Annotated in this window: 49 protein-coding genes (2 of these 49 running past the window's edge); 7 read left to right on the top strand and 42 right to left on the bottom strand. The window is 58.3% G+C overall.

Features of this window, described 5'->3' with window-relative positions; translation table 11 throughout:
• On the top strand, positions 1-299 hold the 3' portion of the coding sequence (gene pgl / locus JZX87_RS03945; protein ID WP_206824052.1) for a 6-phosphogluconolactonase. Its footprint begins 400 nt before the window's first position; only the last 299 of its 699 coding nucleotides appear in the window; its start codon lies off the left edge, out of view; its stop codon occupies positions 297-299.
• A 110-nt stretch (positions 300-409) separates the two neighbouring features.
• Entirely contained in the window at positions 410-2227 is a 1818-nt protein-coding gene (edd, locus tag JZX87_RS03940; RefSeq protein ID WP_206824045.1) for a phosphogluconate dehydratase, read from the top strand.
• A 70-nt stretch (positions 2228-2297) separates the two neighbouring features.
• Here edd and JZX87_RS03935 read toward each other — a convergent pair whose 3' ends face one another.
• From JZX87_RS03935 to JZX87_RS03895, 9 genes are all read right to left on the bottom strand, one after another.
• Complete coding sequence (locus JZX87_RS03935) at positions 2298-2654, bottom strand: hypothetical protein (protein WP_183684951.1); 357 nt, start codon at positions 2652-2654, stop codon at positions 2298-2300.
• A 279-nt stretch (positions 2655-2933) separates the two neighbouring features.
• Entirely contained in the window at positions 2934-4022 is a 1089-nt protein-coding gene (locus JZX87_RS03930; RefSeq protein ID WP_206824043.1) for an ABC transporter ATP-binding protein, read from the bottom strand.
• A 24-nt stretch (positions 4023-4046) separates the two neighbouring features.
• The gene (bglA, locus tag JZX87_RS03925) at positions 4047-5714 is read right to left on the bottom strand and encodes a beta-galactosidase BglA (RefSeq protein WP_206824041.1); all 1668 of its coding nucleotides are present in this window, start codon (positions 5712-5714) and stop codon (positions 4047-4049) included.
• Positions 5715-5751: 37 nt separating this feature from the next.
• On the bottom strand, positions 5752-6921 hold the full coding sequence (locus JZX87_RS03920) for a carbohydrate ABC transporter permease (RefSeq protein ID WP_183823268.1): 1170 nt from the start codon (positions 6919-6921) through the stop codon (positions 5752-5754).
• A 1-nt stretch (position 6922) separates the two neighbouring features.
• Positions 6923-7936: a carbohydrate ABC transporter permease gene (locus JZX87_RS03915; protein ID WP_206824039.1), complete on the bottom strand. Its 1014-nt coding sequence runs from the start codon at positions 7934-7936 to the stop codon at positions 6923-6925.
• Positions 7937-8121: 185 nt separating this feature from the next.
• Positions 8122-9483, bottom strand: coding sequence for an ABC transporter substrate-binding protein (locus tag JZX87_RS03910; RefSeq protein WP_206824037.1), 1362 nt, complete (start codon positions 9481-9483; stop codon positions 8122-8124).
• Between the two features lie 145 nt (positions 9484-9628).
• The gene (gene folD, locus JZX87_RS03905) at positions 9629-10528 is read right to left on the bottom strand and encodes a bifunctional methylenetetrahydrofolate dehydrogenase/methenyltetrahydrofolate cyclohydrolase FolD (RefSeq protein ID WP_183823275.1); all 900 of its coding nucleotides are present in this window, start codon (positions 10526-10528) and stop codon (positions 9629-9631) included.
• 119 nt (positions 10529-10647) lie between these two features.
• Positions 10648-12360, bottom strand: a complete 1713-nt coding sequence (locus JZX87_RS03900) for a GumC domain-containing protein (protein WP_206824035.1) — start codon at positions 12358-12360, stop codon at positions 10648-10650.
• 88 nt (positions 12361-12448) lie between these two features.
• The gene (locus JZX87_RS03895) at positions 12449-12880 is read right to left on the bottom strand and encodes a hypothetical protein (protein ID WP_206824033.1); all 432 of its coding nucleotides are present in this window, start codon (positions 12878-12880) and stop codon (positions 12449-12451) included.
• 493 nt (positions 12881-13373) lie between these two features.
• On the opposite strand from JZX87_RS03895, the gene JZX87_RS03890 reads away from it, so the two are divergent.
• Complete coding sequence (locus JZX87_RS03890; protein WP_206824030.1) at positions 13374-15422, top strand: O-linked N-acetylglucosamine transferase, SPINDLY family protein; 2049 nt, start codon at positions 13374-13376, stop codon at positions 15420-15422.
• A gap of 67 nt (positions 15423-15489) precedes the next feature.
• On the opposite strand, the gene JZX87_RS03885 is transcribed toward JZX87_RS03890, so the two are convergent.
• The 16 genes from JZX87_RS03885 to flhA form a co-directional block, all read right to left on the bottom strand.
• Entirely contained in the window at positions 15490-22809 is a 7320-nt protein-coding gene (locus tag JZX87_RS03885) for a beta strand repeat-containing protein (RefSeq protein ID WP_206824028.1), read from the bottom strand.
• A 369-nt stretch (positions 22810-23178) separates the two neighbouring features.
• On the bottom strand, positions 23179-23445 hold the full coding sequence (gene fliQ / locus JZX87_RS03880) for a flagellar biosynthesis protein FliQ (protein WP_148148136.1): 267 nt from the start codon (positions 23443-23445) through the stop codon (positions 23179-23181).
• 86 nt (positions 23446-23531) lie between these two features.
• Complete coding sequence (gene flgD / locus JZX87_RS03875; protein ID WP_183823285.1) at positions 23532-23981, bottom strand: flagellar hook assembly protein FlgD; 450 nt, start codon at positions 23979-23981, stop codon at positions 23532-23534.
• Positions 23975-24421: a flagellar biosynthesis repressor FlbT gene (flbT, locus tag JZX87_RS03870; protein ID WP_148148137.1), complete on the bottom strand. Its 447-nt coding sequence runs from the start codon at positions 24419-24421 to the stop codon at positions 23975-23977. The genes flgD and flbT overlap by 7 nt, the downstream gene beginning before the upstream one ends.
• Positions 24418-24765 (bottom strand): flagellar biosynthesis regulator FlaF, encoded by a 348-nt coding sequence (flaF, locus tag JZX87_RS03865; protein ID WP_148148138.1) that lies wholly within the window; start codon positions 24763-24765, stop codon positions 24418-24420. Before flaF ends, flbT begins: the two co-directional genes overlap by 4 nt.
• A 48-nt stretch (positions 24766-24813) precedes the next feature.
• Positions 24814-25842 carry a flagellar hook-associated family protein gene (locus JZX87_RS03860; protein ID WP_183823287.1) on the bottom strand — a complete coding sequence of 343 codons (1029 nt, stop codon included), beginning with the start codon at positions 25840-25842 and terminating at the stop codon, positions 24814-24816.
• 2 nt (positions 25843-25844) lie between these two features.
• Positions 25845-27290 carry a flagellar hook-associated protein FlgK gene (flgK, locus tag JZX87_RS03855; protein WP_206824026.1) on the bottom strand — a complete coding sequence of 482 codons (1446 nt, stop codon included), beginning with the start codon at positions 27288-27290 and terminating at the stop codon, positions 25845-25847.
• A gap of 18 nt (positions 27291-27308) precedes the next feature.
• A complete protein-coding gene (locus JZX87_RS03850) occupies positions 27309-28574 on the bottom strand; it encodes a flagellar hook protein FlgE (protein WP_183823291.1) in 1266 nt (421 codons plus the stop codon).
• Positions 28575-28791: 217 nt separating this feature from the next.
• Complete coding sequence (gene rem, locus JZX87_RS03845) at positions 28792-29463, bottom strand: transcriptional activator Rem (RefSeq protein ID WP_183684948.1); 672 nt, start codon at positions 29461-29463, stop codon at positions 28792-28794.
• Positions 29464-29793: 330 nt separating this feature from the next.
• The gene (glf, locus tag JZX87_RS03840; RefSeq protein ID WP_206824024.1) at positions 29794-30942 is read right to left on the bottom strand and encodes a UDP-galactopyranose mutase; all 1149 of its coding nucleotides are present in this window, start codon (positions 30940-30942) and stop codon (positions 29794-29796) included.
• A gap of 106 nt (positions 30943-31048) precedes the next feature.
• Complete coding sequence (locus tag JZX87_RS03835; protein WP_206824017.1) at positions 31049-31591, bottom strand: hypothetical protein; 543 nt, start codon at positions 31589-31591, stop codon at positions 31049-31051.
• Positions 31588-31956: a hypothetical protein gene (locus JZX87_RS03830; RefSeq protein WP_148148808.1), complete on the bottom strand. Its 369-nt coding sequence runs from the start codon at positions 31954-31956 to the stop codon at positions 31588-31590. Before JZX87_RS03830 ends, JZX87_RS03835 begins: the two co-directional genes overlap by 4 nt.
• Before the next feature lie 26 nt (positions 31957-31982).
• Positions 31983-32549: a rod-binding protein gene (locus tag JZX87_RS31740; protein WP_206824015.1), complete on the bottom strand. Its 567-nt coding sequence runs from the start codon at positions 32547-32549 to the stop codon at positions 31983-31985.
• Between the two features lie 142 nt (positions 32550-32691).
• On the bottom strand, positions 32692-33102 hold the full coding sequence (locus JZX87_RS03820; RefSeq protein WP_183823301.1) for a hypothetical protein: 411 nt from the start codon (positions 33100-33102) through the stop codon (positions 32692-32694).
• 9 nt (positions 33103-33111) lie between these two features.
• Positions 33112-33864, bottom strand: a complete 753-nt coding sequence (gene fliR / locus JZX87_RS03815) for a flagellar biosynthetic protein FliR (RefSeq protein WP_148148805.1) — start codon at positions 33862-33864, stop codon at positions 33112-33114.
• Entirely contained in the window at positions 33861-35951 is a 2091-nt protein-coding gene (gene flhA, locus JZX87_RS03810; protein WP_148148804.1) for a flagellar biosynthesis protein FlhA, read from the bottom strand. Before flhA ends, fliR begins: the two co-directional genes overlap by 4 nt.
• A 240-nt stretch (positions 35952-36191) precedes the next feature.
• Between flhA and JZX87_RS03805 the strand changes: the two genes are divergently transcribed.
• Positions 36192-38474 (top strand): DUF1217 domain-containing protein, encoded by a 2283-nt coding sequence (locus JZX87_RS03805; RefSeq protein ID WP_286194143.1) that lies wholly within the window; start codon positions 36192-36194, stop codon positions 38472-38474.
• 106 nt (positions 38475-38580) lie between these two features.
• On the opposite strand, the gene rem (JZX87_RS03800) is transcribed toward JZX87_RS03805, so the two are convergent.
• The 7 genes from rem (JZX87_RS03800) to JZX87_RS03770 all read right to left on the bottom strand — a co-directional run bounded on the left by rem (JZX87_RS03800) (position 38581) and on the right by JZX87_RS03770 (position 45916).
• Positions 38581-39252, bottom strand: a complete 672-nt coding sequence (gene rem, locus JZX87_RS03800) for a transcriptional activator Rem (RefSeq protein WP_183823293.1) — start codon at positions 39250-39252, stop codon at positions 38581-38583.
• A gap of 267 nt (positions 39253-39519) precedes the next feature.
• Positions 39520-40089, bottom strand: coding sequence for a lytic transglycosylase domain-containing protein (locus tag JZX87_RS03795; RefSeq protein ID WP_394353645.1), 570 nt, complete (start codon positions 40087-40089; stop codon positions 39520-39522).
• Positions 40049-41518, bottom strand: coding sequence for a flagellar hook-length control protein FliK (gene fliK, locus JZX87_RS03790; RefSeq protein ID WP_206824013.1), 1470 nt, complete (start codon positions 41516-41518; stop codon positions 40049-40051). The genes JZX87_RS03795 and fliK overlap by 41 nt, the downstream gene beginning before the upstream one ends.
• A complete protein-coding gene (locus tag JZX87_RS03785; protein WP_206824012.1) occupies positions 41515-42771 on the bottom strand; it encodes a chemotaxis protein in 1257 nt (418 codons plus the stop codon). Before JZX87_RS03785 ends, fliK begins: the two co-directional genes overlap by 4 nt.
• Positions 42772-42783: 12 nt before the next feature.
• The gene (locus JZX87_RS03780) at positions 42784-44115 is read right to left on the bottom strand and encodes a MotB family protein (RefSeq protein WP_206824011.1); all 1332 of its coding nucleotides are present in this window, start codon (positions 44113-44115) and stop codon (positions 42784-42786) included.
• Positions 44108-44755, bottom strand: coding sequence for a hypothetical protein (locus JZX87_RS03775; RefSeq protein WP_183823311.1), 648 nt, complete (start codon positions 44753-44755; stop codon positions 44108-44110). The genes JZX87_RS03780 and JZX87_RS03775 overlap by 8 nt, the downstream gene beginning before the upstream one ends.
• Positions 44756-44950: 195 nt before the next feature.
• Complete coding sequence (locus JZX87_RS03770; protein ID WP_148144381.1) at positions 44951-45916, bottom strand: flagellin N-terminal helical domain-containing protein; 966 nt, start codon at positions 45914-45916, stop codon at positions 44951-44953.
• 30 nt (positions 45917-45946) lie between these two features.
• On the opposite strand from JZX87_RS03770, the gene JZX87_RS03765 reads away from it, so the two are divergent.
• Positions 45947-46129, top strand: a complete 183-nt coding sequence (locus JZX87_RS03765; protein WP_206824010.1) for a hypothetical protein — start codon at positions 45947-45949, stop codon at positions 46127-46129.
• Between the two features lie 86 nt (positions 46130-46215).
• Here JZX87_RS03765 and JZX87_RS03760 read toward each other — a convergent pair whose 3' ends face one another.
• The 3 genes from JZX87_RS03760 to JZX87_RS03750 form a co-directional block, all read right to left on the bottom strand.
• Complete coding sequence (locus tag JZX87_RS03760) at positions 46216-47097, bottom strand: flagellin N-terminal helical domain-containing protein (protein ID WP_148144383.1); 882 nt, start codon at positions 47095-47097, stop codon at positions 46216-46218.
• Between the two features lie 302 nt (positions 47098-47399).
• Positions 47400-48284, bottom strand: a complete 885-nt coding sequence (locus JZX87_RS03755; protein WP_148144384.1) for a flagellin N-terminal helical domain-containing protein — start codon at positions 48282-48284, stop codon at positions 47400-47402.
• Between the two features lie 321 nt (positions 48285-48605).
• Positions 48606-49487 (bottom strand): flagellin N-terminal helical domain-containing protein, encoded by an 882-nt coding sequence (locus JZX87_RS03750; RefSeq protein ID WP_183823315.1) that lies wholly within the window; start codon positions 49485-49487, stop codon positions 48606-48608.
• A 388-nt stretch (positions 49488-49875) separates the two neighbouring features.
• On the opposite strand from JZX87_RS03750, the gene JZX87_RS03745 reads away from it, so the two are divergent.
• The gene (locus tag JZX87_RS03745; protein ID WP_206824009.1) at positions 49876-51804 is read left to right on the top strand and encodes an O-linked N-acetylglucosamine transferase, SPINDLY family protein; all 1929 of its coding nucleotides are present in this window, start codon (positions 49876-49878) and stop codon (positions 51802-51804) included.
• Positions 51805-52186: 382 nt separating this feature from the next.
• A complete protein-coding gene (locus JZX87_RS03740; protein ID WP_148144387.1) occupies positions 52187-52648 on the top strand; it encodes a BspJ family T4SS effector nucleomodulin in 462 nt (153 codons plus the stop codon).
• 439 nt (positions 52649-53087) lie between these two features.
• On the opposite strand, the gene fliP is transcribed toward JZX87_RS03740, so the two are convergent.
• The 7 genes in view from fliP to flgG are tightly spaced (at most 33 nt apart) and all read right to left on the bottom strand, a layout consistent with a single transcriptional unit that may run on beyond the window.
• A complete protein-coding gene (gene fliP, locus JZX87_RS03735; protein WP_148144388.1) occupies positions 53088-53822 on the bottom strand; it encodes a flagellar type III secretion system pore protein FliP in 735 nt (244 codons plus the stop codon).
• Complete coding sequence (locus tag JZX87_RS03730; RefSeq protein ID WP_148144389.1) at positions 53819-54319, bottom strand: flagellar basal body-associated FliL family protein; 501 nt, start codon at positions 54317-54319, stop codon at positions 53819-53821. Before JZX87_RS03730 ends, fliP begins: the two co-directional genes overlap by 4 nt.
• A gap of 33 nt (positions 54320-54352) precedes the next feature.
• Positions 54353-55072, bottom strand: coding sequence for a flagellar basal body L-ring protein FlgH (flgH, locus tag JZX87_RS03725; protein ID WP_206824008.1), 720 nt, complete (start codon positions 55070-55072; stop codon positions 54353-54355).
• Positions 55069-55626 (bottom strand): MotE family protein, encoded by a 558-nt coding sequence (locus JZX87_RS03720; RefSeq protein ID WP_246435961.1) that lies wholly within the window; start codon positions 55624-55626, stop codon positions 55069-55071. Before JZX87_RS03720 ends, flgH begins: the two co-directional genes overlap by 4 nt.
• On the bottom strand, positions 55623-56744 hold the full coding sequence (locus JZX87_RS03715; protein ID WP_148144391.1) for a flagellar basal body P-ring protein FlgI: 1122 nt from the start codon (positions 56742-56744) through the stop codon (positions 55623-55625). The genes JZX87_RS03720 and JZX87_RS03715 overlap by 4 nt, the downstream gene beginning before the upstream one ends.
• Positions 56741-57229: a flagellar basal body P-ring formation chaperone FlgA gene (gene flgA, locus JZX87_RS03710; protein ID WP_183823319.1), complete on the bottom strand. Its 489-nt coding sequence runs from the start codon at positions 57227-57229 to the stop codon at positions 56741-56743. The genes JZX87_RS03715 and flgA overlap by 4 nt, the downstream gene beginning before the upstream one ends.
• A gap of 21 nt (positions 57230-57250) precedes the next feature.
• On the bottom strand, positions 57251-57671 hold the 3' portion of the coding sequence (gene flgG / locus JZX87_RS03705) for a flagellar basal-body rod protein FlgG (RefSeq protein ID WP_148144393.1). The gene runs 368 nt beyond the window's last position; only the last 421 of its 789 coding nucleotides appear in the window; its start codon lies beyond the right edge, outside the window; the stop codon is at positions 57251-57253.

Here is a 57671-nt window from a genome sequence, read left to right as displayed (position 1 = left end):
TGGGCGGCGACGGGCATACTGCATCGTTCTTTCCGCGTGGCAATCATCTTGCCAAAGCGCTCAATCTTTCGACGCCGCGCGGCGTGATGACCATGGCGGCGGAAGGTGCCGGCGAAGAGCGGCTGACCTTCACTTTCTCCAGTCTCTCCGACGCACCGCTTCTGGTGCTGCATATCGAGGGCCAGGAGAAGAAGGACGTGCTGGCGAAGGCTGAAGCCGGATCGGACGAGAAGAACATGCCGATCCGCGCCGTACTCACCAGAGCGGTTTCACCGCTCGAGATCTACTGGGCGCCCTGAGGCACCTATCGTCCGCCTGGCGCTCGTCAGGCGGCAACACATTGACGAGACATGCAATCCCGGTGGCTTTGGCCTCTCCCAAGCCGGGATTGCCCGAAGGAGGTTTTGACATGGCGGCGCATTCCAGCATTCAGGCGATCACGGCAAGGATCATCGAGCGATCCAAACCGCATCGCGAGGCCTATCTCGACCGATTGCAACGGGCGGTCGCCAAGGGGCCGCACCGGGCGGTTCTTTCCTGCGGGAACCTGGCACATGGATTTGCCGTCTGTTCCCCCGCCGAGAAGGAGGCGCTGTCCGGAGACGTCGTTCCGAACCTCGGCATCATCACGGCCTACAACGACATGCTCTCGGCGCATCAGCCCTATGAGACATTTCCGCCGATCATCCGGGAAGCTGCCCGTGAAGCGGGCGGCATTGCACAGGTGGCAGGTGCGGTTCCGGCCATGTGCGACGGCGTCACGCAGGGCCAGCCGGGCATGGAACTGTCGCTGTTCTCGCGGGATACGATCGCCATGGCGGCCGGTATCGGCCTTTCCCACAACATGTTCGACGCTTCCGTCTATCTCGGCATCTGCGACAAGATCGTGCCTGGCCTGGTGATTGCCGCGCTTTCCTTTGGACACCTGCCGGCCGTGTTCATTCCGGCCGGTCCGATGACCTCGGGCCTGCCGAATGACGAGAAGTCGCGCATTCGCCAGCTCTATGCGGAAGGCAAGGTCGGTCGCACCGAGCTTCTGGAAGCCGAATCCAAGTCCTATCATGGTCCCGGCACCTGCACCTTCTATGGCACGGCCAATTCCAACCAGATGCTTATGGAGATCATGGGCTTCCATATGCCCGGCGCCTCCTTCGTCAATCCGGGCACGCCGCTGCGCGAAGCGCTCACCCGCGAAGCTGCGAAACGGGCACTCGCCATCACCGCCATGGGCAATGAATTTACACCGGCCGGCGAGATGATCGACGAGCGCTCGATCGTCAACGGCGTCGTCGGCTTGCATGCGACGGGCGGATCAACCAATCACACGATGCATCTGGTCGCAATGGCGCGGGCTGCAGGCATTCACCTGACCTGGCAGGATATTTCCGAGCTTTCGGATACCGTACCGCTTCTCGCCCGCGTCTATCCGAACGGGCTTGCCGACGTGAACCATTTCCACGCTGCCGGCGGCATGGGTTTCCTGATCAAGCAGCTTCTTCGCGGCGGTTATGTGCATGACGACGTGCGCACCGTCTTCGGTCACGGGCTGGAAGCCTATACGGTCGAAGCCAAGCTCGGCGCAGACGGCCAGGTGACGCGTGAAAGCGTGCCGGAGGTCAGCGGTGACCCGAAGGTTCTAACAACCGTCGACCAGCCGTTCCAGAAGACCGGCGGGTTGAAGATGCTTTCCGGCAATATCGGCCATGGCGTCATCAAGATTTCGGCCGTCAAGCCGGAGCGCCATGTGATCGAGGCACCGGCCGTGATCTTCCACGACCAGCAGGGCCTGCAGGATGCGTTCAAGCGCGGCGAGCTGAACCGTGACTTCATTGCCGTCGTCCGCTTCCAGGGACCGAAGGCGAACGGCATGCCGGAACTTCACCGCCTGACGCCCCCGCTCGGCGTGTTGCAGGACCGCGGCTTCAAGGTCGCCCTCGTCACTGACGGCCGCATGTCGGGCGCATCCGGCAAGGTGCCGGCAGCAATCCACATGACGCCGGAAGCTTCCGACGGCGGCGCGATCGCGAAAATCCGCGAAGGCGACATGATCCGTCTCGACGCGGTTGCCGGAACGCTGGAAGTGCTGGTGGACGCAGCGGAATTCGATGCCCGCACGCCGGCCGAAGCCGATCTTTCCGAAAACGAATTCGGCATGGGCCGCGAGCTGTTCTCCGCCTTCCGCCGCAATGTCGGCAGGGCTGATCAGGGCGCAAGCGTTTTTGCCTGAGGCACACGCTGCGGATCAAACAGCAAAAAGGCGGCCCGGTGGCCGCCTTTTTTGTGTCTATCGATCTATCTTACCAGGTGCGGATATCCATCTTGTGGTCCCGGTGCCTTGGATGGGTGGAGAAGACGAATATGCGGTTGAGTTCCTTATCGCTCAGCAGGCGCAGGAAGCGGACTTCGATCGTGTTGTTCATGTTGACGCGCATCAGGACACAACCGACCTTGTTGATGCGGGCATCGGGGATATCGAGATAGAATTGTTGAGGAAGATTATATTGCGTCAGCAGGCCAAGGACCGCGCCGCTCTGAGAAATCTGCACGACGTCGCAGCGGCGCTGCGCCATGTTGAGGACTGCCTTTTCGGTATATTCAATGCGGCCAGCATTCATCGTATCTTCCATCTTGAACCGCTGTTCGCGGTCATACATGAAAGACTCTTCCTTGTTCAGATAATGATTTTTGTTAATTGGCGCCGCACCCACGACTATACTCCTATACTTGCATGAGAAGACTAGGTGGTGAAGTTTAACAAGGGGTTGGCACGTCCCGTTTCAGCACAGGACAAATGGACGCTTCGCGAAATGTGGTGAACTCACCCTTACCGACGAGGGCATTGCGCCTCTCTTCGAAACGCGAAAACGAGCAAGCTAATTCCGCCAGCGCAAATCGGGACGCAGAAACGGCCTTCTCGTTTCACAGAGCCTTGATCAGACCCGATATGTCCTGCCTTCAGCATTAAAAAGATGCAGCTTTTGAGGAGCAGCCTTGAGGCGAACGATATCGCCCTTCGAAACATCGGACGTGCCGGGCAATTTGACGATGACCGGCTCTTCGCCGGCTCCGCCTTCGAGATAAAGCAGGGTCACCTCCCCCAGCGCTTCGACCAGCAAAACGCGGCCCTCAAAGAGGTAGTCGTCATTTATGCAAATCTCCAGATCTTCTGGACGCACGCCGAGACTTGCCTTCGCGCCCCTGTCGGCAGCGGGTACCGTGATCGGTACGCTCGTTGACTGGCCACCCTTGAGGGTGACCAAGGTTTCGGCGCCGGGTTCGCCGATCGTCACCGGCAGGATGTTCATTGCCGGCGAGCCTATGAAACGCGCAACGAAAAGATTGGCCGGGCGCTCGTAGAGCTCCAGCGGCGGCCCGACCTGCTCGATCTTACCAGCGGACAGAACGACGATGCGATCCGCCAGCGTCATGGCCTCGACTTGATCGTGAGTGACGTAGATCATCGTCGTGTCGGAAAGTTTGTCCTTGAGCTTGGCGATCTCGATGCGGGTCGCGACGCGCAGCGCCGCATCGAGGTTCGACAGGGGCTCGTCGAACAAGAAGACCTTGGGATTGCGGCAGATGGCGCGACCGATCGCGACACGCTGGCGCTGGCCACCGGAGAGCGCTTTGGGCAGACGTTCGAGATAGGGCGTGAGCTGCAGGATATCGGCCGCCGCGCGAACGCGGCGATCGATCTCGGTTTTGCTTTCGCGGGCGATCCGCATGCCAAAAGCCATGTTGTCGTAAACGGTCATATGCGGATAGAGCGCATAGGACTGGAAGACCATGGCGATGCCGCGGCGCGAGGGAGGAACTTCGTTGACGACCTCTCCATCAATCGACATCTCACCGGAAGTCACTGTTTCCAGCCCGGCGATCATTCGAAGCAGGGTCGATTTTCCGCAGCCAGACGGACCGACGAAGACGATGAATTCGCCCTGTTCTATTGTGAGGTCGATGCCATGCAGCACCTTGACCTGACCATAGGACTTGCGGATTTCCTTGAGCGTTACGCCGGTCATGACCGTCCTCCCCTGTTCCCTATCTCACGCGTGCCGTGCGAAGAACGCGCCCCACGCCGGCAGCTCGATCTGGCTGCCTTCAAGCGGCGTCTCGAACCCATGCCCTTCCAGCACTTCCCAGTTTCCGTCCGGCAATTCTGTCGATGAGGAATTAGGACTCATGTTGAACATGCACAGGATGGTCTCGTTGCCGTAGCGCCTCTCATAGGCGAGCAGCGGCTCTTCCATGGTCAGGAAGCTGATCTCACCCTTCGATAGTGCAGGAGTTGCCTTTCGGAAGGCGAGGAAGCGGCGGTATTGCTCAAGCACCGAGGCCGGATCACCGTATTGGGCGCTGACGGCCCTCAGCTGGTGTTCGACCGGGATGGGTAGCCAGGTACGTTCTGCCGTCGAGAAGCCCGCCTGCAGCGCCTGCGCATCCCAGACCATCGGTGTGCGGCAGCCATCACGGCCCTTGAATTCCGGCCAGAACTGGATGCCGTAAGGATCCTGCAGATCGGCATAGGCGATATCGGCTTCCGTCAGGCCCAGTTCCTCTCCCTGATAGATGCAGACCGAGCCGCGCTGGGACAGAAGGATGGCGGAGAGCATCTTGGCGTAGCCGTCGCGATCAAGGACCTCCTGGCCCCAGCGGCTGACATGACGCACCACATCGTGGTTTGAAAAGGCCCAGCAGACCCAGCCTTCCGGCGCTGCGGCCGCAAACGCATGCTGGGTTTCCTCCACGCGTGCTGGCGTCAACACATCTGGCGCCAGGAATTCGAAGGCGTAGCACATATGCATCTTGTCGCCGCCGGACGTGTATTCGCCGACGATCTCCAGCCCGCGCTGGCTATCGCCGACCTCGCCGACGGCGGCGATGGCGGGAAACTCGTTCAGCACGGCACGGAAACGCTTGAGGAAGTCGATGTTTTCCGGGCGGCTCTTGTCGTAGAGATGCTCTTGGAAGTTATAGGGATTGACCGCAGGCGCGGTGGAGGCGTTACGGCGCGAAGGGTCGAGCGCCGGATTGTCGCGCAGCTCCTTGTCGTGGAAATAGAAGTTGATCGTGTCGAGACGAAAACCATCGACACCACGCTTCAGCCAGAAGCGGGTCAGATCGAGCAGCGCATCCTGCACCTCGGCATTATGCAGGTTCAGGTCCGGCTGGGAGGTAAGGAAATTGTGCATGTAATATTGCATGCGCGTCGGATCCCAGTGCCAAGCGGATCCGCCGAAAATCGACAGCCAGTTATTGGGCGGTGAACCATCCGGCTTGGCATCCGACCAGACATACCAGTCGGCCTTGGGGTTGAAGCGAGAAGACCGGCTTTCGATGAACCAGGGATGCTGGTCGGACGAATGGGACATCACGAGGTCGATCATCACCTTGATACCGAGGCGATGGGCTTCGGCGATCAGGCCGTCGAAATCTGACAGCGTGCCGAACATCGGATCGACATCGATGTAATTCGAGACATCGTAACCGAAATCCTTCATCGGCGACGGAAAGAAGGGCGAGATCCATACGGCGTCGGCACCAAGCGCTGCGATATGCGGAAGGCGGGCGGTAATGCCCTTGAGGTCACCGATGCCGTCACCGTTGGAATCCTGAAAGGAGCGCGGGTAAATCTGATAGATCACGGCACCGCGCCACCAATCCCGGTCCGGGGCATTGCTGGGCGTCGCTGCGGCTTCTGCGGAAATGCTCATTCAATATCCTTGTTGGTTCTGGTGATCGTCCGCGGCCTCAGCCGCCCTTGACGGAGCCTGCCAGCAGGCCGCGAACGAGATAACGCTGCAGTGCAAAAAAGACGATAATCGGGACGATAATGGTGATGAAGGCGGAAGCGGTGAGGATTTCCCACTTTCCACCCATGGAACCGAGCAGCGCATTGAGTGCGCCTGTCAGCACCAGCTGGTCCTTGCCGGTGCCGAGGAAAACCATGGCAACGAGAAGGTCGTTCCAGGTCCAGAGGAACTGGAAGATGGAGAAAGAAGCCAGTGCCGGGAAAGACAAAGGCAGCACGATGCGGACGAAGATCTCGAAGTCGCTGGCGCCATCGACACGGGCGGATTCGATCACTTCCTTCGGCAGACCGGCGATGTAATTGCGCAGGAGATAGATGGCGAGCGGCATGCCGAAGGCGGCATGCGCCAACCAGATGCCAACATAGCTGCGCGACGCAATGCCGAAGAAGGCACCGATCTCGTTATACATCTTCAGCAGCGGGATAAGCGACATCTGCAGCGGCACGACGATCAGGCCGACAACGACGGCGATGATGATCGCGCGGCCGGGGAACTGCATCCATGACAGCGCGTAGGCCGCAAAAGCCGATATCAGGATGGGGATGATCGTTGCCGGGATGGCGACGGTCAACGAATTGATGAAGGCCTGACCGATGCCTTGAGAGGTCAGAACCGTGCGGTAATTATCGAGCGTGAAGGACGGCGGCTGCGCGACGGAAAGATAGACACGCTTGCCGCGCTTGTCCGTGAAGGGCGCGTTCTTGGAATAGACATAAGTGCCGTCCTCATTGACGGTCAGCGTCTCGCCGTCGCCAAGATCAGCAGCTTCACCGGCTGTAAATTCCGTCGGGGCGGCGACTTTGGTGCCGAAGGCGCGGACGCTGCCTTTCGGGCCGGTATCGGCGCCATCGAAGACCGAACCGGAAATCACGTAGTTGGGGCCGTCCTGTCTTGCGGTCGAAGGCTCGCCGAGTCGGGCCGCACTGGTTTCGGCTGCTCCGCTGAAGGCCGTCCACCAGCCGGATGAGGCGATCTGGCCCGGCTCTCGCAAGGACGTCACGAGAATGCCGATCGTCGGGATGAGCCAGAGGATGCAGATGACCAGAACGGAGAAGTGAACGATCAGGCGAGGCAAGCCGATACGGCGGAGATTTATCGCTGCGTTCATGTCAGTGCCCTCCCCGGTCTTCGCTGGCCTGGCGGATGTTCCAGATCATGATCGGTGTGACAGCCGCCATGATGACGAGCGCGATGACGGCGCTTCGACCGCTGTCACCACCGCCGCGGAACATCCAGTCGAACATCAGGTTCGCCAGCACCATCGTGTTCCACTGGCCGTTGGTCATGGTCAACACGATGTCGAAAACCTTCAGGACGAGGATGGTGATCGTCGTCCAGACGACCGCGATGGTGCCCCAGATCTGCGGCACCATGATCTTCCAGAAAATCTGCCAGCCATTGGCGCCGTCGATGACCGCTGCTTCGATCGTCTCTTCGGGGATGCCACGGAGTGCGGCTGACAGGATGACCATGGCGAAACCGGTCTGGATCCAGATCAGGATCGCCATGAGGAAAAAGTTGTTCCAGATCGGCATGGCGATCCAGACCTGCGGATCGCCGCCAAAGAACTGCACGATGGCGTTGAGGAGGCCGATCTGGGTGCCGTCTGCGCCGCGGTATTCGTAGATGAATTTCCAGATCACGGAAGCACCGACGAAGGAGATCGCCATCGGCATGAAGATCAGGCTTTTTGCGATATTGCCCCACCATATGCGGTCGGTGAGCACCGCGATGACCAGGCCAAAGAAGGTGCAGGCGGCAGGCACGACGGCAAGCCAGAGGATGTTGTTGAAGATCGACTGGCGGAACTGTGCGTCGGTCGCCGCCCACCAGTAATTGGCCAGCCCGACAAAATTGCCGCCTGACCTGTCATAGAAAGACAGGATGAAGGTCGCGATGACGGGATAGACGAGGTAGACGATCATCAAGAGCAGCGCGGGACCGAGGAACAGCCAGGGCCGGATCGCCGCGTGGGTCTTCAGATTGGCCGAGATCCTCTGCACGTCACCCGAGCGCACCGGCAGGATGATCTGCAGCAGCTTGTCGGATAGCCAGTAATAGAGCGCACAGGCAAACACGCCGGCAATTACCGCGCCGAAGGCCGATACGATCTGCGATGCCATGCTGCCCCTCCCAATCTGTGGCTTAAGCGCAGACATTCGTCTGCTTGGCCCCTCACCCTAGAACGTGCCCTGCGCAAAGGCCGAGATTATCGAGACGTTGCGCCTTGCTTCCTTCTCCCCGCATGCGGGGAGAAGGTGCCGGCAGGCGGATGAGGGGCCGCCGACATAATCGAGAGAAGAAGTTTCTACTTCAACCCGTCCCAGGCTTTCTGGATTTCACCTGCGGCCGTCTTTGCATCCTTGCCGCCGACATAGTCGATCATGCCGGTCCAGAAGGCGCCGGCGCCGATCTTGCCGGGCATCTGGTCGGAGGCGTCGAAGCGGAAGGTGGTTGCCTTTGTCAGTAACTCGCCCTGTTTCTTGAGGACTTCGTTGGCGTAGGCATCGAGATTGACGCCCTTATATGGTGTCAGGAACGAGGCCTGCGCCATCCACACTTCATGGGCGATCGGCGTTTTCAGGAATTCGATAAAGGCCTTGGCGGCAGGACTATCCTTGGTGACGGCGAAGAATGTGCCGGCGCCCAAAACCGGCGTGCCAAGTTCAGGCTTGGAGGCATAGGTCGGCATGTAGAAGAAATCGGCATCCACACCAAGTTCCTTGTCCGGCGGGAAGAAGGACGGGACGAAGGATGCCTGATGATGCAGGTAGCATTTCGGCGGAATGTCGAAGAGGCCCTTGGGGCTGTCGCGGAAATCGGTCGAGGCAACGGCTGCCACGCCGCCAGCGACATATTTCTCGTTCTTGGCGAACTTGCCGAATTCCTCGATCGCGCCGACCACGGCCGGATCGTCGAACTTCACTTCGTTCGATACCCACTTGTCATAGGTTTCCGGCGTCTGGGTGCGCAGCATCATGTCCTCGACCCAGTCTGTCGCCGGCCAGCCTGTTGCGCCGCCGGAACCGAGACCGATGCACCATGGCACCCCGCCATCCTCGACGATCTGGTCGGTCAACGCGATCAGATCCTCCATGGTCTTGGGGATTTCATACCCGGCTTCCTCAAAATTTTCCGGTACGTACCAGACCATGGACTTGAGGTCGGCCTTGAAGGGGAAGCCGAAGTAACCTTCCTTGCCATCCTTGCCCTTGTAGGTGCCGTAGCGAACCCAGTCTTCGCCGGAGCCGTAATTGGTCTTGACCCAGTCGGCGTTTTCCTGGCCAAGCGAGGTGAGAAAACCCTTGGTGGATAGATCAGCCAGAAGGCCCGGCTGTGGGATGATGGCGATGTTGGGCGGTGACCCTGCCTGGGTATCGATGACGATCTGCTGCTCGTAGTTTTCGGAGGAGGAGTATTTACCGTTGATGCCGGTGGCAGCGTTGAAATAGGCAAGCACGCTGTTGAACAGCACCTCGTCCTCGCCGCGCCACGGACCGAACAGGGTCAGGTTCTGGCCCTTGAGGTCGGCATGCGCAGCCTTGAAATCCTCATAGCTCTTCCAGTTGAACTTGGCATCCTGGCCCGGCGGAAACTTCAGTTCCTGCGCATGTGCCATGCCTGCGATCAAGGCCACCGCAGCGGTGCCGATCCAAACAGAAGTCCTCATCAAATCCTCCTCCCTCTCAAAATCGTTTAAGTCGACCTGAAAGATTGCCACATGCGACGACGTGGCAACCGGAGTGATGATTTAACGCTCCCGCTGAGGAATCAAGGGGCTATCGTGCAACCACGGCGCGACAAATGTGCAAATTTTAGAACTTCGGCACGGGTAGGCTGCAGGCGCGGTGTGCGGCGATGACGGTGTTGGCCATCAGCATGGCAATCGTCATCGGCCCGACGCCGCCCGGAACGGGCGTAATCGAGGCAGCAACCTCCGAGGCTTCGGCAAAAGCGACGTCGCCGACGAGCTTGGTCTTGCCCTCACCCTTTTCGGGAGCCGGCACGCGGTTGATGCCGACATCGATAACGGTTGCGCCCGGCTTGACCCAGTCGCGCTTGACCATTTCGGCCCGACCGACAGCTGCGACGAGAATATCGGCATTGCGGCAGACGGAAGCGAGATCCCTGGTTCGCGAATGCGCCATGGTGACGGTGGCATTGGCTGCCAGAAGAAGCAGACCCATCGGTTTGCCGAACAGGTTGGAACGGCCGATGACGACGGCATTGAGACCCGAAAGGTCTTCACCATGGACGCGCTTGACGAGCAGCATCGAGCCGGCCGGAGTGCAGGAGATGAGGCCGGTATCGAGGTCGCCCGTGGCAATCTTGCCGGCATTGGCGATGTTCAGGCCATCGACGTCCTTTTCCGGCAGGATGGACTGGATGATGGCATCGCTGTCGAAATGTTTCGGCAGCGGCAGCTGGACGAGAATGCCGTGAACTGCCGGATCGGCGTTGAGCGTGTCGACCAGTGCCTGCAGTTCTTCCTGCGTCGTCTCTTCCGGCAGTGTGTGCTGGATGGAGTTGAAGCCGCATTGCTTGGCCATCTTGCCCTTGGAATTGACGTAAGCGTGGCTTGCCGGATCTTCGCCGACGATGACGACCGCGAGGCCCGGCTTGATACCGGTTTTGCCTTCCAGCGATACGGATGCTTCGGTTACGGCGGAAATCACGGAAGCGGCTGCTTCCTTGCCATCGATCACAAATGCCACGGTGAACTCCTCGCTTCTCAGCGTCAATTTAGGGGATCGGCGGAGGGCCGATTGCCCGTGCACGCCCTATGCTGTCCAGATCAGGCAAATGCAAGGAGTTTATGCCGGGTGGCGCTTGATCAGCCCGTGGCCTTCAGCTGACGGGCAGCGTGTTCGACCACCAGTTCGCGAAGCTCGGCGAGTTCGCGCTGCAACTTGAGCAGCTCTTCCTGATCATAGTCAACGGCGTCATCCCAACGCTGCCAGCTCTCCTCGCCGCGACGTGTCCGGGACTCATCGACCAAGGCTGCAACATGCGGCGGCAGATCCGTCTCTTTCAAGGTCATCCGGTTTTCGATGAGCAAGGAACGTATCCGATCGCCGAAAGCGGTATCGTTTGCAGCCAGCCGTTCCTCGACCGGATCGTCAGCGGGAAGGCGCTCATTGTGGCCATGTTCATAAAGCAATGCGCTTTCATCAATGGCGTGCGCCGCGGCAGGCTCGACCTGCAGATCGTGCTCGGGCAAGTCCAGTTGAACGGGCATATCTTCGAATTCGGTCGCAAGCTGCGACTGACGCCGATAACGCAGCGCCGACAACAGGAGACCGGCAAGAAGCCCGAGGAGCGCCCCGAGACCTGCAAGCCTGATCAGGTCGGGACCGAGACGCTCCGCTAAATCTGGCGATGCAGCGCGCAGAACAGGCGGGAGCGAGACGGCAACTGGCCTGGATGAAGTGGATGCCGCTTCGATCTTATCGAGGTTATGGCGGGCCTCTTCGGCTGAAGCATGAAGCGATGAAAGCTGTGCGGCCGTGTCGTTCAACGGCCTGTCCGCGTCGAGAGCCGCCTTGCGATCCTTAAGCTCGGCAAGGGCCTTCGTCGTTGTAGCAAGATCATCCTTGAGCGAGGCCACAAGCTGGCGCAATGCGCTGCCGATATCCCGTTTGGCACCGTCGAGAGCGCCCTGAGCCGCCACCAGCCGTGGATGAAGCGGACCAAGATTGACCGCGAGCTGCTGGACGGCAAGCTCCGCCTGCACATAACGTTGCCGTTCGTATTCAAGACCCGTAAATTCCAGGCTGTCGGGAAGCGGCTTGGCAAGTACATCGGCGAGCTTCATCGACGACGCCATCTGCTGCTTTTCAGCCACGTCCGCAAGATGCCGTTCGGTATCGGAGATATCGGTCTCAAGCTTGCGACGCTCGTCCTGCAACGACTGCAGTTTTGCGCGCGTGCCTTCATCCAGCTTGCCGACAAAACCTGTGAGCGCGGATTCGGCCCTGGCGGCCGCCTTGCGCATCGCATCCACCTGCGGGCTTGGCGTTTCACCAATATTCGCAACAAGCGAGCGCCGGAGTTCGCTTGCCAGCTGATTGGCGATAACAGCGGCTGTCTGGGGATCATCTGCCTTGGCACCGAGCACTATTCTGGCGCCGGCAGCGTCGTAAGAAACGGACATTGCATCGCGTAATTTCTGGCGGGCGACTTCCTCCACCTGCGAAACCGTCGTCACCTCACCCGAAACAACTTCGGAGACAACACGGGCTATGCTGGGGCGGTTTTCCTCTACGCTTTCAAGGTTGAGGGCGCGAATGACATTGTCCAGCACCGTCTTGGAACCCAGCTCTTCGATGGCGGAATGGATCGCCTCGCCGTGCTGGGTGGTGACTGCTACCTGCGTCTCGGCTTTAAATTGGACGCCTTGGAGCTGCATGGCGACAAAAGGTATGGTGATGCCGAAAGCCGCTGTCATTGCCAGCGCCGGACTAAATGCCAGGAAAGCTGAATGGAGCCGGCGAAAGATCGACGGCATCCCGTCGGGCGCTTGCCTGTCCTTTGCATCGGCATACATTGCTCACCACCTCTGCGCGCAGCGGAGCCGACATTGCCCGCATTGATTAATGCAGTCTAAATTTTCGTGGCAAACAAAAGGTTAACCGTCAGGCGAAAGACGGCTTGGAAACTGAAGATTGAAGACCGGAGGAAACGGGAGGCGTTTTAGCGAGCCGGCGAAGCCCCCTGCCCGCCAATACGACGAGCCCGATATCGGCGCCACGCAGACCACCCGCAATATGCTCAGATACATGCGGGTCTGTCGCATCGACGATCACCAGATCCAACCGGCCCGACAGGTTCGCGTCAGACGAGATGCCGACGAAATCGTGCCACGGGGTATGACGGGCGAAATGCGTGCAAAGCAACTCCGCGCGGCTCTTGTCATCGCCGATGATGCCCACACGGCGTGGTTCTTCAAAATAGGTAAGCAGAGCAGGAATAAAGCGATCGGGAGAAAACCTGGCGTCGAACGGCGGTTTACGATGGAAAAACTTCATCAGAATGTGCTGAAAGGCCCCACCGACCGGCAGAAACATATGTCGCTCCGATATCTTGCCGCGAGCAAACCCAAACAGCGCGCCCAGGAGCTGTGCATCGTCGAGGAAAGCGATAGTTCATGCCCCTTTGCCAGAGCAAGCTCTTCCGCATGGGCGAGAGCCGCATTCCAATCCAGGGCCGATACCGGCAGACCGCAAAATGTGCGGGATACAGGACCAGTTGAAGAATTCATGCTTTCGCTCATTACCGACTCGATCAGACAGCGTCACCTGTCCGATCGTGTAACAGCGTGTCCTCAAGCGACATTTAAGTAAAAGGCTAAAATGCAACCGTTGCGTGATTATGCGGCATCACCCAGGTATCATGTTAGCGCAGCGGCCAGACTTCTGTGAATCCGATGGGGACACATATTTGCGCAGCCTTGCCGATGGTTGATGCAAGGCGATAAGACCTCAGGGGTCGGCATGATGCCGGCGCATGTCCAGGCAAGGCCGGCGACGATATTGCCTACATCATAAATTGCAGAACTTTATGGATGCCAAGGTCGACAAGATGAGCTTATCTCCCAACGCCCCGCTCGCCGAAATTCTGGAACTTGCGCGCACCCAGCGGCTCGCCTTCACCGATCTCTTCACCGTTGCGGAAAGCCGAAGTGCTGCCGGGCAGAAGGCAGAGGCCGCGGAAATCTACAAGGCCTGGATCGCCTTCAACGATGGCAATCCATTCCTGCATCTCGTCTATTTCAATTATTCGGTCACGCTCCGGCAATTGAACGACCTTGCCGGTACGATCAACGCCTTGCGCGCCTGCCTGAAGCTCGATCCCGCTTTTGGCGCTGCCCATATCAATCTCGGTCGCGCGCTTGAAGACGGTGGTCTTGCCGTTCAGGCCATCCAGCAGTGGCAGGCTTATACCGCGCTCACCGCCGAAAGTACCGCCGACCGGGTCAGCCACCGGCTGATGACGCTGCAGCATATCGGCCGCGTGATGGAAAATGCCGGTCTTCTGGAGGAAGCCGAAACTGCACTGTGGCAGGCGATCGAACTGCGCCCCGACAAGCCGGAGGCCGGACAGCACTGGAGCGCGCTTCGGCAGCGCCAATGCAAATGGCCGGTGCTGACACCATCGACCCATGCCACGCAGCGGCAGATGATTGATGCCATGTCGCCACTGACGCTTGCCTGCTATTCGGACGATCCGATGTTCCAGCTTGCCAAGGCCTATCGCTACAACAGGTCGCTGGTCGGGCGCGTCGAGACGAAGGAGCTGCAGCGCCGTACGCCGAAACAGAAGACCGGAACCGGCGAGCGCCTTCGGGTCGGTTACGTTTCCTCCGACCTGCGCGACCATGCAGTCGGCTTCGCGCTCCGGGAAGTGCTCGAACTGCATGACAAGGAAAGCGTCGAGATCTACGCCTATTATTGCGGCGATCCGGTGCTGCGGGACGAAACCCAGACGCGGATGAAGGCGTCTGTCGATTGCTGGCGTGATATCGCGACGATGAGCGATGCAGAGGCTGCCAAGCTGATCGGCGACGACGAGATCGACATCCTTGTCGACGTCAACGGTTATACGAAACATGCGCGGACAAAGATCTTCGCCTATCGTCCGGCACCGGTGATCGTCAATTTCTGCGGTTATCCGGGTTCGATGGGCAGTCCATTCCATCAATATATGATCGCCGACGAGCATATCATTCCGGCGGATAACGAGATCTACTATTCCGAAAAGGTCTTCCGCATCGCCTGCAACCAGCCGATCGACCGGAAGCGTGCCATCGCGGACAAACCGACACGCGCGGATGCCGGGCTGCCGAAGGACAAGTTCGTCTTCGCTTGCTTCAACGGCATGCAGAAGATCACCGAAACCACGTTCGGTCATTGGATGCAAATCCTGCGAGAAGCTCCAGACGGCGTGCTCTGGCTTTTGACCGGCGGCGACAAGGTGGACCAGCGGCTGCGTGAAAGTGCGGAGAAGGCCGGGATCAACAGCGACCGGATCATATTTGCACCGAAGGCGCCGAATGCGCAGCATCTGGCGCGTATCGCTGCTGCCGACCTGTTCCTCGATACGTTCCCTTATGGCGCCCACTCCACCGGGGCCGATGCCCTGACGATGGGTCTGCCGGTGCTGACTTTCCCGGGCCGCAGCTTTGCCGCCCGTTTCTGCCACAGTATCGTCCATGCCGCGGGCGTGCCGGAACTGCTGTGCAGCGATCCGGAAGATTATGTGGCGAAGGCAATCGGCTATGTGAAGAACCCGGCCAGCCTGAAGGCAATCCGGGACCAGCTTGCGGCACGACGCGAAAGCAGCGTGCTTCGCGACATTCCCGGCCTCGCCCGCAGACTGGAAGAGATCTTCTGGGAAATGCAGGGGGAGTGCGAACGCGGCGAGACGCCGGTGCCGGACCTGCGCAACATGGAAATCTATTACGAGATCGGCGCAGATCTCGTTCAGGCCCATGTCGAATACTGCGACGATAGCGACTATCGGCGACATTATCGCGAAAGGCTTACCGATTGGGACGACCAGTCGCCGATAGAGGCTGACAACCGTCTGTGGACTGCTGCAGACCGATAGAAAGAAACAAACCACCGCTCTCAATGAGCGGTGGTTCTCATTTATACCAGCCTTCCCGACAGCATCCTTACGCTGCCAGATAAAGCGAGATGATCGCGGAGACCTGAGCAGGGCTCAGCGCTGCCATATGGGTCTCGATCAGCGTGTCACGCTGTGCGCTCGACATGGCCACGATGCTTTCCGTCGACAGGCCGGGGAGAGCGACGCTGTTGAAGGCTGCAATATCCTCGGTCGAGAACGTGGCCAATCCATCATTGGACAGGGCGGCGAGCTGAGACGAGGTCAGGGAGTTGACCTGGGTCGGGGTCAGGGCTTCTGCCTGCGCCGTGGTGAGCGACGAAATGACCGACGAGGTCAGACCGGAGATCGCCCCGGTGTTCAGCGCGGCAATCTCGCCCGTCGTGAAGACAGCGATATCGTCAGTACCCAGCGCTGCTGCCTGCAGCGCGTTGAGCGCGCCGATTTGGGCTGTAGTCAGCTCTGCGACCTGGGCGGTGGAGAGAGCGACGATCTGATTGTAGTTCAGACCACCAACCTGGCTGGCAGAGAGTGCGCCGATCTGCTCCGTCGTCAACGATGCGATGATCGCGGTGGACAGGCCCTTGATTGCGGCGGTGCCAATGGCTGCGAGATCCGCAGTCGAGAATGCGGCCATGTCCTCGGTGGTGAGGCCGGAAAGGCCTGCCGAGCTGAAGGCCGCAATCTGCGCCGTCGACAGCGAGTCGAGATGTTCTGCCGTCAATGCATCGACCTGGGCGCTGGTCAGACCGGAGATACCGGCGGTCCCGAGCGCCGCGAGCTCCTGCGTTGAAAGAGCCGCGATGAAGCTCGTCGATAGGCCGGCAATCGCTGTGGACGAGATTGCGGCAAGCTTTTCGGTCGAGAAGGATTCCAGATCCTCCGCGGTCAGTCCCGATATGGCTGTCGATGTCAGCGCCGCGATCTGCGTCGTCGACAGCGCGGAAATCTGGTCCAGTGTCAATGCACTGGCCTGTCCGCTCGTCAGACCTGCGATGCCGGATGTGCTGAGTGCCGCGATCTGCGCCGTTGTCAGAGCCGCGATTTCGACAGTTGTCAGCACGGCCACCTGGCTCGACGAGAGAACGCCGATCTGAGCCGTTGATAGGGTCTCGAGCTGGTTCAGGCTCAGTGCGGCGATCTGGCCGGTTGTGAGACCAGCGATAGCTGCCGTTCCGAGGGCCGCAATCTGCTCCGTCGTCAGCGCGGCAACGGTGCTGGTCGACAGACCCGAGATGGCCATAGAACTGATGGCTGCAATCTCGTCGGTCGTGAAGGTCGCAAGATCGTCAAGGCCGAGTGCGGATATCTGCCTGGAGTTGAGCGCTGCGATCTGAGTCGTCGTCAACGCTTCCGCCTGAACCGTCGTAAGCGCGGTAATCTGGCTGCTGGTGAGACCGGCAATGCCCGCAGCGCTCAGATGCGCGATCTGTTCAGTCGAGAGCGCAGCAAGAACAGTGGTCGTCAATCCCGCCACGCCGCTGGAACTCAGGGCAGCAATATCGGCAGTCGAGAAGACTTCAAGGTCGTCGGTGCCGAAAGCCGCCACCTGGGCCGAATTAAGTGCGCCGATCTGCGTCGACGTCAGGGCTTCGACCTGGCTGGTGGTAAGCGCCGCGATCTGGGCAGCCGTCAGCCCCGCAATACCGGCCGTGCCAAACGCTGCGATCTGGTCGGTCGAGAGGCCTGCGATTGCATCGGTACCGAGGACCGCGATCTGCTTGGAACCGAGGGCACCGAACTGGGCCGTTGTCAGGGCATCGATCTGCGCGGTGCTCAACGCCGCGACCTGGCTGGTGGTAAGCTGACCGATTGCGGCAGAGCTCAGCGACGCGATCTGCTCGGTCGAGAGTGCTGCAAGCACAGCGGTGGACAGGCCGGCAATGGCGCTTGAGCCGAGAACCGCAAGTTCCTTTGTCGAGAAGACTGCCAGATCGTCGGTGCCGAGGGCCGCGACCTGCGCCGAGGTCAGAACCGCAACTTGCGTGCTCGTCAGTGCCTCGACCTGGCTGGTCGACATCGCATTCACCTGGGCCGAGGTCAGGCCGGCCAGTCCAGCCGTTGCCATGGCGGCGATCTGACCGGTGGAGAGCACCGATATGCCTGCCGCACCGAGCGCGCCGATCTGCCTCGATGACAGATGGCCGATCTGAGCGGTTGTGAGGGCCTCCAACTGGTTGCTGCCGAGAGCTGCCACCTGGGCGGTGGAAAGCGCTGCAATATTCGAGAAGCTGAGCGCCTCGATCTTGTCGGTCGTTAGCGATGCAAGGACGTCTGTCGAGAGGCCGGCAATCGCGCTCGCGCTTAGCGAAGCAATCTCCCGGGTCGTGAAAAGGGCCAGGTCGTCACTGCCAAGCGCGGCGATCTGGTTGGAATTCAGGACCGCAATCTGTGAACTCGTCAGCGCTTCGGCCTGCGCGGTCGAAAGCGTGGCGATCTGCGCAGTCGAAAGGCCGGCAATGACTGCCGTGCTGAGAGCCGCAATCTCCTCCGTCGAGAGGGAGGCGATATAGCTCGTCCCCAGCGCTTCAAGCTGTTTCGAATTCAGTGCACTGACCTGACTGCTCGTCATTGCCGCAAGCTGCGTTGTCGAAAATGCAGCCATCTGGCTCGTCGACAGACTGGTAATTGCAGCCGTGCTGAAGGCGGCAACGAGATCATTGGAGAGAGATGCAAGTGTCGCGGAGGACAATCCGGCAACGGCGCTGGAACTCAGGGCAGCGATTTCCCTGGTCGCAAACAATGCAAGATCATCGGCGCCAAGTGCCGCGACCTGTTTGGAGGTCATTGAGGCCACTTGCGTGGCGGTCAGTGCTTCTGTCTGGGCAGTCGTCAGCGCCTCTATCTGACCCGAGGAAAGCCCCGAAATACCTGCGGTGCTCAAGGCCGCGATCTGGCCGGTCGTCAAAGCTGCAAGGTCGTCGCTCGACAGCGCTGCCGCTTGGTAAGAGTTCAAAGCTCCCATCTGGCGCGTCGTCAGCGCGCCGATCTGGTCGGTACTCAGTGTCGCAATCTGTCTGGTGGTGAGACCAGCGATCGCCGAGGTGCCGAGGCCGGCAATCATTTCGTTCGACAGCGATGCCAGCGTATCGGTAGACAGGCCTCCTATCGCAGCGGAGCTGATTGCCGAGAGGGCCGAGCTGGAGAGTGCTTCGAGATCGTCCGCACCAAGAGCCGCTATCTGTTGTGACGTCAGAGCGCCGACCTGCTTGCTCGATAGGGCGGCGATCTGCCCCGTGCTGAGCGCTGCAACCTGCTTCGTCGTCAGCGACGCGATCGCGCTGGTGGTCAAGGATGCAATCTGGCCCGTAGAAAGCGTTGCGATGACAGCCGTCGTCAGGCTGGAAATCGCATCCGTATGAATGGCTGCAACATCAGACGTGGAGAAACTCTTGATGTTTTCCGTTCCAATAACCGCGACCTGGGCGGAACTCAATGCCGCAACCTGAACGCTGGTCAAGGCTCCCGCCTGCGCAGTTGAAAGCGCTGCAACCTGTTTCGTCGTCAGGCCGGAAATACCCGCCGTGCTGAAAGACGAGACCTGGGCAGTGGACATGGCTGCGATGTCATCCGTGCCAAGGGCGGCCGCCTGGGTGGCGCTCAGCGACGCAATCTGTTTCGTCGTCAGTGACGAGACCTGGCTCGAGAGCAGAGCCGAGATTTGCCCGGTAGTCAAACCGGTAATGCCGCTGGCACTGAGCGCCGCGATCTGGGCGGTAGACAAGGAAGCCAAGGCCGATGTCGACAACCCCGAAATGGCGGCTGAGCTGATTGCGGCCATCTCTTTCGTCGAGAAGGTCGCGATATCGGCCGGATCAAGAACCTCGATCTGGTCGATGCTCAATACAGCAATCTGAGTGGCGGTCAGGGCATCGACCTGCGCCGTCGACAAGGCTGCGACCTGTCTTGTCGACAAACCAGTAATGCCAGCCGTGCTCAGTGCCGCGACCTGCGCCGTGGAAAGTGAGGCAATATCATCCGTGCCGAAAGCCGCGATCTGCATCGAACTCAGCGTCGACATCTGGAGAGTCGACAGAGCCGAGATTTGTGCGGCCGTCAGGGCTGCGATGTGATCTTCGCTCAAGCCTTTCATGCCGGCCGTGCTCAGCGCCGAAATCTGCGCGGAGCTGAAATGCCCGATTGCGGTCGCACTCAACGCCGCCACCTGTGCCGAGGTCAGGGCGGCGACCTGCTTGGTCGACAGGGCGTCGATCTGGGCCGAGCTGAGCGCTTCGATCTGGTCGCTCGTCAGATTGGCGATCGCCGTTACACCGAGCGCACCGAGCTGATCGCTCGTCAATGAAGCAAGCGCGCTACTGCTCAGGCCCGCTATCGCCTTCGCACCGATCGCCGCGATATCGGCTGTCGAGAAGGTCGCAAGGTCTGCAGTGCTCAATGCTGCGAGCTGTGATGACTTCAGAACGCCTATCTGCAGCGTCGACAACGCATCCACTTGCGCCGTCGACAGAGCAGCGATCTGGTCCGTCGTAAGGCTGGCGATACCCGCGGTGCTGAGAGCGGCGACCTGTGCCGTGGAAAGGGCCGCGATCACGTCCGTGGACAAGGCGGCGACGGCACCTGAGTTAAGCACGGAAAGCCGGGCTGCAGAGAAGGCCGCGATAGCCTCCGACGAAAGTGCGCCGACCTGGAGCGAAGTCAGAGCCGCGACTTGGGCCGTGGAAAGAGCTGCAAGCTGAAGCGACGTCAGAGAAGCGATCTGATCGGTCGAGAGAGCGGCAAACGCAGCCGTGTTCAACGATGCGATCTGACCGCTGGAAAGCGATACCAGCGTTTCGGTCGGCAATGCCCCGATCTGCTTTGAAGTCAGCGCTTTGACCTGTGTGGTGGTCAAAGCCGATGCCTGACCGCTGGACAGGACTGCGACCTGGGCTGTCGACATGGCGGCGACTGCCGATGTGCTCAGCGCGGCGATCTGGGCCGTGGACAAGGCCGCGACCGTATCGGTCGAAAGACCTGCCATAGCCGCAGAGGTAATTGCCGCGAAGGACTTGGCAGACAAACCAAGCAGGCTTTCCGTGTCGATCGCCCCGAGCTGCGAGGAGGACAAGGCTCCCACTTGAGCGGTGGTCAATGCCGCAAGCTGAATACCGCTCAAGGCGGCCATCTGCTCGGTCGTCATTTTGGCGACGGCAACGGTCGTGAGGGCGGCAATCTGTGCAGTCGACAACGCCTGCAAGGTCGCGGTACTCAACCCTGGAATTGTACCCGTGGTGAGCGCGGCTATCTCCGCAGTCGAGAAGGTGGCCAGATCTTCGGGATCCAGCGCAGCAACCTGGGCGGAAGTAAGCGCCTTAACCTGTGCCGTGGTGAGGGCTTCGGCCTGGCTTGAACTCAAGGCGGCGACTTGGGCGACAGTCAGACGAGACACCGCAGCGGCGGACAAGGCTGCAATCTGTGCAGTGGACAAAGCCGCCACGCCTTCCGATCCAATCGCGGCGATCTGCGAGGTCCTGAGCGCGCCAATCTGGTCAGTGCTCATCGCCTTAATCTGTGCCAGCGACAGGCTGTCGAGCTGTTCGGTCGTCAGTCCACCGACAGAGCTTGCGGTCAGTGCAGCGATCTGAGCGGTGGAGAGCGACGCGATAACGTCTGCCTTCAAACCGGAAATTGCAGCGCTCGAGATCGCTGCCATGTCACCGGTCGAGAATGTTGCAAGCTGCTGCGGCGTCAGCATCGCCAGCTGAGCAGACGTCAGTACTTTTACCTGCGCGGAAGTAAGTGCTTCGGCCTGCGCTACCGAAAGAACTTCCATCTGATCAGACGAAAGCTTTCCTACCGCGGCCGCGCTCAAGGCCGCTACCTGTGCGGTCGACAAGGATGCCATGACGCTGGTGCTGAGACCCGAAATGCTGCGGCTGGTAAGAGCTGCAATATTGGCGGTCGAGAAGGCCGCAAAGTCTGCCGAATTCAACACGGCAAGCTGGGCCGATGTCAGCACGGCAACCTGCAGGTTCGTCAGGGCCGCGATCTGGGCGGTGTTCAATGCGTCAAACTGATCCGTAGACAAAGCGGCCACGGCGCTGGTGCTTAGCGATGCGACCTGAGCGGGCGCCAGCGATGCCATGACTGCGGTCGAGAGGCCGGCCACAGCCTTGTTGCTGAGTGCCGCCATTTCATCGGTAGAGAAGGTTGCAATATCATCCGCACCGAGAGCCGAGACCTGATCCGATGACAGGACCCTGATCTGGGTCGAAGTCAGTGCCTGAACCTGGCTGGTGGATAGTGCCGCAACCTGATCCGTCGTCAGACCGAGAATGGACTTCGTGCCTAAGGCCGCAATCTGCGCTGTCGTCAGGCCTGCAATGTCACCCGTCGAAAAGGCAACGATCTGCGTTGCCTTGAACGCCGACATCTGCGCCGTCGTCAATGCTGCAATCTGTGTCGCCGACAGCGCATTGATCTGGTCAGTGCTCAGACTGGAAACGCTTCCGGTGCTGAGGGAGGCGATCTGCATCGTTGTGAGAGCACCGACCATCGCTGTGCTAAGCGCCGCAACCTGCAGCACTTTCAACGCGCCAATCTGAGCTGACGTCAAGGCCGCGACCTGAGCCGTAGACAGTGCCGAGATCTGCGTCGATGTCAGGCTTGCAATGAGCGCCGTGTTGGCGGCGGCGAGCTGCGCCGATGAGAGGGCCGAGATCTGGGCCGACGACAGGCCGGGAGCCGCGCCGTTGCTGAGTGCTGCGACGCTTTCGGTCGACAGCGCGGCGATATCGTTGGTTCCAAGAACCGCGACCTGCTGGGACTTGAGAGCCCCGACCTGTGCAGTCGTCAAAGCCGCAACCTGTCCGGTAGACAAGGCCACGATCTGGTCGGTCGTCAGTCTGGAGATCGAGCCGGTGGAAAGCGCAGCAACCTGCGCCGTTGACAACGACGCCATGACTTTGGTTGTAAGGCCTCCGATCGCGGCCGGATTGATGGCTGCCATGTCGGCCGTCGAGAAGGTCGCGAGATCGGCCGGCGTCAAGGCCGCAAGCTGTGCCGACGTCAATGAACCGACTTGCGACGACGTCAGTGCTTCGGCCTGATCCGTAGACAGCGCCAGCAGCTGCGCCGTGGTGAGCGCTGCAACCTGTCCTGTGCTCAAGCTTTCGATAGCGACCTTGCTGAGCACGGCAAGCTGATCCATCGTCAGGCCGACGATCGCGTTTGTCGCGATGGCGCTCAACTGACGGGAATCCATCGTTTCGATGTCTTCCGTGTCCATCGCCGAAATCTGTTCAGAAGATAGGGCCTTGATCTGGGCCGTGGACAGCGACGCCACGTCCTCCGTCGTCCACGCCGCAACTGCCGCCGTCGAAAGCGACCTGATCTGGGTAACGCTGAGCGAGGAAATGGTCGTAGTCATGTGTGGAGCCTTGACGCTGGATCAAATGCCTAAAACAAACCCGGGAATGGCTTCCGCGGTATGGCGAACAATGCGAGGAAACAAATTCTCGCCGCCCCCTCCTCCCTGGAATGGCGAGCTGCAACCAGCTTTTCATGCTGGTCATATCAGAAGCTGTAGGGGGGCCGACTTGTGCGAAGCTGAAGCATTGCTACAGCCACAGAGAAATATGATTGAGTATCCACTTTTCAGCGCAACGTGCCGGCACGATGCAGCCACAGCAAACCCGGTCCGAATTGCGAGCCTCACGGGCGCGATGCAGCGCCACAGACAAGACGTTAAGATGACCGTCGAAAAAAGGAAGACAGATAAGGTGCAAGCCCGCAGGCTTCAAAAACCGCTCTGTACGCGTGAGAAAACCAGATCCGCAAACAAGGCAATCTGTGCGCCCATAAAAGACGCCGAAAGGCCGATAACGACCATGACGGCAACGATCTTGGGCACGAAGGTGAGCGTCATTTCCTGCACCTGAGTCAAGGCCTGGATCAGGGCGATGGTCACGCCTACAATCATGCCTGCAAGAACAGCCGGTCCTGCAGCGACCAGGATCGTCCAGATGGCGTTGCGCATAATGTCGAGCGCATCGGCCTCATTCATGACATTCTACCCTTCATAGGCGCCTGGACGGCCGCACGGTCGTCGCAAATCGACCGTCCCAGCTCTAAGGGATTCGTGCGCTTAGTTTAAGCGGAAGTTTCGGTTGTTGTCGTGGTTTTCGCCGTGGAGATCGTTATGCCCTCTCCAATGCTGATTTCCTTGCCATCCGTCGTCTTGGCCGTGAGACCATCGGACGTTACTTCGACCGAAGCGACAACGCCTGTGGTCTTGCCATCTGCGCTGGTGATCGTCTTGCCGATATAGTTCGACGCGTTCGACAGGTTGGACTGGCTGATCAGGCTCTCCAGATTGGAGTTCGTCTTGATCGTCTGCTCAACCTGCGAGAATGTCGCGAGCTGGGAAACCTGCTCGGTCGCATCCATGGGATCGGTCGGATCCTGGTTCTGCATCTGCGTGATCAGCAGCTTGAGAAAGCTGTTGTAATCCAGCGATGCCGCGGCCGAAGCGGTGGCCGAGGCAGATGTCGAGGTGGACGCCGTCGATGTCGTCGACGTTGCGGAAGTAACGGTCACCATAGCGCAATTTCCTTTCGCAGTTCCATAACGGCTGCGGGCGTGATCTCATTCTTGTTGAGAATGGCTTCCTCGACAGGATAAAGGGCACGGATGGCCTTCAGTGCGTCAAAGGGACGACCCGAGGATACCATGGTGTCGATCCGCTTCAATTCAGCACGAACTTCCTCGTTCTGGAAGCAGGCCACCAGCATGGTAATCGACTTGCGGAAGAGCGCCATGGAGTGCTCTTTGCCTTCCGGGTTGATCAGCATCATCTGGGCGATGAAGTAAAGCTGCCGAAGTGGCGTCGTGGTCTGCTCGGGCTGAAGAACATGGTTTTCCAGCAAGAACGTCACGTCGTTGAGGAATTCGATCGAAACCTTCCGGTCCACCCGCAGGACGGCACCGTTAACGAAGATCTTTTCCCCGGATTTCAGCGAAAGGCGTAGCGTACTTTTCATTTAAGTCCATCCCGAATGATGATGGTTATGTCGATGATACCCTGGTAGTTGGTAGACGTTCGTCGGCGAATGTTTTCCAACTCCTTCAGTATCCATATTGCGATCGATATTAGATTGGCTCTGACTTCCACACTAAGCTGATTGTCGGCGCTCCGCAGATCCTCGATCAACCTGATCCATACCCGTCTCGTGTAGTAGACAGCTTCGATCGAATCCTTGTCGTATTTGGCGCTCTGCTTGGCCACTTCCAAAAGTTCGATCGATCTTGTCAGGATCTGGCGTTCTCGTTCGCGGGCGACGGTGAGATCATCCTCCATGATCTCCGCGTATGAAAACTGAAACATTCAATTACCCTTCATGGTAGAGCGGGCATCGGACATACATGCCGATGACTAGAGATAATCAGCGAGGCTCATGCCCAGGATTCGAGATGTGATCGAGTAAGAGGTTTCAACCTGGTTCAGCAGTGTCGACAACCGCACAGAGGCCTCCTCCGTATCCACACCCACCAAGCCCGTCAGCTGCGTATCGATGATCTTGATCTGGTTGCTCATATAAGTGTTCGCTTTGTCGATACGCTCTTGCGACAAACCAAGTGCTGACTGCTGAGCAGTCACGCCGGAGATTGCGGTGCCGGCATATTGCGTTGCCTTCTGGCTAACCACGGACAAGGCTCCGCTTCCGAGGCCGGCGTTCGATAGCTGCGACGCTACCACAGAAGCGAGGACAAGGTTCTTGAAACCTTCGGAATTGGCGCTGGTTGATGTCGCTACGGTTTCCGAAGAACTTATGCGCGTCGTCATTACGGTGTCAGACGCGTTGGTCCAGGACGCCCAGTTGAAAGATGTCTCATAATCGGACAGAAACTGGGTCATCTGGCCGGCGGTCACATCACCGGCCGAGGCGATACCGTTTGCCGTTCTGAAGTTGGTGAACGCCGTATTGAAGTCATCCGTCACGTTGGCGATGAAATCATCGTCGAAAGTCTGCACATCCGTCGATATGCCGGAAAAGAGGTATTCGCCGTTAACTGCAGTGTTCGCGTAGCTGACGAAATTCTCCAGCACCGACATTGCGCTGTCGGCGGAAACCTTGAGGCTGTTTACATCGGAATTGCCACTGAGCGCCGTCAAGGCATCCAGCAGTGTCTGCCCTGCATCCGAGATGTTGGTCAGCGCAAGCTGCGATCCTTCCATTCTCGTCTCGGCGAAGGAGTTCGCATCGATGACCGACTGAAGGCGGCTGCTTTCACGCGAATAATCCAGGCTTGTCGAGGTACGGGTTCCAAGTTCCAGCCCGACATCGGAATAGGTACCGGTAACCGCCTCATCCTGCAGCTTTGTAATCTCCGTCATCGCAGTGGAGACGGTCGATTGCATAGACTGACTAATGGCGAGAGATGAGATAGACGTTGTTTTCATAACTAGCTAGCCGCCTGCATTAGTGAGCTGAGCATTTCGTCAATCGTCGAAAGCAGCTTCGTGGCTGCCTTGTAGGACTGCTCGATGTCCAACAGGAGAATAAGCTCCTCGTCGAGGTTGACGCCTGTGGCATTGGCATAGGCTTCCTTCGCCCGCATCTGCATGGCAGAGGTGCTTTCTGCAGCCGAGCTGGCGTTGCTTCGATATTCCTGAACCCAGCCGACGGAATCGGTCGAATAAGCCAGAAGCGTGGCACGGGTTGTGGTTCCGGCATCGCCGTCGAAATCGACGGTCTCTTCGAAACCTGCAAGATACTTGTAAAGGAGATCCGAGAAGCCGGCAGCATTCTCAGTATTCTGGCTTACGCCGGAAATATTACCGTCTCTCAGCTTAGTCGGATCGGCTTGCGCGTCACTATCGACCGTGATCAGGCCCGCCAGGCCGGAGACGATATCCGGGTTATTGAAATCGATAGTCGATCCGTCCTTGGTGGTGAAGAGGCCGGCGATTTCATCACCTGCACCGTCCACCTCGGCAAAGACCGACATCGTAACGCGGGCAATCTCGTCCAACTGATCCTGATAGGTCGGGTAGACTTCGTCGCGCAACTGCAGCAGCGCCTGAAGCGAGCCGCTGGCGCTGGTACTACTGCCCTTGCCCGGAGCAAGCGAGACACCATCGATATAGACGGCGTTGCCTGGCGGTCCGTCCGCAGACAAAACCGCACTGGCATCGAAGGTTACCTCGCGTGGCACCGTCTCGAACAGGGTGATGCCGCCGCTGGTATAAAGCACCATGTCGTTGCCATCACGGACGGTGCTCGTGACGCCGACGATCTCGGATATCTGCTTTACAAGGCCTTCGCGGGTGTCGAGTGCATCGTTGGCATCCTCGCCCCTCGCAATCTTTTCCTTGACCTTGTCGTTGACCTTCTCGAAATCCTTCAAGAGTTGGTTCAACTTATCAACGGTCGTCGAAATCTCCGAATCCGCCTGGACGCGAAGCCCCTGAACGGCTGATGTCTGCTGATTAAGGGAGTTGGCAAGATCGCCAGCCGCCGCTACTGCGGCCGCTGCCAATGTTACGTCGCTCGGTGACGTAGCATAAGTATCAAGCGACTCGACAAGAGCCGCCAGATATTGCGAAGGCGTCGCCGAAGATTCGCTTCCGCCCATCACCGCATCGAGCGATACGAGCCCCTTCAACAAAGCCTGCTGACCTGCATCGTCTGCAATTGCCGACAATGTCTGCTTCAGAAGGGCCGCGTCCTCGGTACGCTCCAGCTTGACCGTAGTCGCACCGGAATAGGGGTTCGTCGTCGTGACCGCAGTACGACGATTGTAATCCTCAGTGTTCGTATTGGACGTGTTGGTCGACACCGTGGCCGTCTGGGTCGCGGTGTTGCTCAGGATCGATTTCGTCGTATTGATTGCGGATGCGATGGACATTCAGCTGGCTCCTACGCCTTAACGGGCGAGATTGATGAGAACATCCATCAGGTCAGAGCCGGTCTGGAATACCTTGGAATTCGCCGTGTAGCTACGCTGCGATTCGATCATTTCCGTCAGTTCGCTTGCGAGGTCGACGTTGGACGTTTCCAGGGCACCGGAAACGATCTCGCCGAAGCCGGTGGTGCCGGCAAAGCCGATGGTGACGACACCTGAGTCTGCGGTCGGCTTATATACGTTGCCCGAGAAAAGCTTGAGATTGTCCGGGCTCTGAACCGTCGCCATCGCAATCTGGTAGAGGGCTTTCGGATCGCTCTTGGCGTAGGTCGCGTAAACCGTGCCATCCGAATCGATCTCGATGCCGGTCATAGACTCGGCCGGACTACCGTTGGCGCTACCCTTGGAGATTACCGATGCGCTGGAAAGCTGGTTCATGCCGGAAAGGTCGAAGTCAATGCCGCCAACGGTGATCGACAGCGGCGAGGTCGCGCCGTCAACGCTGACCAGACCCTTCGAATCAAACACCAGATCGGCGGTCACGGCCGTGCCGGAATACGGGAAGCTGCCGCTGCCGGTCGTGCTCTTATCGGCAGCATTGTAAACTGCGACTTCCCAAGAGTTATCGGCCGTCTTGGTGAAGTAGAAATCGTAGGTTACAGCTGCACCGTACTCGTCATAGGTCGTCACCGAGGTCTTTAGCATGCTGTCCATGTCGACATCGGTGGTAGCACCGTTATCACTTGCCCAGCTGCCCGCAGCGACAGGATCCGCCGACTTGTTGAGGTTGCCGGTGAGCGAGCCGTTGGTCGTTGCGACAGCCGTGATGCTCGAGTTGGAAGCCTTGACCGGCACCAGCCCGTCATAGGAGTTGACGACGGTGGTCGGCGTGCCTCCATCGGCGTCGTAACCGAGAAGCATGTAGCCGGCATCGTTCACAAGATAGCCGTTTTCATCGGGAGTAAACGAACCCGCACGCGTCAGGAAGATGTTTCCAGCGGTATCCTGGACGATGAAGAAACCTTCACCCTGGATCGCGAGATCAGATCCGGACGTGGTGTATTCCAAGGCACCCTGTTCCGAAACGGAGTAGGAAACTTTCGTCTCCACGCCGCCGGAGTTGTAGTTGCCGGAAGTGGATGGAAGAACCAGTGACGAAAACGAGGTCGAAGCGCCCTTGTAGGCTGTCGTGCTCGAGTTCGCGATATTGTCACCGACCGTCCCCAGACGGTTAGCCTGAGCATTCATGCCCGAAACGGCGGTCTTCATGGTTCCAAAAATGCTCATTTCGAATCCTCGCTGTGATAGTTGCTCCACATTAGGTGCCGGTCCTTGCGTGAAGCTGTCTGAAAAGGATGGATGGAAAATTTGAAAAACATTTTTCGACGGCGGGATGCCCAACGGGTTGATGGAAAACCGGCAGTCGAAACAATCGGAAAAGGCCGGACAATCATTGCCGGCCGGAAAACAAAAAAGGGGCGATCCTGATCGCCCTTTACATTTTTCAATTCCAGTCGATGCAATACCCGAGGAAGCGCTTTGAATCGATCGGGTCGGTTCCGAGCTTCTTGCGGAGCTTCTTGCGCAATTTGCTGATATGGCTCTCGACGACGTTTTCCTCGACGTCCTCGTCGAAGATGCCGTAGATGGCCGAGAAGATCTGCGCCTTGGAAACACGTCGGCCGCGATTGGCGACCAGATATTCGAGAATGCGGCGCTCGCGGCGCGGCAGCGGGAAGACTTCACCACCAATCTCAGGATCGCGACCGTCGGAATAGACGCGGATCGAACCGATATCGGTGTAGTTGGCGATGGCGGTCAGGCGGCGACGGATGGCAGCGGCGCGCGCCAGAATCTCGCGCGGATGAACCGGCTTGCGGACGACGTCGTCGACGCCGGCATCAAACAGCGCCAGCGTCGCATCGAGCGACGGCTGATCGGAAACGGCGATGACCGGTGCGGTGGAGCGATCGCGGATGGCGCGTGGCAGATCGCAGGCGTTCTTGGTCTGGCCGATGAGGAAGGCTTCGATGGCGCGGATATCGGCATCGGCTGCGGAGTTGACCCACTCGCCGAACTCGACGGGATCGAAGCCTGCCGAGGGGATGCCCTCGCGGCCGAACAGGGATGTGTAACCTTCCGTTACGAGCTCTCGCTCATCAACCACGACGATCATTCACCCATCTCCGAATCAGCAGCGTTCATGTGCTGAGGCATGAGTACGAATCGTGAGAGTCAGCCACAATTATAGGAACTTGTGGGGACTAATTAATAATTGATTAACCACACCTCTCCGATTTGCACTAGATGTAGTGGCGCAAACCAAAACAGGCACAATTTTTTCGGTGGATATCGCGCTAGAATGATTGATGCCAACGAGACTCCGTTTGACACGCCTCATTATCGCCGGACTCGTGACGGGAGAAAATCCGCGATCAAAAAACTACTTTTGGTTGCGGATATGTTTGTTACTCATCCACCCCGACACGGTAAAGAGGCACCATTTCTACGGCTCGATATTGAACGCGGGGAGTGGTGAGCCGTCCGCGAATGCGCGGATACAGGATCGGGCGGTATCAAGCGCCTCACGGATCGTCACATCCATATCGAGATAACGGTATGTGCCGAGGCGGCCGACAAAGGTGACGCCTTGCTCGAAGCGAGCACGCGCCACGTATTGCGCCAGCAGCGCCTGCTCGCCACTCAGCCTTATCGGATAATATGGCTCATCATCCGGACCGCATTCCCGCGAATACTCCCGGTAACATACGCTCCGTTCGTGGCTTTCCCAGGGAGAGAAGTGCTTATGCTCGGTAACCCGTGTGTAACGGACATCGGCATCTGCGTAATTCATCACCGCGCAACCCTGATAATCACCGTCGTATTGAAACTCCTCGAAATCAAGGGTGCGGTATCCAAGCCGGCCGAGCTCGTAGTCGAAGTAACCGTCGAGCGGCCCGGAATAAAACACGTGTGAGAAATCGCCGGCATCGCTGCGGACGAAATTCCGCTCCAGTTCTATGGAGATGTTGTCATGCGACAAAATACGCGCGACCATCTCGGTATAACCGTGCTCCGGCATGCCCTGATAGAGATGCGAAAAGTAGTTGTCGTCGTAGCTGAACCGCACCGGCAGTCGTTTGAGGATGCTGGCGGGCAGATCCGCAGGCGAGCATCCCCACTGCTTGCGCGTGTATCCTTCAAAAAACGCTTCGTAGAGTTCGCGTCCGACGAATTTGAGTGCCTGATCCTCGAATGTCACCGGTTCACCGATCGACGGGTCAGACTGTGACTGAATGAAGTCGTGCGCCTCATCCGGCCTGAAGGTCCTGCCAAAGAACTGGTTGATCGTGTGCAGGTTGACGGGCAGCGAATAGACCTGCCCTGCGCTCGTCGTCTTCACCCTGTTCACATAGGGCATGAACGTCATGTGCCGGTTGACGTAACGCCACACCTCATCATCATTGGTGTGGAAGATATGCGGCCCGTAGACATGGACCATCACGCCGGACGCTTCGTCCCGCGCAGTGTGGCAATTGCCAGCGATGTGGGAACGCCGATCGATGATGTGGACGACGTGACCGGCCTCTGCCAGCTCGCGGCCGATGACGGCACCGGACAGACCGGCGCCGACGATCAGAACTGGTTTCGGCACTGTGCCCCCCTAAATTCCCGAACCCGCCCGAGCATGTCTCTCGAAGTGATCCCGGAATTTGCGGGAAAGACATGCCTGGAAACAAGAAACCAAAGTGCGGTGCGCTCTAGTGCGATTGCGCCGGCGCAGCCGCACCGCCGGCTGTGCCGGCAGGAGCAGGCTCTGGCGCAATGATTTTCTTGGAAGCCATCTTCTGGTTCGACTTCCCGGCAAGATCCGCCTTGGAGAGATAATCGAGCTGTTCGAAAATCACCGCGGTCACCAATGCATCCCCGGCTCGGGCGTTGAGGTCGTCCTTGATCTTGGCTCTCAGACCCTCGACATTCAGGTCACCCACCTTCGGCAGGTCGATCATTTTGTTACCCACCAGGACGGTGTAGAGCTCATCCGTGATGTAGGGCGCGATCGGGATATGCGTGTTTGCAGCCTTCTCCTGATCGATCATCACCGAGACCTTGGTGAGGAAGTAACCGGTCACAGCTCCTTCCGTCACCACGGGGATGCTCAGGGTTTCACCTGCCACATAAGCCGGGGGAATGACGGGTTTGGCAACTTCTACGCCGGATTTCGCCGACAAGGTCACAGCCGCATATACCCCGCCAAGCGAGATTATGCATACCCAGACGCCGATCAGGACAATCTTGATCATCTATCGGCCCGAACGAGGAACTGTTCCTGGGAATAGGTGCCGTCGTCGTCTGCACTGCGAACGGCATTCTTCAGAAGTTCGGCAACGGCGCGTACAGCACGCATATGAGCTTCCACGCGGCGTTCGTTCAACTTCAGCTTGGCCTTGAGCGCATGCAGCTGCTCCAGATGGGCCGCCGTGATGTCATTTCGCTCGCTGTTGCGGAAAAGCATGGTCAATTCGTAAAGGCAGCGGCTCTTGTGCGCATTCGAGAGCTTGAAATCGAACTCGGGATCGGTGCCGATCCGCTGGTTTTCGTTTTCGATGATCACGTCAAGACGACCGAGAACCGCCTTGATGCGGTACTCGCTGTTCAGCACTTCCATGGAATCGTTCTCCCTCGGCATTTCAATCAAGCCGCGTCGTTATCAGTTTTTTTGATGGCGCCCGGCGACAGCAGCGTACGGCGTTCGAAATCCGTAATCATGCTGACAGCCTTGGCCTTGTCGTTTCCGTCTGTCGTGTTGTTGGGCACTTCAAGACGCTGCTTGTTCAGCGCCTGCGCAAAGACCTGTTCCGCGATGCCGATGCCGCCTCGCTTGGAAACCGAATCCGCCATCTGTTCGGCCATCATGCTCTTCCAGAACTCGCCGGCAGAGCCCTTGCCGTAAACAGCTTCGCTGTCGGAAGGCATCATGTCCTTGAGGAAGGTCGTCAGGACGCTCGATTCGAACTTCCGGTAAACTTCCGGAATCGGCTCCTTGCCGGTAGCGTGCTGAATATTGCCGATGCCCGCCTTGGATGCATCGCTTGCACCGGCGCCCAGCACAGATGCAAAACCGGCATTGCTGGCCGTCAGCACGGATGCCTGATGTTCAGCACTTACAAAACGCAGCTTTTCGCGCGCTGCCAACATGCTGTTCGGATCGGCTGCCTTGACTACGTCGAGGACAAGATCGCTGGAAGGAGATATGGCCACGTCGTTTCCCTCTTGCTTGCGCGCCGACCGGAAATCGACTTCGATTTCCGGGCTTGCGATGCGCAGACCTCAGTGTCACAGCGTCTTGCCTGAACCGATGAATGGCGCACGACGCTGTAAAATCGAGGGGAATGTTGCCACCTTAACCTTGCTGGAAGCTGGTGTCCTTCAATGTGATCATCATCTCAAGCAAGTTGATGACGGCATCGTCCTCGCGAGCACGCTGCTCCTGTTCCAGGGCCTCCTTGCGGCGCTCATCAAGCCGATCTCCCTTGCTGCGCTCCTTTGCCAGGCGCGCTTCCTGAGAGCGGCGGGCCGCCATAAGCTGCTTTTCTTCCGTTGCCAACCGTGAGAAACGGCCCAGATAATGGCGCGAAAGACCGCGATGGATCGGGTCGAGCGAGGTCATGACATTCGCCGTCAATTCCATTGCAGTGTTCACTTCCTCGCGCTGGCGAACGATAACCGAAAGCTCGTTTTCGATCATCTTCTCCATATGCCGCTGGACGCTGACGAGACGTTTGAGCTTCTTGGATCTGTCCATATCCGCCATTGTCCGCTCCTATAGATTGCCGAAGATGACGAAGAAGCCATCGGCAAACTGGTCGAGAATTGCCGCTATGCCGAAATAAATCAGCAGGATACCGCCTGCCAGCGCGAAAGGCGTGGAAATGAAGTAGAGAGGGATTTGCGGCGCCAGCTTGTTGATGAGGCCAACGACCACGTTGAACAGCAGACCATAAAGGATGAAGGGGCTCGCCAGCCTCAGCATGATCATGAAAGACGCGGAGAGCGTGTCCGTCAGGCTGACCAGCGAGCGTTGCGAACCGATCAACGACCCCACCGGAATGCTCTGATAGGATTCGGCCAGCTCCTTGATCATGTAATGGTGGAAATCCAGAACAAAAAGGATGAGAAGCGCGCCCGTTGCCAGAAGACTGGTCAGCGAGTTGTCGGAACTGTCTTCGAATATGTCTCCCGAAGGCGTGGCATTGAACGAAATGGCCATGCCGATTATCGCACCCGCAAACTGGATACCGAGAACATAGATACGTGCGACGAGACCGAAGATGACGCCCGTCATCGTCTCGGAGAAGATCGTCACGATGAAGACTTCGGGGGCGGCCGAGGCGGGCGGATAGAGGATATCCCAGAACAAAGGCAAAAGCGCCAGCGATAACGCCAGCGCCAGAAAAAGCCTGATCTGCATCGGCAGACGCGCCGACGAGAACCCTGGCATAACCATCACGCATCCACCTATTCGGCAGAATGCCAGGAAAAGCGCCATTATGGCGCCCTGGGGATCGGGGATCATGAAATCGAACCGAGTATCTTGATTTCCGTGCCTTTTGCCAACTCGACATGGGAGAGCACCGGAAGCGTCGAGAACAGGCGTTCGGTGATCATGCGGACATAGGAGCGCGTTTCGGGCAGGGTCACAAGTACAAAAGGCAGTCCCTCGTCCATGAATTCACGGATAACCTTGCTTGCCTCGTTGCTGAACTCTTCCAGATGGCGCGGATCGATATCGAATTCGATCACTTCGCCCTTGGCGTCGCGCTTGAGCGCCTGCTGGAAGATCAAGTCCCACTTGGTACCGATGCGGACGACACGCAGCACGCCGTTGTCGGAAAGATCGCCGCAAATCTGCTGCGCCATGCGGACACGCACATGCTCGACGATCTGCTCGGCCTTCTTCAGATGCGGTGCGAGTTCGGCCACCGCTTCGAGAATGAGATGCAGGTTGCGGATCGAAACGCGCTCGGCCAGCAACAGTTTCAAGATGGCCTGCAGGCCGGAATAGGACATGTGAGACGAGCAGATTTCGTCGGCAAGCTTCTTGTATTCCGGGTCCAGGCGATCAATCAGGATCTTCACATCCTTGAACGACAGAAGCGACGGCAGATTGTTGCGGATCACTTCGCTCACGTGCGTCAGCAGCGCAGAGATGTTGTCGATCGGGTGGAAGCCCTCACGCTTCAGATCTTCGACGAAATGTTCCAGAACTGAGACCGCCGGCATGCCGAAGGCGGGTTCGCGAACCTCGTCGCCAGGAACCGACGGCTTGTGGCGCTTGCCGGTAATGACGAGCACTTCACCGACACGCAGCGTGCTTGCGGCGACCGTCGTGCCATGGATGCGGATCTGGTAGGACTTGTCCGGGATGGCGATATCGTCGCTGACCTTGATCTCGGGTACGACGAAACCGTACTGGACGGCAAACTTCTTGCGCATCTTGCTGACGCGGAAGGCAAGTTCCTGATGGGCTCCCAGCAGGCGCGGCGAAACGAGCTTGCCGAGCGCCAGCTCGATCTCGGTGGTCTTGAGGACGTTCTTGACTGTGTCCTTTTCGACCTCCTGTTTCTGGACGGCCTTCTTTTCCTCCTCCTCGCGCAGGAGCTTGTTCTGCGCCTCGATCTGGCGGGGAACGAGCCATGCGCCAGCGGCCAGAAGACCACCAAGGGCGGTGAACGGCAGGAGGGGCAGGCCCGGAATGAGCGCGAGAACGAACATCAAGCCCGCAGCGACCGACATGGCCTTGGGATAGCTGCTCAACTGGCCGATAACGGCCGTATCGGTGGAGCCCTTGGTTCCGCCGCGCGTTACGATGAGGCCGGCTGCGAGCGAGACAATGAGAGCCGGAATCTGGGTTACGATACCGTCACCGACAGAAAGCTTGACGAAGACATCGGCTGCTTCGCCGATTTCCATACCGTGACGGAAATAGCCGATGATGATGCCGCCGAAAATGTTGATCGCGGTGATCAACAGGCCTGCGACCGCATCGCCGCGAACGAATTTCGAGGCACCGTCCATCGCGCCGTAGAAAGAGCTTTCCTCTTCGAGTTCACTACGGCGGCGCTGGGCTTCCTTCTCGTCGATCGTGCCGGCGGACAGGTCCGCATCGATCGACATCTGCTTGCCGGGAATGGCATCGAGGGTGAAGCGGGCGCCGACTTCCGCGATACGCGTGGCGCCCTTGGTGATAACGATGAAGTTGACGACGATCAGGATCAGAAAGACGATCAGACCGATAACGAAGTCGCCGGACATGACCAGACTGGAGAAGCCGGCGATGACACCGCCAGCCGCATCATGTCCCTCATGTCCATGGGAGAGGATGACGCGCGTTGTCGCAATGTTGAGCGCCAGACGAATCATGGTGGCGATCAGAAGGATCGTCGGGAAGGACGAGAAATCCAGAGGGCGCTGAATCCAGAGCGAAACCATCAGGATGAGGACGGCGAAGGCGATGGAGAAGGCCAGCCCCACGTCGATCATGAAGACCGGGATCGGCAGGAAGAGAATGCAAAGGATCGTGACTATACCGACGGCAAAACCGATGTCACGGCCCTTCGGCGCGACCTTCGGCAACGGCAGGATACTCTGAGGGGTGGCCATTTCTGCTCCGTCTCGTCATGAGATGCGGAAACCGCCTGAGGCGCTTTCGCTTCCAAAGTCCTTGAATTCGGACAGCCGTCGCAACATCGGACAGCCAGCCGGTTTGGGTAAAATCTAGAAAGCGAAGCTTGCGTGAGAGTGACGGCGCGTTAAGCCATTCCCGGAATTGATGGCCGGACGGGGATGACACAAGAGCATTTTTCAGCTACGTTCATCACGAATTAAGTCCCGAGGGCAAGGATGCCCGGTGGACGTGTGCGCGATGGAAGCGCAAGTCTGGGCCATGATATCGGCCATTGCAGCAAGCAAAAGGCTTCCATCCGCATGGTATCAAGCGCATTCTCCACATATACGAGCTATCTTGTCCTCAACAGGGACATCAATTCCTCGTTGTCGCGCGTTGCAAGCCAGGGTGATGTTGCAAGCAACACGGACTATTACGAAGAAAATATCGGCAAAGTCACCACGGCCGAGGAATTCGTCAACGATTACAGGTTGTTTTCCTATGCAATGAAGGCTTACGGCCTCGAGGAGATGACCTATGCCAAGGCCTTCATGAAGAAGGTGCTGGAAAGCGATCCTAACGACGATTCCAGCTTCGCCAATTCACTCACCGACACCCGATACGCGGATTTCGCCAAGGCCTACAATTTCTCAGGCGATTCGGCGAAGGCACAGACATCGGCGCAGACCGAGAACCTCGTTACGGCCTACCAGGATTCGTTTACCCAGGAAGAAACGGACATCAAGTCCGAGGTGTCCTATTTCCAGAGCAAGATCGGTAGCGTCGATCATGTCAACGACATTATCGGCAATGACAGGCTGCGCACATACGTGCTGGAATCGTTCGGGCTCGACGCGAAATACACCTCCAAGAACTATCTATCGCAGGTCCTGACAAGCGATCTGAACGATCCCGACAGCGTTGCCAATCAGGCGAGCAACGATGCCTGGCGCGAACTGGCTGCGGCTTTCAATTTCAGCTCCGATGGCACAGTCGCTGCAGGCGAGACCGCGCAGAGCGCTGAACAGACATCGGATCTGCGGCTCGACTACATTTACAACAAGTCGACCTATCCCTCCGACCTGCTCCTGGACGCAAACCAGTCCTACTGGGAAAAACACGTTGCCGAGGCCGGAAGCGCCTCCGAAATCACTTCGGACGCGCGGCTTCTGGAGTATGTCAAAACCGCTTTCGGACTGCGCGACACGATGATGGCATCGAGCGTTGCCAGTATGATGTACAGCCGGACATTCGCCGAGACGATCGGCAATACTGAGCTACTGGATTATTTCAGTTTCCAGACCGACGGAACGGTTGCGGCCGGTGGTTCGGCGCAGACCAGCGAACAGGCGACCAATCTCGAGGCCAAGTACAAAACGGCATTCCAGGCCAGCCAGGCCGATGCGGTGGAAAATGCCGTCTCCAATTTCGAGACCCGCATCGCCGACGTCAAAAGCATTGATGACTTCTTCAAGTCGAATGCAGATGACGACGATGCGAACAACGACGACGTTACCGAAATATGGGATGTCGCGTTGCGCGCCTTCGGCATCGACCCAAGTGAGGTCAAAATGACGGCCCTGCGCAAGATCCTTTCCAGCAATCTCGAAGACAAGGACAGCTACGCCAATCAGCTGGATGACGAGCGGTATGTGGCCCTCGTCAAAGCGTTCAATTTCGATACGAAGGGCGACGTCGACACCCCACTTCTGGCACAGTCGGAAAACGTAACTCAGGACTTTACCGCGGATTACCTCAGCCTCAAGACACGCTTCCTGAAGGGCGATGAGAGGGAAAAAGCGGGCGAAACCGCCACTGACGAGATCGAGTATTTCGAAAAGAAGATGGAATCGATTTCGACTGTCGATGAACTTCTATCGGACAGCAGGCTCGTCAACTTCTTGCTCGAGAGCCAGGAAATCGATCCGAAGAGCGTCACAAAAGACGAGCTGCAGCAGATGTTCGCTTCGGATCTCGACGATCCGAAGAGCTACGTCAACCAGTTGGACAACAAGAGCTTCGCCAAGATCGTCGCTTCCTTCAATTTCGACACCGAAGGTAACCTGACATCCGATACGCTTGGCACGGTCCAGCAGAGGGGCGACGTTTTCCAGACTGTCAGTAACTACTATCGGCAGACACTGGAAGAAGAGCAGGGCGATTCCAACGAGGGCGTTCGACTTGCTCTCTATTTCGAGCGCAAGGCCTCGTCGATCACCAGTGCCTACGACATCCTTGGGGATTCAGCGCTGCTCAACTTTTTCAAGACAGCCTACAATCTGTCGACCTATTTCTCCAGCCAGGAGCTTGAGAAGCAGGCAGCGACCGTCGAGAAATTCGTCGAGCTCGATAAATTGTCCGATCCGGACTACGTGCAGAAGGTCATTCAACGCTTCACCGCACTTTACGACAGCCAGAACGGCGCAACGGACTCGGCTGCCCTTTCCATTCTTCAGGGCAGCTCCTCCTCGATCAGCGCTGACACGCTGCTGGCCGTGGCCCAGCTTTCGGCACGCTAGCGAAGAGCTTCTTCCATCTTTTTCTGTCATCTCAAATAGAAACACCGCCCAAAGCGATCGGGCGGTGTTTTTGCGTTGAACAGGACAGCACCATGCTGTGCCGCCATCAATTCCAGTCGATGCAATACCCGAGGAAGCGCTTTGAATCGATCGGGTCGATTCCGAGCTTCTTGCGGAGCTTCTTGCGCAATTTGCTGATATGGCTCTCGACGACGTTTTCCTCGACGTCCTCGTCGAAGATGCCGTAGATGGCCGAGAAGATCTGCGCCTTGGAAACACGTCGGCCGCGATTGGCGACCAGATATTCGAGAATGCGGCGCTCGCGGCGCGGCAGCGGAAAGACTTCCCCACCAATCTCAGGATCGCGACCGTCGGAATAGACGCGGATCGAACCGATATCGGTGTAGTTGGCGATGGCGGTCAGGCGGCGACGGATGGCAGCGGCGCGCGCCAGGATCTCGCGCGGATGAACCGGCTTGCGGACGACGTCGTCGACGCCGGCATCGAACAGCGCCAGCGTCGCATCGAGCGACGGCTGATCGGAAACGGCGATGACCGGTGCGGTGGAACGATCGCGGATGGCGCGCGGCAGATCGCAGGCGTTCTTGGTCTGGCCGATGAGGAAGGCTTCGATGGCGCGGATATCGGCATCGGCTGCGGAGTTGACCCACTCGCCGAACTCGACGGGATCGAAGCCTGCCGAGGGGATGCCCTCGCGGCCGAACAGGGATGTGTAACCTTCCGTTACGAGCTCTCGCTCATCAACCACGACGATCATTCACCCATCTCCGAATCAGCAGCGTTCATGTGCTGAGGCATGAGTACGAATCGTGAGAGTCAGCCACAATTATAGGAACTTGTGGGGACTAATTAATAATTGATTAACCACACCTCTCCGATTTGCACTAGATGTAGTGGCATAAACCAAAACAGGCACAATTTTTTCGGTGGGTTTTGACAGATTCATAACAGGATTCGGCATGCCCCTGTTTGACACGCCTCATTGCTGCCAGATCAAAGGCGCGATGTAAATTGGAAAGGCAATCTACTTCCAGTTGCCGCCAGCGCAAAAATTCGTCGCTCCTGCGGTCCACTGCCCATATCCCGAAGCGACCAGGTTTGCGATCACGCGACATACGTATCGCTGCTGCGCCGGGTCATTGTTCGGCCCGGCATGGTAACGGGCAACAGCCATCGTCCAGGTCTCGTGCCGATCATATAGCTGCCGCAGAAAACGTGCGGCATAAGCGACGTTCTGGGCCGGATCGAACATATCCTGTAAGGAGGCAAATTCCGCGCCGTGATACATGAGGTTGATCTGCATGCAGCCGATGTCGATCAGCTTTGCCCCCTGCCCCCGAGACGCAGCAACCTGAGTAAAGGCTTCCTGCAGCGAACCGGGAAAGAATGCCTTGCCTTCGACATTCAAGGCAAAGGGACTGAGCGAGCCTTTTCGCCCTGTCTCGGTGAGACCGACAGAATAGAGTATGCCTTCCGGAATGCCATATTGTGCAGCGGCGCGCTGTATCTGCCGTTCGCAAGCGAGGCTGGCGCCGACCGCGGCTTCCCCCCTATCAGAGATAAACGGTGTCGGGACGAGCACCAGCGCCGCCAGAACCCGCGCCTTGAGCCGAACCTTCATCCTTACCTCCGGAAGAGCTGATACGCGTACCGATGTCCGACGTATCCGTCAGACCGCCACTCGTATTGCCGCCCTGGCGGCCGTTCTGCTGCTGTTGCTGCTGCGCCTGTCCCATATCGGAAGACTGCCGGCTGTTGGCGAATGTATCGCTGCCCTTGTCGGACGAAGTCGAACTACTTCCACTCGCAATGCTGACCGTGATCTGGTCGACGCTGTAACCTTGTGACTTCAGGTTATCGAGCATCGTGGAACTGTCGTGCATGAGCTGCCGATAGGCCTTGCTGCTTTCGACGGTGAGATGAATGTTCAGCTCTTCGCCGACCATGCGCATCGTTGCCGTCACATGCCCGAGGTCATTGGGATTGAGTTCGATCTTGAGCGTATTCACCACCTTGCCCGTGCTGGCATAAAGCGCCTCGTTGGACAGCTTTGCGCTCGGGTTCATGGCAGCCGACCAATCCGGATCCTGACCAAATGCGGTTGCCAGCGAGACCGCGTTGGAGCTCGGTGCCATGCCGATGTATCGACGGTTCTCGGTGACCTGTACGGCGGGCGTCTCCATGTCGACCGAAAGCTCGCTGTCATGCTCCAGCGCATCGTGAACCGCCGGGGCAACATCGGCGGCAGTCGCAGCTGGACGCTGGCTGGTTTTTGTATCCGTCGCCACGGTGTTCGTGGCCGTTCCTGCCGCTGCGTCCTTCAAGGACAGAGCAGCATTGCCGGCCTGTGCTGTTACCGTGTCTACATCGATTTCAGCGGAATCCGTCTGTACCGGCAGCTGATCGCCGGCAATGTCCGACTGCACAGTCTGGGCAGACGCCGTTTCCGGAAGCGACTGGAGCAATGCCAGCGCGTCGTCCGCAGCATCCGGGTCTGCGGCATCGGTGTCCGTCTTGTCTGTCTTGGCCTGATCGGCGGCGGTGTTGCGAACCGGGCTGCTCGGACCCTTCGTATTGACCGGCATTGCCGCCTGCAGGTCGGCCAAAAGGTCTGCCGCCGTATCGAGATCGGCAACGTCGACAGGCACTTGCGGCTCCGCGTCCTGCCCCTCGACCGGCATTTCAACGACGGCCTCCGGAGTGATCGCATCCGAGGCCTGAACAACGGCCTTTGAAAGCATCGTTTCGACGGTCATCGCGAACGGACGAGCGTTTGCAGTCGCCTTCGGCTCGGCGGCGACGTCGGTATCCGGCTGGTCCTGTCCGGCTTGTGTCGCGGTTGCCGCGCCATCGTCATTCGCCGCGGCGGCTTTTTCGCGCTGGCCCTGGCCGTCGCCATAAGAGTTGAGCGTCTTGGCGAAACCGTCGTCCTTGGAAGTCCGCGTACCCTTGTTGGACGCAGAGGAAGCTGCGGTTGAAACATCCGCGCTCGCCGGCAAGGCATTGTTCACTACATTCATCATCGACCCCCAATCTCCTTCGCAAGGAGCGAATCTATCTCACCCAGCTTGTTTCGGCCTTGCGTGACGAAGTCGTCAACGGCCGCATTTGTCGCGGTCGCAGCATTCGGCACAACTGAGCCTGCAGTCGTCGGATCAGGCTTGGCATCGGCAATCCGGGTGTTGCCATCGGGCGTAGGGGTGTCTTCGCCGCTGCCGCTGATATCCACAGGCCTGACAATCTCCTCGCCGACGCGTTGCGCAGCATCGAGAAGTGCCCGGTCGCGATCCGAAAGACCTTCGCGGGGAATCGATGAAAGCTGGTCGACCACCTGCGAAACATTTGAAGACGGAACCTTGGCAATATGCTCGTAAAGGCCGGGGAGTAGCGTGCGTCCCTTGCCGCTAAGCACATCATTCAATTTGCGTGCCTCTTCAGCCGTATAGCTCGCCAGATCATATTTACCCTTCAGCGTCGCCAGTCGTGATATGCGCAGGTAAAGCTCCTGGGCGCGGTCCGGATCCATGAGGTCGGCCACTTCTGAAACCCGGTCGTGTCCAAGCCCCGGCGCGCTGGTTACCGCGAGGTCGACGAAGAGGTCAGCGAACTGGCTGGCGTAAGGCGAATGAAGAAAACGCCGCGCATACCGCACAGAATAGCCGAAAGCCCGATCGACATCCTTCAGACTTGCGCTCGCGACGATGGAGCGGCGCAGCGCCGCCTCTTCCAGGATCGTGCCCGGTGCATCGATGCGGGTGCGATCGTAAAAGATCAACGCGGCGGTCGGATCAGTCGGATAATTGACGTTGCCGGCGACAAGATTGAGATAGGGACCGATCGGTGAGCCCTGATATTCCTGGGAGAGAGAGGCGATCGAGCTTGCAACCTGCCCGCCGCGGCCGTCGAGATATTTCTGCAGGACGTTGACGACACGCGCGTCGAGATATCCCTGAGTGTCGCGGGATGCCAGGAAGTTCAAGGTGGCGGGATTACCGCCACTCATCACGTAAACGAAGACTGCGTCTGCATTGCGCGTATCCGCAAGCGTTCCGTTGTCTGCAGATCGCAGCCTCTTGTCGAGAGAATCGAGCAGATAACGCTGGAGATCGGAGGCGGAGTGATCTCCGAGTACCAGCGAATCCTGGACGAACTGGAGGGACCTCAAGATCTTATAGGCATCGAGCGACTGGTCCTGGGCGCGCGTCTCGGCGGCTCCTGCAGCCAGCGCGGCCGCAAGAAGCGTGGAGCGAACAAACCAGTATCTGCGAGCGAACATCAGCGCTTACCTTCAACCATCGGCAATCAGGATTTCTATGCGGCGATTGGCTCCGTCCTCGGGATTGTCGGTAACCTGCGGTCGGCGATCGGCGAAACCGGAAAGCTGCTTTACGCGGGTATCTTCAAGGCCGCCACGCAGAAGCATGAAATAGGCGGCATGGGCGCGGTCCATCGAAAGCGTCCAGTTGTCGGCGTTGCCACCTCGATAAGGCCGGCTGTCAGTGTGGCCGCGGATGACGATCGAGCCAGCCTTCGCCTTCAAGACTGCGGCAACCTTCTCCATCGCCAGGACAGTCTCCCTGCGAGGAACGGCCGATCCGAGATCGAACATCGGCGTTGCGGCCTGGTCTGAAATGGTAACGAGCATACCGCCCTCGGACGGAGTGACGACAATGCCCTCGGCAAGTTTGCCGGGAACGCCGGTCAAAGCCTTGACGAGTTCTTCCCGCAGCTCCTCGGCCTTCTCGGTTTGCTTCTCCGTCGGCTTTGACGTTGTCTGAGGCCTGTCAGGCTCGGGAGAGCCATCATAAGGCTCCTCTTCCTTCGGCTGGCCACTGCCGTCGACAGCGCCTTTGGGTGATTGCAGCGCGGCAATCTGTTGCTGGGCCTGATCGGTGCTGGTCGACGCTTGCGCGTCAGATGACGACTGTCTCTGGGTGTCAGTGCGTGGATGCGCCTGTGCGGCGGCTGTCTCGACCGGCTTGGCATCGGGAACCGGTGGCAGCTTGCTGTCCTGCGTCACGGCAACGGCACCGTTCTGGCCGTTCTGTGGAGCGGAAACCTGCTTACTCCAGAAGTCGGGATCGAACGGATCGCGATAGGCCTCGCCGCCGGAAGCGCCGGTCGAAGGGCCGGAATTTGCAGCACCACCCTCGCCCTTCACGCTGACATTGGCCTGCTGGCCAACTTCCTGAGCGATCTCAGCCAGCACCGCGTAAGGATTTTCGAAAAATGCCTCTTCGGAAAAGCTGGTGTTCTCACCGGAAGAAGCCGTCAGATCCTCGCCGGAAGCTGCGGCGGAACCGTCCTGTGTCTTATCGGCTGCAACGTCCGACTTCTGACCGTTCTGTTCGCCTTGTGCGTCCTTTGCCGGTTCTTTGACGCCGTCAGAGCTGGGCTGCTCATCCGTCAGCTTGATCGGATTGAAGTAGCTTGCAATCGAGGCCTTCGTTTCTTCGTTGGAGGCGTTGACGAGCCACATGACCAAGAAGAATGCCATCATTGCCGTCATGAAGTCCGCATAGGCGATCTTCCAGGCGCCGCCATGGGCTCCGTCATGATCACCCTTGTGGCGTTTGACGACAATAATTTCGTTCTTGCCGTGATGATGACTTTCACTCATCTATCTGCTCTTCCATCGCTTCGACAAAAGTCTTCAGACGCGTCACGAGAATCGAGTCACCGACTTCCAGCGTCATGTCGATTTCCGACGATTCTTCGTATTCGACTTCAGTCACGAGCGGATCGAGCCGCTTGCGCATCATTTCGATAAATGTTTCTGAACCTCTCACCGAGAGTTTCACCGTCCTGCCCTGCCCGATCTCTTCAGCGACATCGGCCGCGAATTTTGCGCCAGCAGCGCGAGCGACCTCTTCCTGGACAAAGGGTTGCAGGACACGCGCCACCGAAGTGTCTACGGCATCCGAGACTGATGCCTTCATCTCCTTGAGGAAGGCTTCAACGCGTTCGGCAACGACAGCGTCGTATTTCGCCGTCAGCGCCTCGATTTCCTCGCGATGCCTTGCGGTGATCTGCGCCACCTGCTCCTCATGGCGTTCCGTCATTTCGACCACGGCAGCCTCATGGCCTTCGGCGCGCGCCTTGCTTTTTTCCTCTTCGATATCGACGGCAGGCTCTGACGCCACGTCCGGGAGATCGAAGTTGTTCTCGGGAAAATCGAAATCGGAAACGAACTCCGATGGCTGCGGCTGCGGTTGCGGAGCGCCAAAATCCTTCAGGTAACGAGCAAGCGGCATACTCATGGAGATATCCCTACCTAGCCGACATGCGGAGAATGAAAAGGCTTACCTCAAAACTGAACAAGTGGACCATTCCTTCGTGCGTTTGGCAGGCTCGCTTCGAGGCGATCGGCGCGATGCATCCGGGAATGAACGCATTATCACCTGAAACCAGCTACGATGCCAAACTTGTGCGAAGATGAAGACCCGCCAACGGCGCTAGCTAAAAAGAACGCGTGTGCTCTGCTGATGACCATTGAGCAGGGAGAGGAGCTGTGACGACAGCGACTGCTGGGTTTGGTAAGCCGCCAGCTTGGTGGATTCTTCTTCCATATCCGCATCGACCAGGCGGCCAACGCCCTTGTCGAGAATATCCTGGAGAGACTTCACGAAGCCGGTCTGCTGATCGACACGGGCGGAGACGGTGCCCAGCGAACTTGCCAGCTGATTGAGCCTGTCGGTCAAATGGCCAACGACGGCAATCATGTCGTCCAGCTCGGCCGAGGTCGTTGCGTCGGAAACGGCAATCGACGTGCCGGTCGTCGCAATGGTCGAATCCACGTCAAGCAGGTAGTAGTTGCGGGAGGTCGCGGTTCCGTCGGAATTCAATGTATTGGCGTCGATCGCGCCGGTCAGAAGGCCGCGATTGGCATCGGCCGAATCGATCAGCGTCGTATCCGCGGTATCTACGGAAACATAGCTGAGCGATACCGCCCCCGAAACGCTACGCTGGAAAGACGTCGGAATGGTTTTCGATGCGCCGAGAATTTCATCCGAATTGTAGAGCCAGTTGTCGCCGGAGAACGTCGCTGCCTGGAGCACAGAGTTCAGATTTTCCTTGAGCGAGCTAATTCGACCGTTGAGTGCATCTCTATCCGTACCCTCCTCGTAGGCGGTCACCAGCTGACTGGTGATCTCGTCCATGATGTTGATGGAGGAGGTCACGGCCTCATAGGCCGTATCGAGCTTAGAGGCACCGAGGTTGAGCGCATCTCCGATACTACCGAGAACACTCTGGTCAGAGGTCATGTTGGTTGCGGCCGACCAGTAACCGGCATTGTCTGCCGCAGATTCAACCGCCAGGCCGGATGCCGTGCGCTTCTGGGTTTCTTCGAGATTGTCGCTCGCGAAAAGAAGGGTCTGTAGCGCGCTCTGCACGTAACCGACGGTCATGATCTTCGACATGTTCTAACCACCTATGTTCGGAATCAGGACATGCCGTTTGTGATCCGGCCGCGACGCATCGACTTCATGCTGCTTGCCATGTGGCAAGCGCGTCACGTTTATGGCTCTTTGGCCAATACACGAAGGTTAATGAAAACCTACGATTCGGACAAGACGCAAACAACCTTGCGCCAGCATATCGTCTCGGATTCCAGCTACCGCCATTCGGTATAAGCCGTTGATTTTTCTGAATACGTATCGGGCCGCGTCGTGGAAACGCGGCCCGTTTTTTGTCATCGAAATCAAGTGATCCCGAACCTTTAGCCCTGGAAGAGCGAAAGAATGTTCTGCGAAGAAGAGTTGGCGATCGACAGCGACTGGATCGCAAGCTGCTGCTGCGTCTGAAGCGCCGAAAGCTTGGCTGATTCCTCCTCCATGTCCGCGTCGACCAGTCGGCTTACACCGGTTTCGATTGCGTCCGACAGAGTCGCTGCGTATTCATCCTGCAGATCGATACGGGTGATCAAAGCACCAAGGGCGGCACCCGAATCCGTCAGGCTGGAAAGTGCGGCTTCGACCTGGTCGAGGAAGGCCTGAATGTCGCCGGTCGTGGATGCCGAGGTCAGAGCGATGCTCATGACGCTACCGAGGATCCCGTCTTCGCCGACGCCGTTATTGATGGTGCCGAACATTGCGTAAGAGGCGACCTGGAACTCAGCGGTCGTAACCTTGACCGTGCCGTCCTCATTGCGGATGAAGCCATCCACGACCACCGTGTTGGAGGCATTGTCGGCTGCAACCATCCAGTTTTCACCGGAGAACGAAGCTGCCTGCGCAATCGCGCTCAACTGTTCCTGCAGCTTTTCCACTTCGAGCTGGATCTGGTCCTTGTCGGTGGACTCTTCCGTTGCGGTAACCAGCTTGGCCTTGATTTCGTCGACAACGTCGATGGCGCTTTCCATCGCAGCGTAAGCGGTATCGACCTTGGCGGCACCAACGCCAAGAGCGTCGGAAGCGGCGTTAATCGCCTTGTTGTCGGAATTCATGGTCGTGGAGATCGACCAGTAGGCGACGTTATCGGCGGCTTCGCTGACGCGGTAACCGGAAGAGACGCGATCCTGCGTGTCTGCAAGGCTGCTGCCGATAGCACGAAGCGTCTGCAGTGCGGACATTGCGGAAGTATTTGTCAAAATGCTCGTCATCTCAAATTGCCCCTTGGCTCACGGTTGGGAGGGACATTCCGGCGTGGACCGGTAAACGCGATCAGCTTCATGCCTGGCCGGTGGACGTTGCGTGTTCGCTGCTGCCCGGCCCGCTGTTTCAATGACGAGGAGAAAAACCGATCAGGGTTAACAGAGAGTTAACGCCTGCTTGCGGCTGTTAACACGAATGAACAGAAAGCTAACAGCCTCTGATTGCGGAAATACAAAATTAACAAATAAAAACAAGACGTAAAAAAGGGCCGCACCATGGTGCGACCCTATTATCCGAGAGCGGGTTTTTTTTAGCCGCGGAACAGCGTCATGATGTTCTGCGAAGAAGAGTTGGCGATCGACAGCGACTGGACGGCCAGCTGCTGCTGGGTCTGGAGTGCCGAAAGCTTTGCTGATTCTTCTTCCATGTCGGCGTCGACGAGGCGGCTTACGCCCGATTCGATCGCGTCGGAGAGGCTGGCTGCAAAGTTGTCCTGCAGGTCGATACGGGTGGTCAGAGCGCCGAGAGCAGCGCCGGCATCCGTCAGGCTCGACAGAGCGGTTTCAACCGTGTTCATGAAGCCGTCGATGTCGCCCTGGGTCGAACCCGAGGTCAGAGCGATGGTCATGACAGCGCCCAGAATGCCGCCGGAACCGACGTCGCTGGACAGGGTCTCGAACATTGCGTAGCTGGACAGGTTGAAGCTTGCGGTGGTGATCTTGACCGAGCTGTTGTCTTCGCGGATGAAGCCGTCAACGACCGTGGCCGTCGTCGAGGTGTTGGAGCCGGAAATCTGCCAGTTTTCACCGGAGAAGGATGCTGCCTGGGCAACGGCCGTCAGCTGCTGCTGAAGCTTTTCGACTTCAAGGTTGATCTGCTCCTTGTCGGTCGAGCTTTCCGAAGCGGTAACCAGCTTGGCCTTGATTTCGTTGACGATGTCGATAGCGCTTTCGGTTGCAGCGTAAGCTGTGTCAACCTTGGCAGCGCCGACGCCGAGTGCGTCCTTGGCGGCGTTGAGAGCCTTGTTGTCCGAGTTCATGGTCGTGGAGATCGACCAGTAGGCAACGTTGTCTTCAGCTGCGCCGACGCGATAACCGGACGAAACGCGATCCTGTGTGGAAGCGAGATCAGTGTTGATGTTCCGCAGCGTTGCGAGAGCAGACATGGCGGAGGTGTTGGTCAGAATGCTGGTCATGAAAGTTGCCCCTTTGGCACTATGATTTGAAGGGACATTCCGGATTTCGCCGGGAACGACAGTCAGCTTCATGCTTGCCGGAAACCGTTAATTTCGGCCCGTCGTTTTGATGAGCCGAGTAGACACCGTTAAGGTTAACAAGTTCCAAACAAAGAAACAAAAAAACGCTTTAATTTCATTTACTTCCCGTTAATTTTTAAGCATTTACTTCCTGTTAATATCTACGATTGGCAGCAGCGTTTCCGCTGGATTTCAAGGCGCCCAAAACGAAAAAGGCCGCACCTGGAAGGTGCGGCCCCAATTTCGGAACGATGCCAGTGATTACTGGAACAGACGCAGGATGTTCTGGCCCGAGGAGTTGGCGATCGACAGCGACTGAACAGCGAGCTGCTGCTGGGTCTGGAGTGCCGAAAGCTTTGCAGATTCTTCTTCCATGTCGGCGTCGATGAGGCGGCTGACGCCCGAGTCGATTGCGTCGGAGATCTTGGAAGCGAATTCGTCCTGCAGGGTGATACGGGTGGTCAGAGCGCCGAGAGCAGCGCCGGCATCCGTCAGGCTCGACAGAGCGGTTTCAACCGTGGTCATGAAGCCGTCGATTGCGCCCTGCGTGGAAGCAGAGGTCAGAGCGATGGTCATGACAGCGCCCAGAATGCCGCCGGAACCGACGTCGCTGGCGAGCGTCGAGAACATTGCGTAGCTGGACAGGTTGAAGTCGGCAGTGGTGATCTTGACCGTACCGCTGTCTTCGCGGACGAAGCCGTCAACAACCTTAGCAGTGGTCGAGGTGTTAGAGCCGGAAATCTGCCAGTTTTCGCCGTTGAACGAGGCGGCCTTACCGATTGCGGTCAGCTGTTCCTGAAGCTTTTCGACTTCAAGGTTGATCTGATCCTTGTCGGCAGAGCTTTCCGAAGCGGTAACCAGCTTGGCCTTGATTTCGTTGACGACGTCAATGGCGCTTTCGGTTGCAGCGTAAGCTGTGTCGACCTTGGCAGCGCCAACGCCGAGTGCGTCGGAAGCGGCGCCGAGAGCCTTGTTGTCCGACTTCATCGTGGTCGCGATGGACCAGTAGGAAACGCCGTCAGAAGCAGAGTTAACGCGCTCGCCCGTGGAGACGCTGTTCTGCGTCTTCTGCAGATCCTTGTTGATGTTGCGGAGGGTTTCGAGAGCCGAAGTAGCGCCGGCATTGAAGTTGATGCTAGACATGAAGTGTCCCCTAAAGACTGAAAACAAACGGTGAGGACATGCCGGTTCTTAATCGGCTGCGACGGTCCGACATCATGCCACTCGGTTCCGTTTATTCGTTTAGGACACCAACCCGTCGCAGGACCAAATTAGCCAGCCAAGAGTTGCCACAGTCTTAATTTTGGGGGTGAGTCGTCGGCAATGCGGACACATAGTAAACAAACGGTTAGCGCTCGGGGTGGTACGTTAAACATAATTTCAGCGAGCGTTTTTCCGGCTCCGGCCAACCAACACCGGTTTCAAGCAAGCTTCGCCGGATAGCAAAGTCGGATCGATTTCTTGCGTCGCCCGCAAGCAAGCCTCTGCAACCAACAGACGAACTTGGCGCGGCAACGAAAATACGGAGCAGATGTTGACCGAGATCAGCTATAAGGCCGCGTCCCAGCATTTCCGCAGCGGCGACTACACCTCCTCGCTCGTCACCATCAACAGGTTGCTCGAAGTTCAAAAGGATGCCCGTACCTACACGCTGCTCGCCCGCACGCTGAAGCAGCTCGGTCACAAGGCCGAAGCGGCCCAGTCCTTCCAGTTGGCTGCCGAGCTCGGCGGTCAACATGCCGACGACAATCTGATCGATGCCATCAAGCTCAATTTCGAAATCGGAGAGAAGGACAAGGCACTGGCTCTGGCCAATCGCATTCTTCCAAAGCTGACCCGCGATCCAGAACTGGCTTTCATCGTCGCGTCAACTCTGGTCGAGAGAGGTGAGGCTCGTATCGCCCGCGTGTTCAAAACCTTGCTGATCAGGAGTAAGGAGCTGCCGCATATGCTGCTCGGCGCCCGGATTTCGCTGAACACCTGGGATATGTTCGATCCGTCCGATATCGAGACCGCCCGTGTACTGCTCAGCCGAATTCCGAACAGCCAGCCGGTGCGGCTGATGTATCTCACCTTCAGCCGCGAACACAGCAAGTACGACGCGATAGAGCGCCACCAGCCGATCATCGACGCTGAACTTGCGTCAGGCGAGACGGACTTCGTCAGGATGGACGGCACCTTCTTCAACCTCCATTGGACCGGCAATGAGCATCTGAACCAGCTGGCTCGTAGCAACACGCCGAGATTTTCCCCGGAGATGACCGCAATCCGGCATCAAATGCCCCATACGTGGGGTGACAAGATCCGTGTCGGTTACCTCTCCTCCGACCTTTTCGACAAACATGCCACGATGAAGCTGATCCGCCGAGTGTTCGAATTGCATGACAGGGATCGCTTCGAAGTGACCCTCTTTTGCCATACCGATCCGAAGATGCTGGCGACCAATGAGGCAAACCGCGAAGAGTGGGGCAATGTCGTCACCGTTCGCGATCTCAGCGATGAGGAGATCGTGGCCGAAATCAGGTCCCGCAATATCGACATCCTCGTCGATCTCAAGGGCCATACGATCGGCACTCGCAATACGGTCTTCAACATGCAGGCGGCACCGATCCAGGTTGCCTGGCTGGGCTTCCCAGGCTCCACTGTCAACGTCGATCTCGACTATGCCGTGGGCGACAAATACGTTTTGCCGGATAGTTCGAAACCGCACTATTACGAGAAGTTCTGCCGCCTGCCGGAAACTTATCAGCCGAACGATCCGGTCAACAGGCCGCTTGCCAAGCCTATGACACGCAAGGAAGTGGGCCTTCCCGAAGACGCCTTCATCTATGGGTCGTTCAACGCGAACCGCAAGATTACGCCGCAGATGCTGGATATGTGGGCAGATATCGTGAAGTCCACGCCGAACGGCATCCTCTGGATCCTGACCAACAATGCCGAAAGCAGGATGAACATACAGAAGAAGCTCGTCGCCGCCGGCGTTCCAGCCAAGCGCATCTTCTTCATGACCAAGATGCAGTTCGAGCACCACCTGAACCGCATCCCGCTCGCGGACCTTGGCCTCGACACCTATCCCGTTAACGGCCACACGACGACTTCTGAGATGCTCTGGGCCGGTCTGCCGGTCCTGACCTACAAGGGCACCAATTTCGCCTCGCGCGTCAGCCAAAGTCTGCTGCATGCAATCGGACTGCCCGAACTTATTGCTGAAGACGAAAACGACTATGTACGGCTGGCCGTCGAGTTCGGCAAAAATCCCGAACAGCTCAAGCCTCTGCGGCAGCGCCTGGAAGACAATCGCCTGAAAAGCCCGCTTTTCGACGACGAACGCTTCACCCTGCATCTCGAAACCGCTTACGAGACAATGGTAGAGCGCGCCAAAAACGGCTTGAAGCCCGATCATATCGATGTTGCGTGCCTGCCGGCACGTAGCGGGCCTTTCATGGAAAAGTCCGACTGAACACAAACGCCAGACACAGGCCTGGCCGGACGCACATTGAGCGTTGCGCCCGACAACCTACAAGCATGATGCTGCTCTAAAGCACACCGTTCCCGACACGCGTTGTCCGGAACCGAACATCATTGCCGAGATGCGTGCAAGACGCATCATGACAGCCCGGTATCCAACCTGATGAGAACTGGCGATCGAAAGCCGGCGCGATCTGTTGCGCCACGATGGTCGACCAAGCCTTGGAATGTCGAATTTCCTTTTAAATTCAACACTCCATTTCTACGCAAGCCTCATACTCTAACTTCACTACCGAGCGATCCTCTGAAGTTTCAGGGATCTCGTGACGGCCCGAATACAACGTTAACCATAAAAACTGGCTAGACGGCTCATTATGAAAACATGTCCCTACTCCATCGAACGCGAAGAAATCCTTGCCAAGGCGATTGGCCCGTTGGCGGCCGAACTGAGGCTGCTGGACGCTGCCGATCTCATTTCGCTTCTTCGTTTCGAGTATCACAGCAGCATCGCTGATCTCGTCGATTCTGCTGCCGAACTCTATTTTCATCCGGGGACGGTCCGCTTCGGCGTCGGAGGCGACTATGCTCTCGACTGGTCGACCTACCCGTCGATCACGCTCGATCTGGAGATCAGCCCACCGGGCATCACCATATATAGCCGATTGAAGCTGGAAGCCGACAAGGCCAGCATCTCGATCAACTACATCAACTTCCACAGCCCGTCTGCCGATCCGAGGGAGAACACGTCCATTCTGGCCGACAGCCTCAGGAAGGTGACCTTCCATACGACCAAGGCGCAGGCGGCTCTCGAGCTGAGCAGCCCGGCCCATCACTGACGAGACTATCGTTCCCTCCTGCGTGCGTCGGAGGGGAACTGAGCGATTTATTCACCGCTTGCCGCGCCATGTGCGCGGCAATTTGCGTTTAAGAAGCCCCTCGCCCGGCCGATGGGCAATCCCAGTGCGGCCGCCTCGCCTATTACACACAGGCGAGATCGAGCGACGGGAGCGGATGGGACGTGAAGGAGATCAGTATCGCCACCGACGCGCCTGCTCGTTGCCTGGGCTCAACGGATATCCAGGAAGGGGACGATAGGAATGCGAGGGTGCGCTACGGCGCTGAGTGGAGTCGAGCCTAGGACAAAAGCCAGCCGGAACCGACAGGAGAGCCACGCTCGCCACGGAGGTCAGGAGACCTTCAGATAGACAGCTGCAGGCCCATACCGCAACCCGGCAGGCTTGCCGCGCCGAGAGACAGGCGCACAATTTCGATTGTTCAGGAGAACGATCTGACCAGAGAGCCGACGAGCAGGTTCCAGCCGTCTATAAGGACGAAAAACAGGATCTTGAACGGAAGGGAGATCGATGTCGGCGGAAGCATCATCATGCCCATGGCCATGGTAATCGTGGCGACAACCATATCGATGACGAGGAAAGGCAGGACAATAAGGAAGCCGATCTCGAAGCCGCGACGGATTTCGGACAACATGAATGCCGGAACGAGCACCCGATAATAGGGCCTATCGTTCTCTGAAGTCTGCTGACCACGTTCAGTGGCGAGATCGACAAACAGGGCGAGATCCTTCGGCCGAGTGTTGGCGATCATGAAGCTTCGGAACGGTTCGGCCGTACGCTCGATCGCCTGCGCTTCTGTTACCTGACTTTGCAACATGGGCTGGATGCCCTCGCGCCACGACTGCTCAAGGGTCGGAGACATGACGTAGAACGTCATGAACATCGCCATGCTGGTGAGGATCATGTTCGACGGCGTGGTGGCAAGGCCCATGCCGGTTCTCAAAATCGAGAAGGCGATGATGAAGCGCGGGAAGCTCGTCACCATGATCAGGATGCCGGGCGCTACAGACAGGACGGTCAGAAGGCCGAAGGTGCGAACGATCCAGGCAGCCGCAGAGCCGTCAACAGGAGCGTTGATCAAATCCTGCAGCTGCTGAGCATGCGCAAGACCGGGCACCAAAGCCAATGTGGCAACGAAAATCGCGAGACGAATCATTCGACAACAAAAGTCCTAATCAGGACCTTTGTTACACGCCCTTGGGAACGCAGGCTAGCAATCTCCTGAAGGTCGCCCTTCAAATATGTGAATCCACGCGGCCCCTGCAACTGCTGCAGCGAGAGCGTCCGCAGATAGGTCATGATGTTCTGGTTCACAGTTTCGGCCAGCGCCGGGTCAGGCGGGCCGTCAAATACCAAACCCACCTGCAGCCGAATGAGATTTTCCGCCGGATAGCCAATATTAGTCAATATCGGTGCCAGTTCCAGCATATTGGGGAGAGCCGGCGCGGCCTTTTCGCCCTCGCCTTTCTTCTCGCCCTCGGCGGCAGGGGTGCTTGTCGCTTCCTCCACCGGTTTTGGCGCCGGTGCAATCAGCTTTCCCGTCAACCAGCCGCCGCCGCCGCCCACCAGGGACAACAGCACCACGGCACCGATCATCGGGATAAGTGCGTTCTTCTTCTTCGGGACGCTGTCGTCCTCAGCCGTGATAGCCATGTGGTTTCACTCCTCGGCAAAAACCCGGACGCCTCAGATCGGCGAGAACAGGTCCATGAGCTGCTGGCCGACCGGCGGCTGTTGAATTTCGGTTACGCGACCGCGGCCGCCGTAGGAGATGCGGGCCTCGGCGATCTTTTCGTAGGAGATTTCGTTCTCCGAATCGACGTCCTGCGGCCTGACGATACCGGCCACGTTCAGGATGCGGATCTCATGATTGACGCGCACTTCCTGCGAACCGCTGATCAGAAGGTTCCCGTTTTCGAGAACGCCGGTCACCACGGCCGCTACGAGCAGGTTCAGCTGTTCCGATCGGGTTGTCGACCCCTTGCCGTCGGAATTGGATTCGCCGTTGAAGCCGAATGAGGAATCGGTGCTGGGCTTCCATCCGAAAATTGTGGCATCGGCCTTCCACGCCGTCGTCCGGTCGTTGCTCTTTTCAAGCTTCGTCTCGTTGTCGAAATCAGCCTTGTCGTTGATCTTGATCGTAACGGTCAGGATGTCGCCGATATTGAGCGCGCGTGCGTCCTTGAACAAAGCGGCCTGGCTGTCGCTCCAGAGCGAATAGCCATTGTTCATGTTGTGCGGGCGCTTAGGATAGGAAGCGAGCTGTGGCGCCTGACTGAACTGCAGGCCACTGCCGATGGGGCTCATCGACGGTGCATTGCCGACTTCCCTAATCGTCTGGGGCGTTTGCGAGCATCCCGAAAGAAGCGCCACGGTAGCAAGGAGTGCGGGTGCGAGTTTGGTCATGACGGGTCTTTCGACGTGTTGGGATCCGCTGCACTGGCGATGATGGACGCAACGGCCGCAGCCTTCTTGGCCTCCATCTCACTCAATATCAGACCGGATTGGCGGGGCGGCAGCCGCATGACGATTGCGGCGGCAAGCCCTGCCTGCATTTCGGACAGCTGCGGAGCAGCAGTGTCGGGCTTCATGGTCTTGAAGATATCGACCAGGCCGTTTTCGGCCTGCTTCATGAATTCGTTGCGCCGGCCGATCCAGTCCTCGTATTCGGCCTTGCGGGCTTCCATCACGGCTATGCGATCATCGACCTCAGCCTGAAGTTTCTCAAGGTCCTGTTTCTGCAAGGCATAACGGCGATCGCGCGCCGCGTCGGCAATATTGCCGCAAAACTGCTGGACTTCGGTCTCGCTCGTCATCCCGGTCGTGTCACGAACCTGCTCCTGGGCGTCGGCCGAGGGCAGCGCCACGAGCAGCCCCAAGAGAGCGAGAACCGGAAGTGCAACCGAGGAGCGCTCCCATGGGCGCAACCGAGCCGGAGATGAAGTGTCTGGGCCAATCATTGCAGTACTAGCTCCGCTTGCAGCGCACCTGCAGACTTGATCCCCTGCAGGATCGCAATAATTCCATCAGGCTTGACGCCGATGCTGTTCAATCCTGCCACCAGCGAGCGCAGATCCGGACCTTCGAGAACCGCAACCGGACCACCGGTCTTCTCGGCCATGATGTCCGTCTGCGGCTGGACGTAGGTCTCGCCGCGCGAGAAAGGCAGCGGCTGCACGACCTGAGGCATTTCGGTAACCTGTACCGTCAACGTTCCATAACTGACCGCGACCCGGGAGATGCGCACATCCGCGCCGATAACGATGGTCCCCGTCCGTTCGTTGATGACGACCTTGGCAGGTGTGTCTGTTTCCACGGCAAGGTTCTCGATCCGCGCCATCAGGCGAGCGAGATCTTCCTGCGGTGGCTTTTGCACGGCGACGACCTGGGAATCGCGCGCTTCGGCAATCGGCATGCGATAGGTACTGGTGGAGAAGGAGTTGATCGCGTCAGCAACGCGGATTGCCGTAGAGAAGTCCGGATTGCGCAGCTGAAGAACAAGATTGCCCGAATCCTTGAAGCGCGAAGGCAATTCTCGCTCGATGATGGCGCCCCCGGGAATACGGCCGGCCGTCGTAATGCCTTCAGTGACGGTGGCGGCAGCGCCTTCGGCCAGAAAACCGGAAACGACGACTGCGCCCTGTGCAACGGCGTAGATCTGCCCATCGGCACCCGTGAGCGAGGTCATGACGAGTGTTCCGCCGCGCAGCGAGGTGGCGTCACCGAGAGAGCTGACGGTCACGTCGATGCGGCTGCCGGGACTGGTGAAAGGCGGGAGGTTCGTCGTGACCATGACGGCCGCAACGTTTTTGGCGGCCGATTGACCGCCTTGCGTCGAAATACCCAAGTTCTGGAGCATCGCGCGCATTGACTGGTCCGTAAACGGCGAGGCACGCAAGCCATCGCCGGTTCCCTGCAGGCCGACAACGAGACCATAACCGATGAGCTGGTTATCACGTCCGGCCTGGAGCGATACCACGTCCTTGATACGCGCATTTGATGCCGCTTCGACGACAGACGCCGCAGCAAAAAGCGCCAGCAGGCTGGCGGCGATCGTTGTTAGCAGTCTACCGATCATTTCTGGACAACCTCGACATTTCCGTCAGCCCTCACCACGCCGGTGACGGTAACTCCACTCTCAGTGTTTCGGACTCGGATCGAGTCTCCGGTCATGGCATCCTGCAGAGCCGATCCGGCAGCCGAAATCGTCAGGCCGCCAACATTGAACATGATACGGATCGCCTTGCCGCGCTCGATCGTGTAGGGCTCACGCAGCGAGGAAACCGGGATAGTCCGTCCCGCCACCAGCGTCCGCTTTGCCACCTTGCCGATGACATCTGTGACGCTTGACGTGTATCCGCCGGCCAGGTTCGGATTGGTCACTTCGACCTCCATGACCTGGCTTGAGGAGATGATATCGCCCGGGAAGATCGTCGATGTGGGAACGACGGCATAAAGAGGCTGGGCAACCGCGACCTGCGATCCGGCACCAGCGATGAACAGCAGTGACAGGATAGCCCCGCCGACAGCCGACCGAAGTGCATTTACACTAGGAAACATCATGTTTGCCCGCCTCTTAATCCGTTACTTCAGATTCTTACTGACGATCTGAGCCATCTCATCCGCTGTCGTGATGACCTTGGAGTTCATTTCGTAAGCGCGCTGTGCAGAAATCAGGTCAGTGATTTCCTTGACGGAATCGACGTTCGAGCTTTCGAGATAACCCTGCTTCAGATAGCCGTAGCCGGTATCCAGCGGCGAACCGACAACTGCATCGCCGGACGCTTCCGTGACCGCGAAAAGGTTGTCGCCCAGCGGACGCAGACCTGCATCATTGGCAAAAAGCGCCACCTGCAGCTGACCGACCTGTGTCATGTTATCCTGTTCGCCGATGCGAACCGAGACGGTGCCGTCCTGAGCGATAGTGACTTCGGTAGCGTCCTGCGGAATGGTGATCGCGGGAATGACGCCGTAGCCGTCGATCGTCACCAGACGGCCGTTGGCA

This window comes from Agrobacterium sp. Ap1, assembly GCF_017313375.1.
In the GTDB taxonomy this organism is placed as follows: domain Bacteria; phylum Pseudomonadota; class Alphaproteobacteria; order Rhizobiales; family Rhizobiaceae; genus Neorhizobium; species Neorhizobium cellulosilyticum.
Note: the sequence above shows the minus strand (reverse complement) of the source record. Positions and strands in the feature narration are given on the sequence as shown.

What these genes read in the sequence shown, in the direction of transcription:
- edd (WP_206824045.1), top strand. Translation starts at nt 410, where the DNA reads ATGGCGGCGCATTCCAGCATTCAGGCGATCACGGCAAGGATCATCGAG.
- JZX87_RS03935 (WP_183684951.1), bottom strand. Translation starts at nt 2,654, where the DNA reads ATGTATGACCGCGAACAGCGGTTCAAGATGGAAGATACGATGAATGCT.
- JZX87_RS03930 (WP_206824043.1), bottom strand. Translation starts at nt 4,022, where the DNA reads ATGACCGGCGTAACGCTCAAGGAAATCCGCAAGTCCTATGGTCAGGTC.
- bglA (WP_206824041.1), bottom strand. Translation starts at nt 5,714, where the DNA reads ATGAGCATTTCCGCAGAAGCCGCAGCGACGCCCAGCAATGCCCCGGAC.
- JZX87_RS03920 (WP_183823268.1), bottom strand. Translation starts at nt 6,921, where the DNA reads ATGAACGCAGCGATAAATCTCCGCCGTATCGGCTTGCCTCGCCTGATC.
- JZX87_RS03915 (WP_206824039.1), bottom strand. Translation starts at nt 7,936, where the DNA reads ATGGCATCGCAGATCGTATCGGCCTTCGGCGCGGTAATTGCCGGCGTG.
- JZX87_RS03910 (WP_206824037.1), bottom strand. Translation starts at nt 9,483, where the DNA reads ATGAGGACTTCTGTTTGGATCGGCACCGCTGCGGTGGCCTTGATCGCA.
- JZX87_RS03900 (WP_206824035.1), bottom strand. Translation starts at nt 12,360, where the DNA reads ATGTATGCCGATGCAAAGGACAGGCAAGCGCCCGACGGGATGCCGTCG.
- JZX87_RS03895 (WP_206824033.1), bottom strand. Translation starts at nt 12,880, where the DNA reads ATGTTTCTGCCGGTCGGTGGGGCCTTTCAGCACATTCTGATGAAGTTT.
- JZX87_RS03890 (WP_206824030.1), top strand. Translation starts at nt 13,374, where the DNA reads ATGGATGCCAAGGTCGACAAGATGAGCTTATCTCCCAACGCCCCGCTC.
- JZX87_RS03885 (WP_206824028.1), bottom strand. Translation starts at nt 22,809, where the DNA reads ATGACTACGACCATTTCCTCGCTCAGCGTTACCCAGATCAGGTCGCTT.
- fliQ (WP_148148136.1), bottom strand. Translation starts at nt 23,445, where the DNA reads ATGAATGAGGCCGATGCGCTCGACATTATGCGCAACGCCATCTGGACG.
- flgD (WP_183823285.1), bottom strand. Translation starts at nt 23,981, where the DNA reads ATGGTGACCGTTACTTCCGCAACGTCGACGACATCGACGGCGTCCACC.
- flbT (WP_148148137.1), bottom strand. Translation starts at nt 24,421, where the DNA reads ATGAAAAGTACGCTACGCCTTTCGCTGAAATCCGGGGAAAAGATCTTC.
- flaF (WP_148148138.1), bottom strand. Translation starts at nt 24,765, where the DNA reads ATGTTTCAGTTTTCATACGCGGAGATCATGGAGGATGATCTCACCGTC.
- JZX87_RS03860 (WP_183823287.1), bottom strand. Translation starts at nt 25,842, where the DNA reads ATGAAAACAACGTCTATCTCATCTCTCGCCATTAGTCAGTCTATGCAA.
- flgK (WP_206824026.1), bottom strand. Translation starts at nt 27,290, where the DNA reads ATGTCCATCGCATCCGCAATCAATACGACGAAATCGATCCTGAGCAAC.
- JZX87_RS03850 (WP_183823291.1), bottom strand. Translation starts at nt 28,574, where the DNA reads ATGAGCATTTTTGGAACCATGAAGACCGCCGTTTCGGGCATGAATGCT.
- rem (WP_183684948.1), bottom strand. Translation starts at nt 29,463, where the DNA reads ATGATCGTCGTGGTTGATGAGCGAGAGCTCGTAACGGAAGGTTACACA.
- JZX87_RS03835 (WP_206824017.1), bottom strand. Translation starts at nt 31,591, where the DNA reads ATGATCAAGATTGTCCTGATCGGCGTCTGGGTATGCATAATCTCGCTT.
- JZX87_RS03830 (WP_148148808.1), bottom strand. Translation starts at nt 31,956, where the DNA reads ATGGAAGTGCTGAACAGCGAGTACCGCATCAAGGCGGTTCTCGGTCGT.
- JZX87_RS03820 (WP_183823301.1), bottom strand. Translation starts at nt 33,102, where the DNA reads ATGGCGGATATGGACAGATCCAAGAAGCTCAAACGTCTCGTCAGCGTC.
- fliR (WP_148148805.1), bottom strand. Translation starts at nt 33,864, where the DNA reads ATGATCCCCGATCCCCAGGGCGCCATAATGGCGCTTTTCCTGGCATTC.
- flhA (WP_148148804.1), bottom strand. Translation starts at nt 35,951, where the DNA reads ATGGCCACCCCTCAGAGTATCCTGCCGTTGCCGAAGGTCGCGCCGAAG.
- JZX87_RS03805 (WP_286194143.1), top strand. Translation starts at nt 36,192, where the DNA reads ATGCCCGGTGGACGTGTGCGCGATGGAAGCGCAAGTCTGGGCCATGAT.
- rem (WP_183823293.1), bottom strand. Translation starts at nt 39,252, where the DNA reads ATGATCGTCGTGGTTGATGAGCGAGAGCTCGTAACGGAAGGTTACACA.
- fliK (WP_206824013.1), bottom strand. Translation starts at nt 41,518, where the DNA reads ATGATGAATGTAGTGAACAATGCCTTGCCGGCGAGCGCGGATGTTTCA.
- JZX87_RS03785 (WP_206824012.1), bottom strand. Translation starts at nt 42,771, where the DNA reads ATGTTCGCTCGCAGATACTGGTTTGTTCGCTCCACGCTTCTTGCGGCC.
- JZX87_RS03780 (WP_206824011.1), bottom strand. Translation starts at nt 44,115, where the DNA reads ATGAGTGAAAGTCATCATCACGGCAAGAACGAAATTATTGTCGTCAAA.
- JZX87_RS03775 (WP_183823311.1), bottom strand. Translation starts at nt 44,755, where the DNA reads ATGAGTATGCCGCTTGCTCGTTACCTGAAGGATTTTGGCGCTCCGCAA.
- JZX87_RS03770 (WP_148144381.1), bottom strand. Translation starts at nt 45,916, where the DNA reads ATGTCGAAGATCATGACCGTCGGTTACGTGCAGAGCGCGCTACAGACC.
- JZX87_RS03765 (WP_206824010.1), top strand. Translation starts at nt 45,947, where the DNA reads ATGCCGTTTGTGATCCGGCCGCGACGCATCGACTTCATGCTGCTTGCC.
- JZX87_RS03760 (WP_148144383.1), bottom strand. Translation starts at nt 47,097, where the DNA reads ATGACGAGCATTTTGACAAATACTTCCGCAATGTCCGCACTGCAGACG.
- JZX87_RS03755 (WP_148144384.1), bottom strand. Translation starts at nt 48,284, where the DNA reads ATGACCAGCATTCTGACCAACACCTCCGCCATGTCTGCTCTCGCAACG.
- JZX87_RS03750 (WP_183823315.1), bottom strand. Translation starts at nt 49,487, where the DNA reads ATGTCTAGCATCAACTTCAATGCCGGCGCTACTTCGGCTCTCGAAACC.
- JZX87_RS03745 (WP_206824009.1), top strand. Translation starts at nt 49,876, where the DNA reads ATGTTGACCGAGATCAGCTATAAGGCCGCGTCCCAGCATTTCCGCAGC.
- JZX87_RS03740 (WP_148144387.1), top strand. Translation starts at nt 52,187, where the DNA reads ATGAAAACATGTCCCTACTCCATCGAACGCGAAGAAATCCTTGCCAAG.
- fliP (WP_148144388.1), bottom strand. Translation starts at nt 53,822, where the DNA reads ATGATTCGTCTCGCGATTTTCGTTGCCACATTGGCTTTGGTGCCCGGT.
- JZX87_RS03730 (WP_148144389.1), bottom strand. Translation starts at nt 54,319, where the DNA reads ATGGCTATCACGGCTGAGGACGACAGCGTCCCGAAGAAGAAGAACGCA.
- flgH (WP_206824008.1), bottom strand. Translation starts at nt 55,072, where the DNA reads ATGACCAAACTCGCACCCGCACTCCTTGCTACCGTGGCGCTTCTTTCG.
- JZX87_RS03720 (WP_246435961.1), bottom strand. Translation starts at nt 55,626, where the DNA reads ATGATTGGCCCAGACACTTCATCTCCGGCTCGGTTGCGCCCATGGGAG.
- JZX87_RS03715 (WP_148144391.1), bottom strand. Translation starts at nt 56,744, where the DNA reads ATGATCGGTAGACTGCTAACAACGATCGCCGCCAGCCTGCTGGCGCTT.
- flgA (WP_183823319.1), bottom strand. Translation starts at nt 57,229, where the DNA reads ATGATGTTTCCTAGTGTAAATGCACTTCGGTCGGCTGTCGGCGGGGCT.